The organism is Frigoribacterium sp. AP1 (assembly GCF_056680555.1).
This window is the reverse complement of sequence record NZ_CM155288.1, coordinates 1,801,406-1,859,076: the sequence shown is the minus strand read 5'-3', so window position 1 is coordinate 1,859,076 and position 57,671 is coordinate 1,801,406. Positions and strand designations below refer to the sequence as shown.

General features: G+C 70.0%; 47 protein-coding genes (2 of these 47 running past the window's edge). 14 read left to right on the top strand and 33 right to left on the bottom strand.

Annotated elements, in window-relative coordinates:
- The 7 genes from AC1MBW_RS08910 to sucC form a co-directional block, all read right to left on the bottom strand.
- Positions 1–806, bottom strand: partial view of an ABC transporter ATP-binding protein gene (locus AC1MBW_RS08910; RefSeq protein ID WP_480024214.1) — the start only. It extends 1,120 nt beyond the left edge of the window; the window shows 806 of its 1,926 coding nt (coding positions 1–806); it begins with the start codon at positions 804–806; the stop codon falls past the left edge of the window.
- Entirely contained in the window at positions 803–2,638 is a 1,836-nt protein-coding gene (locus AC1MBW_RS08905; protein ID WP_480024213.1) for an ABC transporter ATP-binding protein, read from the bottom strand. Before AC1MBW_RS08905 ends, AC1MBW_RS08910 begins: the two co-directional genes overlap by 4 nt.
- Before the next feature lie 429 nt (positions 2,639–3,067).
- Positions 3,068–4,732: a bifunctional phosphoribosylaminoimidazolecarboxamide formyltransferase/IMP cyclohydrolase gene (purH, locus tag AC1MBW_RS08900; protein ID WP_480024212.1), complete on the bottom strand. Its 1,665-nt coding sequence runs from the start codon at positions 4,730–4,732 to the stop codon at positions 3,068–3,070.
- On the bottom strand, positions 4,729–5,322 hold the full coding sequence (gene purN, locus AC1MBW_RS08895) for a phosphoribosylglycinamide formyltransferase (protein ID WP_071256297.1): 594 nt from the start codon (positions 5,320–5,322) through the stop codon (positions 4,729–4,731). The genes purH and purN overlap by 4 nt, the downstream gene beginning before the upstream one ends.
- Positions 5,323–5,407: 85 nt before the next feature.
- Positions 5,408–6,781, bottom strand: a complete 1,374-nt coding sequence (locus tag AC1MBW_RS08890; protein ID WP_480024211.1) for a cell division protein PerM — start codon at positions 6,779–6,781, stop codon at positions 5,408–5,410.
- Between the two features lie 192 nt (positions 6,782–6,973).
- Positions 6,974–7,861 carry a succinate--CoA ligase subunit alpha gene (gene sucD / locus AC1MBW_RS08885; RefSeq protein ID WP_480024210.1) on the bottom strand — a complete coding sequence of 296 codons (888 nt, stop codon included), beginning with the start codon at positions 7,859–7,861 and terminating at the stop codon, positions 6,974–6,976.
- 15 nt (positions 7,862–7,876) lie between these two features.
- Complete coding sequence (sucC, locus tag AC1MBW_RS08880) at positions 7,877–9,040, bottom strand: ADP-forming succinate--CoA ligase subunit beta (protein ID WP_480024209.1); 1,164 nt, start codon at positions 9,038–9,040, stop codon at positions 7,877–7,879.
- A gap of 213 nt (positions 9,041–9,253) precedes the next feature.
- On the opposite strand from sucC, the gene AC1MBW_RS08875 reads away from it, so the two are divergent.
- From AC1MBW_RS08875 to AC1MBW_RS08865, 3 genes are all read left to right on the top strand, one after another.
- Positions 9,254–9,664, top strand: a complete 411-nt coding sequence (locus AC1MBW_RS08875) for an ester cyclase (RefSeq protein WP_055974889.1) — start codon at positions 9,254–9,256, stop codon at positions 9,662–9,664.
- Between the two features lie 43 nt (positions 9,665–9,707).
- Positions 9,708–9,941, top strand: a complete 234-nt coding sequence (locus tag AC1MBW_RS08870; RefSeq protein ID WP_123519640.1) for a hypothetical protein — start codon at positions 9,708–9,710, stop codon at positions 9,939–9,941.
- Positions 9,942–10,096: 155 nt separating this feature from the next.
- Entirely contained in the window at positions 10,097–12,037 is a 1,941-nt protein-coding gene (locus tag AC1MBW_RS08865; protein WP_480024208.1) for a thioester domain-containing protein, read from the top strand.
- Positions 12,038–12,072: 35 nt separating this feature from the next.
- On the opposite strand, the gene AC1MBW_RS08860 is transcribed toward AC1MBW_RS08865, so the two are convergent.
- From AC1MBW_RS08860 to AC1MBW_RS08830, 7 genes are all read right to left on the bottom strand, one after another.
- Positions 12,073–16,506 carry an FtsK/SpoIIIE domain-containing protein gene (locus AC1MBW_RS08860; RefSeq protein ID WP_480024207.1) on the bottom strand — a complete coding sequence of 1,478 codons (4,434 nt, stop codon included), beginning with the start codon at positions 16,504–16,506 and terminating at the stop codon, positions 12,073–12,075.
- A complete protein-coding gene (locus AC1MBW_RS08855) occupies positions 16,503–17,105 on the bottom strand; it encodes a hypothetical protein (protein ID WP_480024206.1) in 603 nt (200 codons plus the stop codon). The genes AC1MBW_RS08860 and AC1MBW_RS08855 overlap by 4 nt, the downstream gene beginning before the upstream one ends.
- Positions 17,106–17,139: 34 nt before the next feature.
- Positions 17,140–17,670 (bottom strand): hypothetical protein, encoded by a 531-nt coding sequence (locus AC1MBW_RS08850; protein ID WP_480024205.1) that lies wholly within the window; start codon positions 17,668–17,670, stop codon positions 17,140–17,142.
- Between the two features lie 215 nt (positions 17,671–17,885).
- Entirely contained in the window at positions 17,886–18,503 is a 618-nt protein-coding gene (locus AC1MBW_RS08845) for a hypothetical protein (RefSeq protein ID WP_480024204.1), read from the bottom strand.
- The gene (locus tag AC1MBW_RS08840; protein ID WP_480024203.1) at positions 18,473–19,738 is read right to left on the bottom strand and encodes a putative T7SS-secreted protein; all 1,266 of its coding nucleotides are present in this window, start codon (positions 19,736–19,738) and stop codon (positions 18,473–18,475) included. Before AC1MBW_RS08840 ends, AC1MBW_RS08845 begins: the two co-directional genes overlap by 31 nt.
- Positions 19,735–20,031, bottom strand: coding sequence for a hypothetical protein (locus AC1MBW_RS08835; protein WP_480024202.1), 297 nt, complete (start codon positions 20,029–20,031; stop codon positions 19,735–19,737). The genes AC1MBW_RS08840 and AC1MBW_RS08835 overlap by 4 nt, the downstream gene beginning before the upstream one ends.
- Before the next feature lie 81 nt (positions 20,032–20,112).
- Positions 20,113–20,406, bottom strand: coding sequence for a WXG100 family type VII secretion target (locus AC1MBW_RS08830; RefSeq protein WP_043594286.1), 294 nt, complete (start codon positions 20,404–20,406; stop codon positions 20,113–20,115).
- Between the two features lie 102 nt (positions 20,407–20,508).
- On the opposite strand from AC1MBW_RS08830, the gene AC1MBW_RS08825 reads away from it, so the two are divergent.
- Positions 20,509–21,345: an FHA domain-containing protein gene (locus tag AC1MBW_RS08825; RefSeq protein WP_480024201.1), complete on the top strand. Its 837-nt coding sequence runs from the start codon at positions 20,509–20,511 to the stop codon at positions 21,343–21,345.
- On the opposite strand, the gene AC1MBW_RS08820 is transcribed toward AC1MBW_RS08825, so the two are convergent.
- Positions 21,342–23,762, bottom strand: coding sequence for an ATP-dependent helicase (locus AC1MBW_RS08820; RefSeq protein WP_480024200.1), 2,421 nt, complete (start codon positions 23,760–23,762; stop codon positions 21,342–21,344). The two genes, AC1MBW_RS08825 and AC1MBW_RS08820, sit on opposite strands and share 4 nt — an antisense overlap.
- A gap of 199 nt (positions 23,763–23,961) precedes the next feature.
- Between AC1MBW_RS08820 and AC1MBW_RS08815 the strand changes: the two genes are divergently transcribed.
- On the top strand, positions 23,962–25,860 hold the full coding sequence (locus tag AC1MBW_RS08815) for an ATP-dependent nuclease (RefSeq protein ID WP_480024199.1): 1,899 nt from the start codon (positions 23,962–23,964) through the stop codon (positions 25,858–25,860).
- Between the two features lie 165 nt (positions 25,861–26,025).
- Here AC1MBW_RS08815 and AC1MBW_RS08810 read toward each other — a convergent pair whose 3' ends face one another.
- Positions 26,026–27,018, bottom strand: a complete 993-nt coding sequence (locus AC1MBW_RS08810; RefSeq protein ID WP_480024198.1) for a glycerophosphodiester phosphodiesterase family protein — start codon at positions 27,016–27,018, stop codon at positions 26,026–26,028.
- 274 nt (positions 27,019–27,292) lie between these two features.
- Here AC1MBW_RS08810 and AC1MBW_RS08805 point away from each other — a divergent pair, with 274 nt between their 5' ends.
- The gene (locus AC1MBW_RS08805; RefSeq protein WP_054147421.1) at positions 27,293–28,126 is read left to right on the top strand and encodes a Bax inhibitor-1/YccA family protein; all 834 of its coding nucleotides are present in this window, start codon (positions 27,293–27,295) and stop codon (positions 28,124–28,126) included.
- Positions 28,127–28,467: 341 nt separating this feature from the next.
- On the opposite strand, the gene guaA is transcribed toward AC1MBW_RS08805, so the two are convergent.
- The 8 genes from guaA to guaB form a co-directional block, all read right to left on the bottom strand.
- On the bottom strand, positions 28,468–30,021 hold the full coding sequence (guaA, locus tag AC1MBW_RS08800) for a glutamine-hydrolyzing GMP synthase (RefSeq protein WP_054147442.1): 1,554 nt from the start codon (positions 30,019–30,021) through the stop codon (positions 28,468–28,470).
- A 92-nt stretch (positions 30,022–30,113) separates the two neighbouring features.
- On the bottom strand, positions 30,114–30,554 hold the full coding sequence (locus tag AC1MBW_RS08795) for a DUF3817 domain-containing protein (RefSeq protein WP_055974930.1): 441 nt from the start codon (positions 30,552–30,554) through the stop codon (positions 30,114–30,116).
- A gap of 99 nt (positions 30,555–30,653) precedes the next feature.
- Positions 30,654–31,505, bottom strand: a complete 852-nt coding sequence (locus AC1MBW_RS08790; RefSeq protein WP_480024197.1) for an SURF1 family protein — start codon at positions 31,503–31,505, stop codon at positions 30,654–30,656.
- Between the two features lie 55 nt (positions 31,506–31,560).
- A complete protein-coding gene (locus AC1MBW_RS08785) occupies positions 31,561–33,081 on the bottom strand; it encodes a cation:proton antiporter (protein WP_480024196.1) in 1,521 nt (506 codons plus the stop codon).
- Between the two features lie 4 nt (positions 33,082–33,085).
- Positions 33,086–33,616 (bottom strand): cation:proton antiporter regulatory subunit, encoded by a 531-nt coding sequence (locus AC1MBW_RS08780; RefSeq protein WP_043595745.1) that lies wholly within the window; start codon positions 33,614–33,616, stop codon positions 33,086–33,088.
- 267 nt (positions 33,617–33,883) lie between these two features.
- Positions 33,884–35,743: a glycerol-3-phosphate dehydrogenase/oxidase gene (locus AC1MBW_RS08775; protein WP_082060050.1), complete on the bottom strand. Its 1,860-nt coding sequence runs from the start codon at positions 35,741–35,743 to the stop codon at positions 33,884–33,886.
- Positions 35,744–35,804: 61 nt separating this feature from the next.
- The gene (locus tag AC1MBW_RS08770; RefSeq protein ID WP_054147418.1) at positions 35,805–36,926 is read right to left on the bottom strand and encodes a GuaB3 family IMP dehydrogenase-related protein; all 1,122 of its coding nucleotides are present in this window, start codon (positions 36,924–36,926) and stop codon (positions 35,805–35,807) included.
- Between the two features lie 46 nt (positions 36,927–36,972).
- Positions 36,973–38,475, bottom strand: coding sequence for an IMP dehydrogenase (guaB, locus tag AC1MBW_RS08765; RefSeq protein ID WP_054147417.1), 1,503 nt, complete (start codon positions 38,473–38,475; stop codon positions 36,973–36,975).
- A gap of 360 nt (positions 38,476–38,835) precedes the next feature.
- Here guaB and AC1MBW_RS08760 point away from each other — a divergent pair, with 360 nt between their 5' ends.
- From AC1MBW_RS08760 to AC1MBW_RS08745, 4 genes are all read left to right on the top strand, one after another.
- Positions 38,836–40,191: a branched-chain amino acid ABC transporter permease gene (locus AC1MBW_RS08760; protein WP_054147416.1), complete on the top strand. Its 1,356-nt coding sequence runs from the start codon at positions 38,836–38,838 to the stop codon at positions 40,189–40,191.
- 12 nt (positions 40,192–40,203) lie between these two features.
- Positions 40,204–41,187 (top strand): branched-chain amino acid ABC transporter permease, encoded by a 984-nt coding sequence (locus AC1MBW_RS08755; protein WP_043595990.1) that lies wholly within the window; start codon positions 40,204–40,206, stop codon positions 41,185–41,187.
- Between the two features lie 43 nt (positions 41,188–41,230).
- The gene (locus tag AC1MBW_RS08750) at positions 41,231–42,346 is read left to right on the top strand and encodes an ABC transporter ATP-binding protein (RefSeq protein ID WP_152970409.1); all 1,116 of its coding nucleotides are present in this window, start codon (positions 41,231–41,233) and stop codon (positions 42,344–42,346) included.
- 80 nt (positions 42,347–42,426) lie between these two features.
- The gene (locus AC1MBW_RS08745) at positions 42,427–43,149 is read left to right on the top strand and encodes an ABC transporter ATP-binding protein (protein ID WP_054147441.1); all 723 of its coding nucleotides are present in this window, start codon (positions 42,427–42,429) and stop codon (positions 43,147–43,149) included.
- A gap of 345 nt (positions 43,150–43,494) precedes the next feature.
- Here AC1MBW_RS08745 and AC1MBW_RS08740 read toward each other — a convergent pair whose 3' ends face one another.
- The 3 genes from AC1MBW_RS08740 to groES form a co-directional block, all read right to left on the bottom strand.
- Positions 43,495–44,817, bottom strand: a complete 1,323-nt coding sequence (locus AC1MBW_RS08740) for an ABC transporter substrate-binding protein (protein WP_054147415.1) — start codon at positions 44,815–44,817, stop codon at positions 43,495–43,497.
- Positions 44,818–44,979: 162 nt separating this feature from the next.
- On the bottom strand, positions 44,980–45,960 hold the full coding sequence (gene rarD / locus AC1MBW_RS08735) for an EamA family transporter RarD (RefSeq protein WP_083396360.1): 981 nt from the start codon (positions 45,958–45,960) through the stop codon (positions 44,980–44,982).
- A 196-nt stretch (positions 45,961–46,156) separates the two neighbouring features.
- Positions 46,157–46,453: a co-chaperone GroES gene (groES, locus tag AC1MBW_RS08730; RefSeq protein WP_043595988.1), complete on the bottom strand. Its 297-nt coding sequence runs from the start codon at positions 46,451–46,453 to the stop codon at positions 46,157–46,159.
- 144 nt (positions 46,454–46,597) lie between these two features.
- Here groES and AC1MBW_RS08725 point away from each other — a divergent pair, with 144 nt between their 5' ends.
- The gene (locus AC1MBW_RS08725; RefSeq protein WP_480024195.1) at positions 46,598–47,791 is read left to right on the top strand and encodes a class I SAM-dependent methyltransferase; all 1,194 of its coding nucleotides are present in this window, start codon (positions 46,598–46,600) and stop codon (positions 47,789–47,791) included.
- 103 nt (positions 47,792–47,894) lie between these two features.
- Here the strand turns inward: AC1MBW_RS08725 and AC1MBW_RS08720 are convergent, their stop codons facing one another.
- From AC1MBW_RS08720 to AC1MBW_RS08695, 6 genes are all read right to left on the bottom strand, one after another.
- A complete protein-coding gene (locus AC1MBW_RS08720; RefSeq protein ID WP_480024194.1) occupies positions 47,895–48,881 on the bottom strand; it encodes a DUF4190 domain-containing protein in 987 nt (328 codons plus the stop codon).
- A 176-nt stretch (positions 48,882–49,057) separates the two neighbouring features.
- Positions 49,058–49,459: a DUF4190 domain-containing protein gene (locus AC1MBW_RS08715; RefSeq protein ID WP_480024193.1), complete on the bottom strand. Its 402-nt coding sequence runs from the start codon at positions 49,457–49,459 to the stop codon at positions 49,058–49,060.
- A gap of 120 nt (positions 49,460–49,579) precedes the next feature.
- Positions 49,580–50,677, bottom strand: coding sequence for a tRNA (adenosine(37)-N6)-threonylcarbamoyltransferase complex transferase subunit TsaD (tsaD, locus tag AC1MBW_RS08710; protein ID WP_480024192.1), 1,098 nt, complete (start codon positions 50,675–50,677; stop codon positions 49,580–49,582).
- Positions 50,674–51,213 (bottom strand): ribosomal protein S18-alanine N-acetyltransferase, encoded by a 540-nt coding sequence (gene rimI / locus AC1MBW_RS08705; RefSeq protein ID WP_480024191.1) that lies wholly within the window; start codon positions 51,211–51,213, stop codon positions 50,674–50,676. The genes tsaD and rimI overlap by 4 nt, the downstream gene beginning before the upstream one ends.
- Positions 51,210–51,884, bottom strand: coding sequence for a tRNA (adenosine(37)-N6)-threonylcarbamoyltransferase complex dimerization subunit type 1 TsaB (gene tsaB, locus AC1MBW_RS08700; protein WP_480024190.1), 675 nt, complete (start codon positions 51,882–51,884; stop codon positions 51,210–51,212). The genes rimI and tsaB overlap by 4 nt, the downstream gene beginning before the upstream one ends.
- Positions 51,885–51,972: 88 nt before the next feature.
- On the bottom strand, positions 51,973–54,447 hold the full coding sequence (locus AC1MBW_RS08695) for a right-handed parallel beta-helix repeat-containing protein (protein WP_480024189.1): 2,475 nt from the start codon (positions 54,445–54,447) through the stop codon (positions 51,973–51,975).
- 253 nt (positions 54,448–54,700) lie between these two features.
- Here AC1MBW_RS08695 and AC1MBW_RS08690 point away from each other — a divergent pair, with 253 nt between their 5' ends.
- From AC1MBW_RS08690 to AC1MBW_RS08680, 3 genes are all read left to right on the top strand, one after another.
- A complete protein-coding gene (locus AC1MBW_RS08690; RefSeq protein ID WP_480024188.1) occupies positions 54,701–56,023 on the top strand; it encodes an O-antigen ligase family protein in 1,323 nt (440 codons plus the stop codon).
- Positions 56,007–56,669 carry a DUF4352 domain-containing protein gene (locus tag AC1MBW_RS08685; RefSeq protein ID WP_480024187.1) on the top strand — a complete coding sequence of 221 codons (663 nt, stop codon included), beginning with the start codon at positions 56,007–56,009 and terminating at the stop codon, positions 56,667–56,669. Before AC1MBW_RS08690 ends, AC1MBW_RS08685 begins: the two co-directional genes overlap by 17 nt.
- A gap of 114 nt (positions 56,670–56,783) precedes the next feature.
- Positions 56,784–57,671, top strand: partial view of a PKD domain-containing protein gene (locus AC1MBW_RS08680; protein ID WP_480024186.1) — the beginning only. It continues 3,831 nt past the right edge of the window; 888 of the gene's 4,719 nt are visible here — the first part of the coding sequence; its start codon is at positions 56,784–56,786; its stop codon lies off the right edge, out of view.

Below are 57,671 nucleotides of genomic sequence, written 5' to 3'. Positions count from 1 at the left end.
GTCATCGTCTCGACGAAGTGCACGATGACGCGGGCACTCGTGACGCGGGTGGCCCGGAACAGCTTCTGCGAGCGCACCTGGAACCACCTGGTCAGAGCCACGAGCGGCACGAGGGCCACGGCGAGGACGAGGCCGCTCCGCGGGTCGAGCGCGACGAGGGCGACGGCGGTGAAGACCATGTACAGCAGGCCCGAGACGAGTTGGTTGATGCCCGAGTCCAGCAGCTCGCGGATCGAGTCCAGGTCGCTCGTCTGGCGCGAGATGATGCGGCCCGACGTGTACGTCTCGTGGAACTCGAGGCTGAGCCGTTGCGTGTGCAGGAACAGACGCTTGCGCAGGTCGAACAGGATCGCCTGGCTGATGCGCGCCGACAGCACCGTGTACTGCGCCATCAACACCGCACCGATCACGCCGGTCACCAGGTAGGCGACCACGACGAGGATCGCGGGCGCCCAGTCCTGGTCGTCCATCAGCGCCGGCAGGGCCGTGTCGATGCCGATCGCGATCAGGGCCGGACCCGCGACCTGCGAGGCCGTGCTGATGACGACGACGACGCCCATCAGCGCGAGACGCCACCGGAGCGGGTGCACGAGCGACCCGAGGAGGCGCAGCGAACGACGGCGCAGCCTCTTGCTCTCGTCCTTGGTGAAGTTCTCGCGCTCTTCGCCGCGCACGCCCTGCGTCGTCGAGCCCTGCTCGGCGCGCTTCTCGGCGGGGGTGCGTCCGTCGAGTGCCTCGCGTTCGACGGGGCCGTCGGCGACGGCCGGGCGATCGGGACGGTCGTCCTCGAGTGTCGTGTCGGTCATGCCAGCACCTCCTCTCGGCTGGTGGTGGAGTCGTCGTCGAGCGACGAGATGACGTAGCGGTAGTGCTCGTTGCTCGCGATGAGGTCGGAGTGGCGGCCCACCGCGGTGACCGTGCCGTTCTCGAGCAGCGCGACCCGGTCGGCCAGGGTGACCGTCGACGGCCGGTGGGCGACGATCAGGGACGTCGTCGAGGCGAGCACGCGTCTCAGACCGGCCTCGACGCGCGCCTCGGTGTCGACGTCGAGGGCCGACAACGGGTCGTCGAGCACCAGCACGGCCGGGCGGGCCGCGATGGCCCGAGCCAGGGCGAGGCGCTGGCGCTGTCCGCCGGACAGGCTGAGCCCTTCTTCGCCCACCCGGGTGTCGACGCCCTCGGGCAGCCGATCGACGAAGTCGGCCTGGGCGATCTCGAGTGCCTCGCGCATCACCCGGTCGGCCTCGTCGGGGTCGTCCGCGAGATCGGGTCGGCCGAGCAGCACGTTGTCCCGCACGGACGCGCTGAACAGCGTGGCGTCCTCGAACGCCATGCCGATGTGACGGCGGAGCTCTTCGCGGCTGAGATCGCGGACGTCGACGCCGTCGATCAGGACCTGCCCGCCGGTGACGTCGTAGAGCCGCGACACGAGGGACAGGAGCGTGGTCTTGCCCGAGCCGGTGAGACCGACGAGGGCCATCGTCTCGCCGGGCTCGACGACCAGGTCGACCCCGTTGACGAGGTCCGAGAACTGGGCCGGCGAGTCCTGGTAGCGGAAGTGCGTGCCCTTGAACTCGAGGCGACCGTGGGGTTCGGCGATCGTCGACGGGTTCTCGGGGTCGGTCACCGTGTTCTCGCTGTCCATCACCTCGAAGTAGCGGTCGACGGCCGTGCGGGTGTCGAAGGTCATCGACAGCAGGAAGCCGATCGACTCGACCGGCCAGCGCAGCACGGTCGCCGTCGCGAAGAAGGCGAACAGCTGGCCGACGGTCAGCTGGCCGTCGGCGGCGAGCCAGACGCCGCCGAGCAGGCACAGCGCGAAGGCCACGTCGGGGACGAGCAGCAGCCAGAGCCACAGCTTCGAGATGGCCTTGGCCTTCTCGATCTCGGTGCCACGGAGGTCTTCGGCCTGCTTCGCGAACTCGCGCAGCGAGTGCTTGCCGCGACCGAAGGCCTTGAGGACCCGGATGCCGTGGACGCTCTCTTCCACGCTGGTCGCCAGGTCGCCGACCTGGTCCTGGGACCGACGGGCGACGATCGAGTACCGCTTCTCGAAGGCGAAGCTGACGAAGAACACGGGCAGCGACGCGACGAGGAAGACCAGGCCCAACACCCAGCTGTACGAGAACAGCACGACGAAGCCGACGACGATGGTGAGCACGTTGACGACGAGCAGCACGACGCCGAACGCGAGCCAGCGACGGATGAGGCTGAGGTCGCTGACCGACCGGCTCAGCAGCTGGCCGCTCTGCCACCGGTCGTGGAACGCCACCGGCAGGTCTTGCAGCTTGGCGTACAGGGCGTTGCGCATGGTCGCCTCGACGTGGGTGCTCGGGGTGAGCACCAGTCGGCGGCGAGCACCGATCATGATCGCCTCGGCGACGCCGAGGCCCAGCACGACGGCGAAGGCGGGCCACACCTGCGACCGGTCACCGCTCGACAACGGTCCGTCGACGAGGAGCTGCAGGACGAGGGGGATCAGCAGGGCGACGACGGCGGCGAGCAGGGCCGCGACCATGCCGAGCACGATGCGGGGCAGGGCAGGCTTGACGTACGGGTACAGCCGGGTGAGTGACTGCACCGTCGAGGGACGCTTCGCGGCGTCGGGCGGACGGGCGGACGAGGACTTCTGAGACATGGGTGATCCAAGTGTCGTGATCTGGCACAGGCGACAGCGCAGAGCGCTGACCCGTTGTGGAGAAAGGTGGTGCGGCGACCGTCCTGGGGAGGATGCCTGGTCGCGCGGTCTCGCCCGGAGCGTCGCCGGGCGGGGTGTCGGAGTGGTGCCGGTGGGCGGCGGGCCGTCTCGTCTAGCTGATCGGCGCCGGGCTCGGATACGCCGAGGAGGCGCGACCCACGCGAGCACCGTCGGTGGCCGTGCCCACCGTGGTCAGTGTCGTCGTCGTCATCATGTCCTCCTGAGTGTCGTCGTCCGTCCGTGCGGTCGTGTCCGACCGGCTGTGAGCAGCCTTACAGGATATGCGTGCCGTCGACTCCGCCGCAAGACGGAATCGTTCGGATCGGTGGACGACGCGACACGCGCCTCCGAACCCTCGTCGACGGCGACCTAGTGGAAGAAGTGGCGCTCGCCCGTGAAGTACATGGTCACGCCGGCGGCCTTCGCCGCGGCCACGACCTCGTCGTCGCGGATCGACCCGCCGGGCTGCACCACCGCGGCCACGCCGGCGTCGAGCAGCACCTGCAGGCCGTCGGCGAACGGGAAGAACGCGTCGGACGCCGCGACCGACCCGGCGGCGCGGGCCCCGGCGCGGTCGACGGCGAGGTGGCACGAGTCGACCCGGTTGACCTGGCCCATGCCGACGCCGACCGATGCCCCGCCCGAGGCGAGCAGGATCGCGTTCGACTTGACGGCGCGCGAGGCCTTCCAGGCGAACTCGAGGTCGGCACGCGTCGCGGCGTCGGCCTCGTCGCCGGCGACCAGCGTCCAGGCGTCGGACGTGAACCCGTCGAAGCGGTCGGCGTCCTGGACGAGCAGACCGCCCGAGATCTGCTTGACCTCGCGGGCGTCGCGCGTGAAGTCGGCGGGCAGGGTCAGCAGGCGGATGTTCTTCTTCGCGCTGAGGATCTCGACGGCCTCGGGCTCGAACGCCGGGGCGATGACGACCTCGGTGAAGATGTCCTTCACCGTCTCGGCCATGGCTCGCGTGACCGGGCGGTTGGCCGCGATGACGCCGCCGAACGCCGAGACGGGGTCGCAGGCGTGGGCCCGCTGGTGCGCGTCGGCGATGGCGTCGACGGCGTCGGGGGAAGCGACGGCGATGCCGCACGGGTTCGCGTGCTTGATGATCGCGACGGCCGGCTCGTCGAAGTCGAACGCGGCGCGCAGGGCCGCGTCGGCGTCGACGTAGTTGTTGTACGACATCTCTTTGCCGTGCAGCTGCGTCGCCTGCGCGATGCCGTGGGCCCCGGGCGTCGCGTAGATCGCGGCGGCCTGGTGGGCGTTCTCGCCGTAGCGGAGGGTGTGCTGCCGCTCGGCCGAGAGGGTGACCGTGGGCTCGAAGTCGGCCCGCGCCTCCTGCTCGTCGACGACGGACGAGGAGGCGCCGGTCGCCGCGGCGGATGCGTCGGCCTCGGCGCGCGCACCCACGTGTGCGGCGAAGTACGCCGCGACTGCCGTGTCGTACGCGGCCGTGTGGGCGAAGGCCTCACCGGCGAGACGCTGACGCTGGGCCAGGGTCGTGCCGCCGAGCGTGAGCGCCTTGACGACCTGCGGGTAGTTCGTCGGTGACACGACGATGGCGACGTTCGCGTGGTTCTTCGCGGCGGCCCGCACCATGGCGGGCCCGCCGATGTCGACGTTCTCGATGACGGTCGGCACGTCGGCACCCGACGCGACGGTCTCGACGAACGGGTAGAGGTTGACGACGACGAGCTCGAACGCGGCGATGTCGAGTTCGGCCAGCTGGGCCTCGTGCGCCTCGAGCCGCAGGTCGGCGAGGATGCCGGCGTGCACAGCGGGGTGCAGGGTCTTGACGCGACCGTCGAGCGACTCGGGGAACCCGGTGACGCTGCTGACGTCGGTGACGGCGTGGCCGGCGTCGCGGATGGTCTGGGCGGTCGAGCCGGTCGACACGATCTCGACGCCGGAGGCCGACAGGGCGGCGGCCAGGTCGAGCAGGCCCGTCTTGTCGCTGACGCTGATCAGCGCCCGTCGCACGGGCACAGCGTCACGGTCGCGGTAGAGGCTGGGATCGATGGCGTGGCCGCTCATGCGGTGGGCTCCTGTTCGAGAGAGATCGTTCCGTTGGCGATGTCGAGCACGGTCTGGACGAGCAGTTCGCGCTCGACGACCTTGATGCGGTCGTGCAGCGACGACTCGTCGTCGCCGGGCAGCACCGGGATGCGGCGTTGCGCGAGGATCGGGCCGCTGTCGACGCCCTCGTCGACGACGATCACGCTGGCGCCGGTCTGCTCGACGCCGGCCGCGAGCGCGTCACGCACGCCGTGCGCCCCGGGGAACTCGGGCAGGTAGGCGGGGTGCGTGTTGATCAGGTTCGGGGCGAGGGCGGCGACGACCCGCGGCGGCACGAGCCGCATGAAGCCGCTGAGCACCACGAGGTCGGGCTGCCACTGCTCGATCTGGGCGAGCAGTTCGTCACCCCAGGCGGCACGATCGGCGAAGTTCGAGAAGGCGACCGAGAAGGTCGGCACCCCGAAGTGCTCGGCGTGCTCGAAGCCGTCGGCCTCGCGGTCGGCGCCGACGGCGACCACGCGGGCCGGGTACTCGGCGTCGCTCGCGGCCTCGAGCAGCGCCCGGAGGTTCGAGCCGCCACCGGAGATGAGCACCACGAGCTTCAGCACCCGGCAAGCCTAGCGGGCCGGGCACGCGCGCCGTGGGGCGGCGGAGACGGGGCTCGCTCGTCGGTCGGTCGGCCGGACGACGACGTCAGCGCGTGATGCCCTCGATGCGCTCGGTGTCGTCACCGTCGTGCCGCGGGGCAGCCACGGGCACGGGCCCGGTCGTCGCGGTCGCGTCGACATCCGGATCGTCGCGCCGCTTCGTGCGGGGCCCGTCCGACGTGGTCTCGGCCCGCTCTCCCGCGAACCTCGGCGGCGTGACGACCATGGCCAGCACACCGGCGACGGCGAACTCGAGCGCCGCGAACCCGCCGACCAGCAGCGGGTCCGGTCCGACCTCGGTCAGTCGCCCGGGCCCGGCCGAACCCGAGGCCGCCCAGGCGAGCAGGCCCAGCAGCACTCCCCCGACGAGCCCGCCGACGACCGCGGCGACGATGCGACGGACCATGTCGTCGACACCGTGCCCGGCGAGCATCCGCTGCAGCTTCGGCCTCAGCAGCGTCGCGCAGACGTACGCGGCGACGACCGGCACCAGCAGCCCGACGAACCCGAACGTCAGGTCGGCGGTGGGCAGGGCGCCGAGGAAGGGGATCGCGGGCATCGGACCGACGGCGGTGCCGAGGGGCGAGATCGACGACCCGGTGCCGATGGCGAAGCCGGGGCCGACCAGCCACGACGCCGCCCACACGACGACGTCGGGGAGCAACGCGAGCTGACCGAGCGTCAGCGCGAGTCCGCCGAGGAACCCGCCGTGCGCGCCTTCGTACAGGGTGATGATCTCGGCGTAGTTCGTCACGATCAGCACCGAGACGACCAGGGCCGACACGGTCAGGACGGTGGACGCGGCCGCGGTCCCGAGGCGCAGCCCGGCGGCCGCGATGCCGGTCACCTGTCCGGGCAGCCGGGACAGCAGCCCGACGACGGCACCGGTGACCGGGTCGGCGGTCTCGCCCCGTCGACGGCGCGTGACCTCGGCCATGGCCACGACGGGCACGGCGTAGACGAGCGCGGGCAGCAGGGTGCCCTGCCACACCGACGGGCGCGCGAGCTCGTGCTGCGCCGAGGCCGCCAGGGCGAGGGACAGCAGGGCGAAGGTGCCGATCGTGACGAGCACGCCGGTCGTGCGGTGGGCGGTCTCGGCGGCGGCGCGGCCGGCGCGGACCCCCATCAGCACCGTGAGCAGGGCGAAGCCGAGCGCGGCCAGCGAGACGACGATGGGGGCGTCGGCCCCGGGGATGCCCGTCGCCGCGGCCGCGTCGGCGCTGAGCTGGACGGTCAGGTCGGCTCCGTGCCCGACGAGCCACGAGTCGACGGCTGCTCGCCAGAAGACGACCCAGTCGATCTGCAGGCCGTACTGGAACGCCCAGAGCGAGGTCAGCACGACGAGGGGGATGCCGACGCCGATGGCCACGACGAGCAGGGCTTCGAGCGCGGAGAAGAGGGCGGTGACTGGGCGGTTCATCGCGAGCGACTGTACCGGTGCCGACCGGGGCCGGCCTGCTGCCCCGCCGCCCACGACGACGACACCGGTCGGCAGCCGTGCCGCGCCTGCACCGCGCCCACACGGACGACGACGGGCGTGTCCGTCGTGACCGGGCGTCCGAGGACGACCGGCCGTGACGAACACGCCCGTCGAGGAGGCGCGGGTCGGCCCCTAGAGGGAGGCGTAGACCTCGCGGAGCAGCGCCGCGGTCTCGCTCGGCGTCTTGCCGACCTTGACGCCGGCGGCCTCGAGTGCCTCTTTCTTGGCCTGGGCGGTGCCGGCCGAGCCGGACACGATCGCACCGGCGTGACCCATCGTCTTGCCCTCGGGGGCTGTGAAGCCCGCGACGTAGCCGACGACGGGCTTGGTGACGTGCGCCTTGATGTAGTCGGCGGCGCGCTCTTCGGCGTCGCCGCCGATCTCGCCGATCATGACGATCGCCTTGGTGTCGGGGTCGGCCTCGAACGCCTCGAGGGCGTCGATGTGCGTCGTGCCGATGACCGGGTCGCCGCCGATGCCGATGGCGGTCGAGAAGCCGAGGTCGCGCAGCTCGAACATCATCTGGTAGGTCAGGGTGCCCGACTTCGAGACCAGGCCGATGGGCCCCGAACCCGAGATCGAGGCGGGCGTGATGCCGACCAGCGACTCACCCGGCGTGATGATGCCGGGGCAGTTCGGACCGATGATGCGGGTCGTGCCGCCCTTGGCCTTGGCGAGCGCCCAGAACTCGGCCGCGTCTTGCACCGGGATGCCCTCGGTGATGACGACGACGAGCGGCACCTCGGCCTCGATGGCCTCGACGACGGCGTCCTTGGCGAACGCCGGCGGTACGAAGACGATCGAGACGTCGGCGCTGGTCTCGGCGACGGCCTCGGTGACGGTGCCGAAGACGGGCAGCTCGACGTCACCGTGGGTGACGGTCGTGCCGGCCTTGCGGGCGTTGACGCCACCGACGACCTGGGTTCCGGCCTTGAGCATGAGGGCGGTGTGCTTGGTGCCCTCGCCGCCGGTGATGCCCTGGACGATGACCTTGCTGTCCTTGTTGAGGAAGATCGACATTGTTCTGTGCAGTCCTTACTTCGAAGCCAGCTCGGCGGCCTTGTCGGCAGCCTCGTCCATGGTCGCGACGACGGTGACCAGCGGGTGCGCCGCCTCCGCCAGGATGCGTCGACCCTCGTCGACGTTGTTGCCGTCGAGTCGCACGACGAGCGGCTTGGTGGCCGCGTCACCGAGGATGCCGAGGGCGGCGACGATGCCGTTGGCGACCGCGTCACAGGCGGTGATGCCACCGAAGACGTTGACGAAGACGCTCTTGACCTGGGCGTCGCCCAGGATCACGTCGAGCCCCGCCGCCATGACCTCGGCGCTCGCTCCGCCGCCGATGTCGAGGAAGTTGGCGGGCTTCACGCCGCCGTGCGCCTCGCCGGCGTAGGCGACGACGTCGAGCGTCGACATGACGAGCCCGGCGCCGTTGCCGATGATGCCGACCTCGCCGTCGAGCTTCACGTAGTTGAGGCCCGCGGCCTTGGCCTTCGCCTCGAGCGGGTCGGCCGCGTCGGCGTCCTCGAGCTCGGCGTGGCCGGGGTGACGGAACTCTGCGTTCTCGTCGATCGAGACCTTGCCGTCGAGGGCGACGATGTCGCCCTGCTCGGTGAGGACGAGCGGGTTGACCTCGACGAGCGTGGCGTCCTCGCCCTCGTAGACGGCGTAGAGCTTGACCAGCACGGGCGCGACCTTCTCGATCAGCTCGTCGGGGAACCCGCCGGCCTTCGCGATCTCGGTGGCCTTCGCCAGGTCGATGCCCGAGCGGGGGTCGACCTCGATGCGCGCGAGGGCGTCGGGCTTCTCGACGGCGAGCTGCTCGATCTCCATGCCGCCCTCGACGCTGCAGAGCGAGAGGTACGAGCGGTTGGCGCGGTCGAGCAGCACCGAGAAGTAGAACTCCTGAGCGATCTGGGCGCCACCGGCGATCATGACGCGCTTGACGACGTGGCCCTTGATGTTGAGCCCGAGGATGTCCTTCGCTGCGGCCTCGGCGTCGTCCGGGGTCTTCGCCACCTTCACGCCGCCGGCCTTGCCGCGGCCGCCGACCTTGACCTGGGCCTTCACGACGGTGACGCCACCCAGCTTCTCGGACGCCGCTCGCGCCTCCTCGGGGGTGTCGGCCACGATGCCCGGCAACACGGGCACGCCGTACTGCTCGAACAGGTCTCTGGCCTGGTACTCGAAAAGATCCACGCTGTTCTTCCAATCCGCATCGCTGCGTCGTCTCACCATGATCCGTCTCGACATCGAGCCATCTCGACATGAAGACATCTGGGCCAGCGGTCAGCCTAGCGGGCGACCCGAGGGGTACGCCGAGCGTCGCGTCTGCTGTGAGCATCGGCGGCCACCGATGACCTGGGGAGTAGACGAGAGTCATCCCGACAGAACGAGAAGACGGAGACACGCATGTCGAAAGAGAAGAACCTCGCCACGCAGGAACGCATCGGCGAGATCCTGACCGCCCGTGAGATCGACCGCCTCGGCGAGGGCTTCCACGCCGACGTCGTCGACCACGACCCGGCCCCCGACGCACCCGCCGGCCTCGCGGGCATCCAGGCCTTCTGGACCGAGTTCTTCGCGGCCTTCCCCGACGCCGACCTGGGCGTCGAGACGCTCGTCGCCGACGACGAGAACGTCACCGCGGTCTTCACGATCTCGGGCACGCACACGGGCACGTTCCAGGGCGCCGAGCCCACGGGCAAGTCGTTCACCGTGCGCGGCATCCAGGTCGGCCGCTTCGACGAGGACGGCCTGCTGGTCGAGCGCTGGGGCGCCACCGACGAGGCCGGCCTCAAACAGCAGCTCGGCCTGGCCTGAGCCGCTTCCCCACCACCCCGCACCGCTTTCGGAAGGACGCATCATGAGCGACACCAACACCCCCGCAGCATCGGGCGACCAGCCCTACGACCAGGCCGACGAGTTCGCCGAGTCCGAGCAGATCGCGACCAACGACGCGGTCGCCGGCGAGACGGTCTTCCCCGGCGTCGGCGAGGGCAACGACGGCCCCACCGGTGGCGCGCCCCGCGAGGGCTCGCCCGAGTACGCCTCGAACGACCTCGAGGGCGACGAGATCGACCTCGACGAGACCGAGTGACCTCGGTCACCACCGTCTGACAACACCCCCGCCGCAGCTCGCGGCGGGGGTGTCGTCACGTCACGGCTCCTCCCCCGGCCCGCGTCGTCGAGAACAGTGCACAGGAGGCGCGGTGCCGGCCTCGGCAGCCGGGGTCGCTGCCCGATCGTCGGTGCATGACTTCACCACACAGCGCCCTCCGTCCCCCCAGACGGCGCCTCGCGCTCGCCCTCGCCCTCTTGTTCTCCGTCGTCGTCGGCCTGCTCGGCCACGCCCCGGCCGCCGCCGTCACCGGCACGGGACTCGGCCCGGGCCACCTCTGGCGCGGCGACGGCGTCTCGTGGCTCGGCACGTACCGGCTCGACGACGGCACCCAGGCGTTCTGCCTCGAAGCGGGCAAGACCTCTCCCGTCGGCAACCACTACGACACGACCACGGGTGGCGACGTGATCGGCGTCTCGACCGACGACCACGCGCGCCTCGCCTACATCGCCCGCACCTGGGGCGGCACGACCGACGCCGACACGGCCGCCGCGGGACAACTCGCGGTCTGGACCATCACCGGCCTGAACGGCCACACGCAGCGGTACTACGCCGGCCGTGCCAACGAGCGATGGCCGATCGTGCTCGAACGCGCGAACCAGATGCTCGCCGAGGCCTCGTCCGCCGCGTCGAAGTCGGTCGCGGCAGCGATCACCGTCGAGCTCTCGGACGACGGCACGGGGCTCATCCGCCCCGACCTCACGGTCGACCGCGTGACGGGTGGGCCGACGGCCCTCGAGCCCACGCATGCGGGCACGGTCACCCTGGACGGAGCCGTGTTCGCGGACGGCTCGACCACGGCCCTCGTCCGCAACGGCGAGAGCGTGCCCGTCACCGCCACCGGTGACGCCGCCCAGCTCACCGTGAACGCCTCGGTCGAGTTCGTCGATCTGCCGTACGGACGGGTGACCACGGTGGGGAACAGCCCTGCGGGCTCGCAGATGATCCTGTTCTCGGGCGGGGTCGCGGCCTCGGCGGTCGAGTCCGCGAGCGTCGAGCAGCTGTCGCCCCTGCCGTTCCAGCCGACGGTGTCGACGATCACCAGCGACACCGTGGCCGAGGCCGGGACTTTCGTCACCGACCAGGTGACGCTCGGCGTGCGGCCCGGTGACGGGCTCCTGTCGGAGTGGGGGCGATACGACGACGCCGGCACGTGGCGACCCGTCCCGGTCACGGTGCGCAGCCGGCTGCTGGGCCCCTTCCTCGCCCCCGTGACCCCGGCGGCCGAGTGGCCGGACGACGCTCCGTCGGTCTGCGAGGTCGCCCTCGACGTGTCCGACGGTCCGGGCACCTACTCGACGCCGGGCTGCGAACTGCCCGGTGGCGGGTACTACACCTGGGTCGAGACCATCGATCCCTCGGACACGCCGGTCGAGGCCGGGCGTGACCGGGTGGGTTCCTGGCGGTCACCGTTCGGGGTGGCGACCGAGACGACCTTCGTGCCCTGGACGCCGACCATCTCGACCGTGGTGTCCGACGCCGAGATCGACCCGGGTGCCTGCGTCAGCGACGAACTCACCGTCGTCGACCTGCACCCCGACGTGCCCGGTGGGGTCGACGTCGAGTCGGTGCTCGTCGGACCGTTCGCCGAGGCCCGGGCCGTGGGAAGCGACCTCGGTCCGATCGACCGCCTCGACCCGGGCCTCGTCGTGGCCCGCGAGACGGTGACCATCGGCGAGGACGGCACGTACGCCACACCGTGCGTCGCCCTCGAGCGACCCGGCACCTACGTCTTCCTGTTCTCGTCGGAGGGGTCGGCTGTCGGCGATGACGGAAGCCGGGTCGTGCCGGCCTTCGCCGACACGACCGTCCACCGGAGCGAGATGGCGACGGTACGGCAGCCGGCGCCGTCCGAGGCTCCTGCTCCCCCGGCAGGGCTGGCCTTCACCGGTTCGGACGGTGGCGGGCGGGCGTTCCTCGTCGCCCTCGGAATCGTCGGGACCGGCTTCGTGCTCGTGGCCGCGGCGAGTGCCTTCCACGTGCGGAGGCGCCGCCTCGCCGAGGGCTCGGACGCAGCCTCCCTCGCGGTCGATGCCGAGGCGCTGTCGTCCTTCGAGCTGGGCGAGGCGCGATGAACCCCCGGGTGCGGGTGCCGCGAGTCGGTCCGGACTCATCCGGCCCGATCGAACGGCACCTGCACCCGAACGGCTTGACCGCTGCCGTCGTCCACGAGGGCGAACCCGGGTGTCGGCCGGTCGGCGAGGTCGGACTTCGTCAGCCGGAGCCCCACCTGGTCACCTTCGGCTGGCAGCTGTGGGCTGAGCACGGCGCCGCACCGGTTGTTCCTCACGTCGACCTGCCAGCCGGCCCACCCCGCCAAGACCTCGCCGGTCGTCCCGGCCACGACGAGCGCTCGACCGGTGTCGGGGCACGACCGGAGGAACTCCGCGAGCCAGTCGGCCGCAGGGCAGTCCTTGAGTTGCTCGCCGTCATCGATGACGAGCACACGGGGGCCGTCGTGGTCGGCGAAGAAAGGGGCGAGGAGGGCCTCCTCGACGGTCCGGGTGGTGATCACCGCGACCACGCCGGGCGACCCCTCGAACGCCCTCAGCGGCGAGCGCCGTGGCGCGACCACGACGACCCCGACGCCTTGGGCGGTGAGCGACCGGACCACGGCGCTCAGGACGGTGCTGCGCCCGCTCTTCGGGGGGCCCGTCACGGCGTAGCTGCCGGGGCCGTCGGCGAGGTCCGGACCCATCGGCACGAGGTCGTCACCACCGACGCCGATCAAGGCGAAGACGGTCGCCGGGTCCGCCGCGATCCGTCGGGACCAGGCGTCGTCGAACGAGATGGGGCCTGCCAGTTGGTCGACGCGGAAGGGCCGACGGCCGCCGGGAACGTGACGGTCACGGTGAGCCGCCTCGGCCCCGCGTCGTCGCAGGGCTTCGGCCTGCGCCTGCCCCGTGGCATCGGCGTCGATCAGTGCGACCTGCGTCTCGATCGAGGTCTCCGCGGTGAAGCCCCGCCCCGGGGGCAGGACGTCGGGAAGTGCTCGCGCGTTCAGGCCGGCGAGGGCGTAGTCGGCCCGATCGGTCAGACGCAGGAGCAGCTTGTCGTCGACCAGGGCCGCGAGCCGGCCTGCCACGAGCTGGCGGTCACCCGTGACGAGCACGTGGACACCGGCTGCGGCTCCCTCACGCAGCAGCAAGCCCACCTGGTCGACGAGCTTGCCGTGCTCGATCTCGGCGAAGGTGCCGGTGAACCCCTCCCACCGGTCGATCATGACGACGAGGTGCGGCAGCCGGTCGATCTCGTGTGCCGTGCGCCGCTGCTCGACCACCCCCGCGTGGCCTCCCGCCGCGAGCACCTGCTGCCGCCGGTAGATCTCGTCGACGAGCTTCGTCAGCAGGCGTCGGACCCGGTCGAGCTGGGTCCGCTGGACGACGGCTCCGACGTGCGGAAGGCTCTCGAGCGGCAGCAGGGCACCACTGCCGCAGTCGATGCCGAAGAGGTGGACGTCGGCGCAGCTCGTGCGTTCGGCGAGGGAAGCCGCGATGGTGCGCAGCACCTGCGAGCGTCCCGTGCGGGGGGCGCCGACGACGAAGAGATGACCCACGGTCTGCAGGTCGAGCGCGGCCGGGGCCTGATGCTGCTCGGCCGGGAAGTCCTGCCTGCCGAAGGCCAGCAGGGGCACGTCTCCGTCGACGCACGCGCCGGCGTCCTGGTCTCCCGGGGTTTCTGCGAGGTCGTCGAGGACGAGCCTGTCCGGCAAGGCGTCGAGCCAGGGACGATGCGGGCGCGGAATTCCGAGACGAGCGGAGGCGGAAGCGAGCGCGTCGACGAGCTCGACGAGGTCGGTACGACCGACGGACTCGGTCGACGCTCGTGGCGGCGGTTCGGCCACGACCCGCCCGAGGTCGTCCCAGCCGAGTGGACTCGACCACACCTCGGGCACGACGTCGGCGACCACGCCCGGACGTCGGCCACCGACACGTCCGGCCTGGAACGGTACGAGCGCGCTCGCACCCAGCCGGACGAAGGCGCGGCCCGGTGTGGACTTGGAGATGCCGGCCGCGTCACCCGCGTCGATCACGTCGCTGCTCTCGCCTGCATCGGTCACGCGCAGGGCGATCCTCAGGTTCGTGTTCGCCCGGATGTCGCCCGTGACGACGCCCGTGGGCCGTTGCGTCGCGAGCACGAGGTGGATTCCGAGGGAACGCCCGCGCTGGGCGATGTTGACGAGGCCGGTCACGAAGTCCGGCAGCTCTCGGACCATGCTCGCGAACTCGTCGATGACGATCAGGAGGCGCGGCAACGGAGGCCTCGCGGCGTCGTCGACCGCGCCCTCCACGTAGTCCTCTAGGTCCTTCGCTCCGACGTCGGCGAGGAGGTGTTCGCGACGTCGGAGCTCGGCCCCGAGCGAGTGCAACGCCCGTTCCACGAGGTGCGTGTCGAGGTCGGTCACCATTCCGACGGTGTGGGGCAGTGGCGCGAAGTCCCGGAACGCGGCACCGCCCTTGTAGTCGACGAGGACGAACGTCATCGACTCCGGGGTGTTGGCGGCGGCGAGCGACGCGACCATGCTCTGGAGCAGTTCGGACTTGCCGGACCCGGTCGTGCCGGCCACGAGACCGTGGGGGCCGTCCCGGCGGAGGTCGAACGAGAACGGGCCGTCGAGGCTCTCTCCGATGACGACCTCGGTCGTGGGGCCCGTGCGAGCCCAGCGGTCGAGTACGGACTCCGGGGTGGGCGGTTCGAGCTGCAGCACGTCGAGCAGTCGTGATCGGGCCGGGAGTCCGCCCGTTCCGCCACCGTCGTCGACGTCGACCAGCGGGGCGACCGCCCGAGCGACGGCCTCGAACCAACCGGCGGGCAACAGGTCGGCCTTGACCTCGTGCACGTCGGCGGTGCGATGCACGTCGAGGGAGTACCGCGTGGGGCCGCAGGTGACGACGGCGACGCATTCCTCGGGAAGGGACCGTCGTTCGGTGTCGACGCACACCGCGTACACGCCGACGGAGGGCCCGTCGCGCAGGACGCGGACGAGCCCGGGCAGTGCCCGCAGCCGCCGCGCACCGTCGACGACGAGGACGATGTCGGTCGCGGCCCGGAGCGTCCCCCGCGATTCCCGCACCGCCCGCTGGCGGGCGTCGATCTCGGCCCCCAGCTCGGCGATCCGACGGGCGACGGTCTCCGCGTCGTTCCCGACCCAGACGGCGGCTGGACGACCGTTCTCCGGACGGGCATGGGGGACGAGGGCCAACCAGGACCAGTCGTCGCCCGCAGCGTGTTCGGTCAGGACGACGAAGCGCACGTCACGGGGGCTCTGGGCGACGGCGAGCTGAGCAAGCATCCACGCGACGAGAGGTCTCGCGTGTTCGGATCGGCCGGCCACCCCGACGACCCCGTGGTCGGCCAGATCGACGGTGACGGGGACGTCGACGGCAGGGCGGGCCACGGTCCGACGGTGCTCGAGTTCGGCCGGGTCCTCGATGGTGACGCCCGAGGGCAGATCCGCGGTGCCGATCCTGACGCGCAGGTGGTCCGGATCGTCACGACGACGTTCCCACAACCGCGAACGACGCCGGGCGGCGATGTCGAGCACGGTCGCGGCGTCGGGGCTGAGGTGTCGCAACTCGCGCTGCAACTGGCGCACGGCGCTCTCGGCATCCGCCGCCACCGCCTCCTTCGTGGCCTGGTGGTCGGCGAGGCGCTGCCGGTGCGAGACCTTGCCGTTGCGCTTGTCGTAGAGGTAGTTGCCCATCATGACCACCGGCGACATGAGCCCGAAGGCGAGGAAGGCGACGTTCCCGAACACGGTGACCATGACGACGGCCATCAGCATCGGCGCGAGCGCCGCGACGATGGGCAGGGGCCGTTTCGTCCCTTGTTGAGGTTCGGCAGGGAACCGGAACGTCGTGGTCGGCGGCTCCGGCAGGAGGCGCGGGGGGCGTGCGTGGTCGAGGGTGCCTCCCCCCTCGCTCACGGTGATGGCGGCGGACGGGTGCCCGGCCGGGGCGACGGCGAGGAGGGTGTCGCCGATGGTGATGACGCAGTGTTCGTCGACCGCGGCCGTGCCGAGGACGGGGACCCGGTCGACGAGCACGAGTGGCCCGCGAGCCTCGTCGTCGGATTCGGCGAAGGCGTCCGCCGTGGGGGTCAGCGTGAAGCGCCCGGCACCGTCGAGTTCGATCGTCGCGACGATCGGGGGCACCTGCGCGTCGTCCAGTCTCACGCCCGCGTCCGGACCGCTGCCGAGGTGCACGAGCCCGACGTCGACGACGTGGATCGTCCCGGCACCGCGGCCTCCGATGACGCGGATGGTGGGCAGGTCGTCGGGGAGGCGGAGGTGCATGGCCGGGCCGCCGAGACCGAGGACGGCACCGTCGAGCAAGACTCCCGAGCTCAGACGCGCGGTCGGATCGACCGGGACGCCGTCGACGGTGATGCTGCCGAGCTCGGCGGTCGGGGCGTGCCGCTCGTGACCGAGTGACGACATGAGGTGCCGTGCCACGGCGTCGACGGTGGTGTCCGGATCGACGAGGACCGAGCGGTCGGCCCGGTGGCCGGTCGGGACGTGCAGGACGGTGACGCTCAGCCTCACGCGGCGGGCACCACGCTGATGCCGTCCACGAACACGTCGACTTCGTCGATCATGCCGAGGACGCCCTCCGGCCCACCGACCTGGCAGGTGACGCGGAGGTCGTACGGCTCGGCCCGGAAGGCGTAGACGAGCGTGGCGTGGAGGCCGGCGTCGGCCTCGACGGCCGCGTACCGCACGCCTCGGAGCCCCTGCCCGAGACCGCTCGCCTCGACCTGCTCGACGACGGGAGGCTCGACCGCGGCGACGTCGCTATCGAAGACCATGGCGCGCAGGGCGACATCACGATCGCCCTCGACGAACCCGTACTGGACGCGCAGCAGCGACGGAGGGGTCGCGATGTCGGGCAGGTAGAGATACCGGCGTTCGTCCTCGGGCGACCAGCGCGCGAGGGCCGAGAGCACCTCCGTCAGCCAGGACCGGGAGGCGCGGGTCGACACCTCGGACCGCTCGGCCACGGCGCGCACGGTCGCCTTGATCCACGATCGAGGTGCGCGGTGGCCGTCATGCGGCCAGGAGGCCGGAAGGGCCACCCAGGTCTCGGGGTCGTGCCCGATGAGGATGTCGAAGTCGGTCGTGGCATCGGTACCGGTCTCGGTCATGGTGCAGGTCGCTTTCTGTGGCGGTCGAGGGGGTTCAGGCGAGGGGCCGGTCGGTGACGAGGCGTCCCTCGGCGTCACGCCAGCGGAAGGTGCTGAGCATGGCGTCGAAGACCTCGGTGAGGGCGTCGACGATGCGGGTGCGTGCGTCGGCGTCCGGGTCTGCTTCTGTTTCTGTCGCGGACTCGCCCGAGGCGGTGACACCCGCCTGCGCGGACCCGATGGTGAGGACGAGGGTGACCAGTCGGTCGTCGTGGCCGGCGACGCGTGCCAGGACGGTCCGACGGCGGAGCGGTGTCAGGCCGGCGGTGTCGTCGGGTGCGGCATGGGCGCCCGGTGGCGGGGCTTCCGCTGCGGGGTCGTCCCAGACGACGGCGGGGTCGCCGGCGAGGACGAAGGGAGCCGCCCCGTGGGTGGCGACCCGTCGCAGCAGCAGCCGGTCGAGGTCGGCATGCTCGGACCGGGTGACGGGCACGGTCGCGACGACGATCGAGCACACGACGTCGGTTCCGGGCAGTGGGCCCGCACTGAGGTACGAGTCGAGCACGCGGCCGTTGACGTCTGCCACCAGAGCTCGTCCGAGCGCCGACCCGAACCGCAGCCGCCAGTCGTCGGGAGCCGTTCCGGTTCCGGGGGCGGTCTGGTCTCCCAACTGTGCGGCGACGAACGCCGCTGCGTCCGGCGCATCCATCCCACCCGGAACCCGGACGAACCCCGGAGGCACGACGATCGAATACGACGCCGCCACCGTCCCGGCCGTCCGCCCCACATACCCCGCGCCGCTCACGGGATGTCCTTTGGGTTCCTGCTGGCAGAACACGAATGCCGATCCTCGACGAGAGGCGCCTCTGCACGAGCCAGCGTTTTCTCGCGCCCGTGTTTTCTCTTTCGCTGCAGAAAGACAAATCCCAAACAGGTGAAGGTGATGAACTCCGCGAGGAATAGATCGACCGCGAAAGCCGAATCGCGCGGCCAGTCTGCGGACCTTCTGAAGAGATCTCCGAAGACCCAGGCGTATCCCGCGCTCAGGCCGCACCAGAACGCCAGGACCCAGGGATGCATGGTGTAGGGGACATCGAAGCCGCCTCGTCGTAGGAGATGGACAGCAACCAGAGCCAGCCCTATCGCCGAAACCCAGAAGGGAAAACTAGGCCAGGGAGCGGGGGGCCAATTCTGTCCCGCTTCGAAAAGGGATGTGCCTGCAGGATTCACCCGGAGGTTGCCGCCCTGCGGAATGGCGATGAGACCTAGGGTGAGGCGCATCGCCTGCGAATAGACAGCCGGCGTAATAGCCAGGGCCCCGGCGATGACGGGCAGGAGCTCCTCTAGTCGCTGACGTGGCAGCACCACTGCGACTCGTCGGCCCGCCATCAGAATTGAGTGCCCGGCGACATACGCCATGTGCTCTGCGAGCCCGTGGCTTCCTGCATCTGCTTCATGCCCAGCTGCGTCGCGTCGCTCAACCCGCGCAAGTGGTCGAAGGTTTGGATTCCCCGCGCCGCGTTGAGGCGGAACATCACACGTGCGACTTCGGAAGCATCGTCAGCCAGAGCACCTGGCCGACTCGTCCTCAAGAAATGAAGCATGCGGCCGACGTCGGCGTCGCCTAACCCCTTGACGAGCGACCAGTCACCCAACCCGGGGCGCGCGCGCTGCCAACTCCTGCTCACGGACCCGAAGGCGAGCCCCTTCGAGTAGCCCTGCGAAACTAGGTGGTTCGCTCTAGTCCGAGCAAGCCCTGCCATCATGCCGCGAGCTGAACCTACGGCGAGGCCTCCGAGCCCCATGGTCACGACTGAGAGGCCAGCAAGGGCAACGTCGGTCCAGGTACCTGTTCCTGCGGTCGCTCGAGCTGCCGTGATGGCAAACGAGGCGAGGACAACGATGGCGGCCAATAGGTTGATTCCTGGGATGAGGAGCGCGATGGCTGCCAGCCCCACCCCGACGACAGTCAAGACGTCCAGCAGCGTGCTGATCCACGAGTCGTTCTCTTCCATCCATTTCTGGAAGGCGGCGAAGCCCGCGTCCCACGCGCCTCTGAGGTCGTCCCAGAGGGTGTCGGCGAGGCCGTCGTCGGTGGCGTCGTCGATCCTCGCGATGGCAGCAGTCGCGGCGGTCTCGACGGACGTGTGCGCGTCGGTGAGGCGGCGCGCGTAGAGGGAGACCCGGCCCCGCGCCTCCTCGGCTTTCGTGCGTTGCGCCGCGGCCTGGTCGAGGTGCTCCTGCTTCGTCACCTCGTCGGTGGCCACGAGCGCGAGGTGCTCGTACCGCTCGACCAGCTTCTCGGCGGCAGCGAGGTCGTCCACGGCGTCGCGGTGGTTCGCCAGAGCAGGAGCAGCCGCGTCTTGGGCCAGCGACAACTCGGACGCGTACGCCTTGAGAGCGGACCCCGTCTCGCCGTACCGCCCTTCGGCCTTGCCGAGACTCGCGGACACTTCTTCGGCCTTGACCAAGAACGCATCCAAGGCGTCACTGGAAGACGACCCCGTCTCGAGCGATCTCAGTCGTGCCGCCGCCCCACGGATCGAGGCCGCCACCGACTCGTAATGGCTCGCCATGGAGTTCAGCAGCACCGGGTCACCCGACACCCCCACCAGTGAGTCCGCCGCCACCCCCGCGAGCGTGCCGGCCGTCACTCGTCGCCCCCGATCAAGACGCCCTCGAGTTCTCCGTCGACCTCGGTGAAGGTCTTGTCGATCGTCGACAACGCCTCGCCCAGCTCGGTGATCTGCTCGGCGAGCTTCGCCCGCCGGTCGTTCCAGTTCGTCGCGAACGACGTCACCTTCGCCGCCAGCCGGACGTGCCCGCAGGCCTCGGCCGTGGCCGACGCCGAGGAGTCGCCCGACTCGAACTCGGTCTTCACGGTCGCCAGGTCGGCGAGCAACGCCTCGAGACCCGCACCGTCGATGTTCAGGCTCGTTCGAGCCATGAGGTCCTCCCCTCGTGCCGGGAGGCCGGAGCGAGTCGCATCTCACCGTGACTCGCCCCGGCCACCCTGTCGTACGGTCGGTCAGCCCAGGCTGCTGGCGAGCTGCTGGTCGGCACCCTCGAGGGTGCTGGCCGCGTTCTCGAGGAACGTCGCCATGCTCTCGACTGCCGAGATCGTCTTCGATGCCCCGGTCGTGAACTCGGTGTACGTCGCGTCGAACGCCTTCGACGACTTGTCGGTCACGTAGCCCGAGCCGACGAGGTTGTCGATCTGTGACTTCATCTGACCGAGCTGGTCTTCGATCGCGCGCTGCCCGTTCCGCAGCTGGGTGGCCTGCGTACGCAGGTCGTCGTAGGTGACGGTGACATTGGCCATGAGGTGATCCCTCTCTTCGGTGGTGCCGACCGGTCGGTCGGACCTGACCAATATGTCATGCCTGATAGTTTGCGTAACGGTTCTCCACAGATCGGAGTCGACATGCGTCGCAAGAAGGACAAGCCCAGGAGGCGCGAGCACCACCCGACGCCGCCCCCGGTGATCACCGCCGAGACGATTCGTGAGCAACGCGCCGCAGGGCTGCTCTCGCGCATCACCACGCTGCCCCTCCGGCCGCCCGCGCCGATCGTGACGTCCCCTCCCCCACCGACCCGCGCCTCCTCGGGGTTCGTCGTCGAGGACCACCGACGCGAGCCGGCGCAGTTCGCCCCCGTCGGCCCGGATAGCACGGCACCATGCGCCGCCGCACCCTTCGCGCCCCTCGCGCCCCTCGCTGCCCCGATCCCTCACCCGCCGGGGACGCCCGCAGCCGCACCGACGCAGCCAGCCCCCGATCGGCCGCTCGGCGACGACGCGGTGCCGCCTTCCCTGGATCTCGAGGCGACGACACTGCGCCCTCGGCACTACGGCCTTCGCCTCCCGGACGAGAGCGTCGTCCCCGTCACGCGGCGCGCGATCGTGGTCGGGCGTCGAACCGACCGCCCCCTGCCCCCACCGACCGACGCCGATGTCGTGGCGCTCGACGACGTCGGCCGCTCGCTGTCTCGCCACCACGTCTCGATCGTGATCGGCACCGACGCAGCCGTCTGGGTCACCGATCTCGGTTCGGGCAACGGCACGACCCTCGTGTCGGCCGCCGGCGAGGTCACCGAACTCGAGGCGCACACGCCGACCCGCGCGCGGGCCGGATCACGGCTGAAGATCGGAGACCACGAGGTGACGGTCGTCCGGCATCGACCGGACCAGGAGACGACTGAGGCGCCGACACCTCGGACCACACCGACCCAGGGCTCGGGAACGACTGCGACGGGGCGCTAGATCTTCTCGATCGGCGCGACCTTGATCAGCAGCTTCTTGCGGCCGGCGCCGTCGAAGAGCACCTCGGCGATGCGGCGGGCACCGATGCCGGTGACGGCCATGACGCGACCCTCACCGAAGTCGACGTGCGAGATGCGGTCGCCGGCCTCGAGCTGCATGTCGCCGTTGTCGCGCACGGTGCCCGTGACCCGGTTGGCCCACTCGGTCTTCGGCTTCGTCTTCGCCGCCGCCGTCGCCCGGTCGTAGCTGCCCGAGCCGTAGCCGCCCGACGCCCGCGGCGTCGCACCACGGTTGCCGTCGCCACCCTCGCGACGGGCGTTGAGCGCCCGCGGCTGCGTGCCCCCGCGGCTCGTGGCCATGCCGGGCGACTGCTTCCAGTCGATGAGCTCGACGGGGATCTCTTGCAGGTACCGCGACGGCATCGCCACGTTCACCTCACCGAACTGCGCCCGCGTCATCGCGAGCGACAGGAACAGCCGCTGTCGCGCACGCGTGATGCCGACGTAGAACAGTCGTCGCTCTTCGGAGGGACCGCCCGGCTCGTTCGCCGACATGCGGTGCGGCAGCAGGTCTTCTTCGACGCCGGTGAGGAACACCGCCTCGTACTCGAGCCCCTTCGCGGTGTGCAGCGTCATCAGCGACACCGTGCCGCTCGTGTCGTCGAGATCGTCGGCAGCAGCGACCAACGTGACCTCGGTGAGGAAGTCGAGCAGCGTGCCGTCGGGGTTGTTCTTCTGGAACTCTTTGGTCACGGCGACGAGCTCGTCGATGTTCTCGGCGCGAGCCTCGTCTTGTGGGTCACGCGATGCCCGCAGCACCTCGACCAGGCCGCTGCCCGCGATCAAGGTCGACAGGATCTCGTGCACCGGTGCGGTCGCGGCCGTGGCCTGCACGTCGTCGAGCAACTTCGCCAGGCCGGTGATCGCGCCGGTGACCTTCGGTCCGAGACCGAGCTGGTCGGCGTTGCGCATCGCGTCACGCAGCGGCGCCTCGTTGGTGTCGGCCCAGCGCTGCATCGCGGTCTCGGTCGCCGGACCGATGCCCCGCTTGGGCACGTTCATGATGCGCCGCAGGGCGAGCGGGTCGGCCGGGTTGGCGACGGTGATCAGGTACGCCATCGCATCCTTGATCTCGGCACGCTCGTAGAACTTCGTGCCGCCGAGCACGCGGTACGGGATCGCCGAGCGGATGAAGATCTCTTCGAGCGCACGCGTCTGCGAGTTGGTCCGGTAGAAGACGGCCATGTCTTTGTAGTCGGTGCCGGACTCGTGCAGCGCCGCGATCTCGTCGGCGACGAACTGGGCCTCGTCGTGACCGGTGTAGCCGGTGAACCCGACGATCTTGCTGCCGGCGCCGACCGTGGTGAAGAGGTTCTTGGCCTGACGGTCGAAGTTGTTCGAGATGACCGCGTTGGCGGCGTCGAGGATGTTCTGCGTCGAGCGGTAGTTCTGCTCGAGCAGGATGACCTTCGAATTCGGGAAGTCGCGCTCGAACTCGACGATGTTGCGGATGTCGGCGCCGCGGAACGCGTAGATCGACTGGTCGGAGTCACCCACCACGGTGAGCGACGCCCCGGGGATGCCGCCGCTGCCGTCACGCATCGACTGGACGAACTGGCCGCCGCGCTCGAGCTCGTCGACGAGGTCGGCCTGCACCGGGCGGGTCAGCTCGCGGATGAGCGAGTACTGCGCGTGGTTGGTGTCTTGGTACTCGTCGACCAGGATATGCCGGAACCGCCGCTGGTACTGCGCCGCCACGTGCGGGAAGGCCCGGAACAGGTAGACGGTCTGCGCGATGAGATCGTCGAAGTCGAAGGCGTTCGCCCGCTGCAGCTCGCGGGTGTACTTCCGGAAGATCTCGAGGAACATGACCTCTTGCGGGTCGTTCATGTTGATCTGGCGCGAGTACGACTCGACGTCGCTGAGCTCGTTCTTGAGCTTGGAGATCTTGCCCGACGCCATGCTGACGGTGAGCCCGAGCTGGTCGGCGTCGAGCTCTTTCAGGATGCGCTTAAGCAGCGCCCGGGAGTCGGCGGAGTCGTAGATCGTGAAGCTCTTCGTGAAGCCGAACTGCTCGGCCTCGCGTCGCAGAATGCGCACGCACGCCGAGTGGAACGTGCTGATCCACATGCCCTCGCCGGCCTGGCCGACGAGGTGCGCCACACGTTCGCGCATCTCGGCCGCGGCCTTGTTGGTGAAGGTGATCGCGAGGATCTGGCTGGGCCACGCCTCATGGGTCGCCAGCAGCCCGGCGATGCGGCGGGTGAGCACGCTGGTCTTGCCCGAGCCGGCACCGGCCACGATCAGCAGCGACTGCCCGCGGTACTCGACCGCCTCTTTCTGCTGGGGGTTCAGACCGGCGGTCAGGGGGTCGCCGGAACCGCCGGCAGCGTCAGAGGGCTCGAGCACGATCGTCATGGCCCTTCGAGTCTAAGCGCGACCACCGACACTTCGACGGCCCTCGAGGACACCTAGCTAGCCACGCCAAAGACGGAAGCCGACGGTCCGGAACGACACTGCCGACCTGGCGCCATCCCTGGGCGACTCGCTGAAGAAATCAAGCGCGCTCTCGTCGATTACCCTCGAAGACTCTCGTCTTATGTGAGGATTTCACACTATGCGCATCTCCAACGTACGTGTCTCTAACTTCCGAGCCCTACGAGACGTCTCGGTCGCTTTCGAGGACGTGACTACCTTCATTGGGCCCAACGGGGCCGGCAAGTCGACGGTTCTTCGAGCACTTGACTGGTTCTTTAACGGCTCAAAGGCGGGAGATCTAAGCGATAGGGACCGCTCAGTCGGGGCGGGAGACGCTGAAATTCGAGTCGAGGTTTCCTTCTCCCACCTCTCCGACAGTGACCGGGTAGAACTTGGTAAATACGTCGTTCCAGATGTTGACTCCTTCACGGCTTGGAAGATAAGGACAGCCTCTGGAGACGAATACCTGAGCGCGAATGCCAAGGGTTTTGAAGCATTCACACCCATAAAGGAAGCAGCCTCAGCAACCGCTAAAAAGGACCTCTACCGCAGTCTTCGTGAGGCCTCCCCGGATCTAGACCTACCCACAGCTTCGACGGCAACCGCCATCGATGCCGCCATGACGGAATGGGAGGCTGGCCATCTAGACCAGCTCGTGAGCCTCCCGGAGAGCCTGCAGACGAACTTCTTCGGGTTCAATAGCGGCGGCAAGATGAGCGGGTTGTTTGACTTTGTCCTGGTAACGGCAGATTTTCGCGCTTCGGAAGAAGCCCTCGATTCCAAGTCCAGTGTCATCGGCAAGATCTTGGAACGAACAGTTGATCGATCAGCCGCCGACGATGAGATCGAAGCCATCGTTGAACAAAGCCGCCTTGCTCAGCAGAAGGTTCACTCCACCAAGTTCGCTAGCGAGCTTGAGCTGATTAATCAGCAGCTAAACGAAGTCGTCTCTTCGTATTCCCCCGGCCGTTTCATCTCAGTCACACCAGCCGACATCGAATTAAAAGCCCCCAGGACATCCTTCTCCGTCACTATCGCTGACGGCCCCATTAAGACTTCGGTGGAAGGGCAAGGACATGGCTTCCAGCGCACCCTCCTCATTTCGGCGCTTCAATTACTCGCGCAATCTGGAGCCGCAGGCGCTGGGGGGGTCATCTGTCTGGCGATAGAGGAGCCGGAACTTTTTCAGCATCCGATTCAAGCCCAAGCGTTCGCCCGGGTCCTTCGATCGCTGGCCGAATCACCCAAGCAGAAAATTCAAGTGGCGTACGCGACACACAGCCCTTACTTTCTGGAGGTCAGCAGCTTCCAGCAAGTCCGACGCTTGACTCGGAATTCAGCCGAGTTGCCAAATGTGGATGTTGCGAGCTCATCGCTGTCACAAATCACATCCAAGCTAGCCGACCTTGTTGATCCTGACGTGATCCGGAGGCAACTCGACGGCACCATATCTCGTCAGCTTCCGGTAGCACTGTTCGCGAATCGGGTCCTCCTAGTCGAAGGAACGACCGAGGAAGCCGTCTTCCTCGGTCTCGCCGATAAACATTCCCAGGCGCATCTTGAGAGCTTAGGCGTATCGGTCGTTGCTGCAGGCGGAAAGGGAAATCTTCTTCTTGTGCACGCGATTCTGAGTTCGCTAAGCATCCCAACTTATTGCGTCTTTGACTCCGACTCGGGGTGCGAAGCTCGCGCTCGTTCAGTGGGGAAAACTGAAGCCAAGGTGGCGAGCGACGTGAACTCCCAAACCACGCTTAACAGAAGTCTGCTCAAATATTTCGGGCTGCCGGCAGCTGACTTCCCACCCGAAACCGAAGCGCACGGTGTGACGATTTTTCATGATCACCTGGAGGAACTGCTCGACCGGGAATGGCCAGAATGGAAGGCCTCATGTGAAGCGTTTGCCCAAGCCTCAGGGGCAACTCTTGATAAGAACGGGGCCGCTTACAGGTCTGCAACACTGACTGCAGCGGGCGAGCCAAGTGCCCTGCTAATGAGGACACTCGAGGCGGCCAAAATTTACGACGGCCCTGCACACTGAGGTTATCGCTCGCTCCAAGATCTGTGGCCGACGTACATTGCAATGCCTCCTGTGGAATGAGCAGCCTTAAGTAGCCGGGCAGGTAACACCGGGATGGCAAGGGCTAGGCGAAAGTCTCTAGCGCTGCCCGCTTGACCTGGCGCAGCCGATCTACATCGAGCGGGGTCAGCGGGACGCGAAGGCGACCCGCGCCTCCTCGGCCAGCTCGGGCTGGTCGGCGAAGACCCCGTCGACGCCGAGCGCCATGAGCGAGGTGAACTCGGCCCGCCAGTCGCCGAAGGCCGCCTTGCCGCCGGGGCCGCGGTGGGCCTTGGCCAGGAACGCGTTCTCGGCGCGGAGCGTCCAGGTGAAGACGTCGAGGCCGGCCGCGTGCGCCCGGTCGACGACCCGGCCGTCGGTGGCGCCCCGGGCGTCGACGAGCGTGTGCTTGTCGAGGCTGACGCCGTGCAGCCCCGCGTCGACGAACGACTCGAGCGACTCGGCGTGCAGTTGGTCGCGGTACCCCACGGAGGCGCGCCCCGATGCCACGAGGTCGGCCGCCGTCCCGGCCTTCTCGAGCAGGTAGACGAGCCGGGCCCCGAGTCGCTGGTCGGCGAGCCGACCGAGCACGGTCTGCTCGAACGACTCGATCGTCAGCCGCGGGTCGTCGACCCAGCGCCGCTGCCGCAGCTCGTCGGCGAGCAGCTCGCCGAGCGGCAGGCCGATGGAGTCGAAGTAGGTGGCGTGCTTGACCTCGGCCACGAGCCCGACCGGACGATCGGCCGCGTCGAGCAGGTCGATCAGGTCGCCCAGCCGCTGGATGCGCCCCTCGCCGTCGTGCGCGGCACTTTCGGGCCGCAGCTCGGGCAGCCGTTCGCGGATGCGCAGCGTGCTGAGCTCGCCCCAGGTGAAGTCCTCGGTGAACCAGCCCGTGACTTTCGTGCCGTCGATGGTCTTGGTGGTGCGGCGATGCCGGAACTCGTCGTGGTCCGCGACGTCGGTCGTGCCCGAGATCTCGTTCTCGTGCCGCAGGACGAGCACGCCGTCGCTCGACGCGACCAGGTCGGGCTCGATGGCGTCGGCCCCGAGCTCGATCGCGAGGCGGTAGGCGTCCTCGCCGTGCTCGGGTCGATGGCCGCTGGCGCCGCGGTGGGCGATGACGAGAGGCGAGGTGGACACCCGGCCACGCTAACGGGCGTCCCCGTGCGCGGCCCGAGCCGCCCGACCGCCTGGGGAGAGCCGAGGAGGCGCGGCCCCCGGGGACGAGGCGTCTCACCCACCGCAGACGCAAAAGATGCACGGCGCGCACGTTCGCCCTGCGAGAATGCGGCTCTCATCAGGCAGATCTTCAGCCATTCGTTGCACGACAGGCGTTAGCCTCATCTGTACGGAAACGCTCTCGTGAACCTACGTGGGCGGTCCACACATCCCTAGCGATCAGAAGAGGAACCCCTTGGCATTCTCGAATCCCGGCTTCAGTCAGTCGCCGGCCTTCTCGAAGAACGGCGGGCCCGTCATCCGTCAGCAGCAGGGCGCAGCCCAGCCGGTCGAGTACAACGGCATGACCGCCGAACAGCTGCAGCAGCTCTACTCGCAGCCCGCCGCTGGTCCCACGCAGACCGACCGCATGACGTACGAAGACACGATCTCGAAGACGCTGCTCGCGTTCGGCGTCGTCCTCGTCTTCGCCGCCGTGGGTTGGTTCGTCCCGGCTCTCGCCTTCGTCGGGGCCATCGCCGGCTTCGTGCTGGCGCTCGTCAACATCTTCAAGAAGAAGCCGTCCCCCGGCCTCGTGCTCGCCTACTCGGCCGCGCAGGGTCTGTTCGTCGGTGGCATCTCGTCGATCTTCGAGAGCCAGTGGGACGGCATCGTCACCCAGGCCCTGATCGGCACCGTGGCCGTCTTCGTCACGACCCTGCTGCTCTTCAAGAGCGGCAAGATCCGCGCGTCGGCCAAGGCCACCAAGGTCTTCATGATCGCGATGATCGGCTACGGCGTCTTCTCGCTGCTGAACCTCGGCCTGATGGTCTTCGGCGCCAACACCAACCCCTGGGGCCTTCGAGGCATGGAGATCGCGGGCATCCCCCTCGGCTTCATCCTGGGCATCCTCGTCGTGATCATGGCGGCTTACTCGCTCGTCCTCGACTTCGACCAGGTCAAGACCGGTGTCGAGCGCGGTGCGCCCCGCATCTACGCCTGGTCGGCGGCCTTCGGCATCGTCATGACCGTCATCTGGCTCTATGTCGAGATCCTGCGCATGCTCGCCATCCTGCGAGGCAGCGACTAGTCACCAGGGCGACACCAGCATCACCCCGAAGCGGGGCTCGTTCCGAGAGGGACGGGCCCCGCTTCTGTGTGTGGAGACCGACGGCCGAGTGGGCAAGCGGTGCTGTTCATGCGCGGATGAGGAGCGTGTTCTGCCCACTCGCTGAACCATCACTGATCAGGGAACGACGAGACCCCCTCGGAGACGACGAAACCCCTGGGACACAGCAAAACCCCCTCGGGCAGATGTCTGCCGGAGGGGGCTTCGCGTCACTGCGCTTCGCGGGAGGTCTCCCTCACTCCACGTTCGCGGCTACTGGTGGGCACTGACGGCGCAGAGCGCCGCCAGAATGAGGCTGCGCCTCATTCCCATTCGATCGTTCCCGGGGGCTTCGAGGTGACGTCGAGCACGACGCGGTTGACGCCGTCGACCTCGTTCGTGATGCGGTTCGAGATGCGGGCCAGCACGTCGTAGGGCAGACGCGTCCAGTCGGCCGTCATGGCGTCTTCCGACGACACCGGGCGCAACACGATGGGGTGACCGTACGTGCGACCGTCGCCCTGCACGCCCACCGAACGGACGTCGGCGAGCAGCACCACGGGGCACTGCCAGATCTCGTCGTCCAGGCCGGCCGCGGTCAGCTCGGCCCGCGCGATGGCATCCGCCGCACGCAGCAGCTCGAGACGCTCGTGCGTGACCTCGCCCACGATGCGGATGCCGAGCCCCGGGCCGGGGAACGGCTGGCGCCCCACGATGACCTCGGGCAGGCCGAGCTCGCGGCCGATCGCCCGCACCTCGTCCTTGAAGAGGGTGCGCAGCGGCTCGACGAGCTCGAACTGCAGGTCTTCGGGCAGCCCGCCCACGTTGTGGTGGCTCTTGATGTTCGCCGTGCCCGTGCCGCCGCCGCTCTCGACGACGTCGGGGTAGAGCGTGCCCTGCACGAGGAACTTCACGGCCGAGTCGCCCTCGGCCGCGGCCTCGAGCACGAGCGCCTCGGCGGCCGCCTCGAAGCTGCGGATGAACTCGCGGCCGATGATCTTGCGCTTCTGCTCGGGGTCGGTCACCCCGGCGAGGGCGTCGAGGAACTGCTGCTCGGCGTCGATCGTGACGAGTCGCACGCCGGTCGAGGCGACGTAGTCCTCTTCGACCTGGCGACGCTCGTCGGCCCGCAGCAGACCGTGGTCCACGAAGACACAGATCAGCTGGTCGCCGACGGCCTCGTGCACGATCGCGGCGGCGACGGCCGAGTCGACGCCACCCGACAGGCCGCAGATGACGCGCGCGTCACCGACCTGCTCGCGGATGCGGGCGACCTGCTCGGCGATGACGTTGCCGCTGTTCCAGTCGGCGGGGATGCCGGCGGCACGGTGCAGGAAGTTCTCGAGCACGGCCTGGCCGTACGACGAGTGCTTGACCTCGGGGTGCCACTGCACGCCGTAGAGCTTGCGGGCGTCGCTCGAGAACGCGGCGACGGGGGTCGACGCGCTCGAAGCCAGGACGTCGAAGCCCTCGGGGGCCTTCGACACCGAGTCGCCGTGGCTCATCCACGTCGTCTGCGAGGTCGGCTGGCCCGACAGCAGCGTGCTGTCGCCCTCGGCGAGCGTGACGTCGGTGGCGCCGTACTCGCGCTGGCCCGTCTGCGAGACCTCGCCGCCGAGCGCCTTGGCCATCGCCTGGAAGCCGTAGCAGATGCCCAGCACGGGGATGTCGAGGTCGAAGATGCCCGCGTCGATGCTCGGCGCGCCCTCTTCGTAGACGCTCGACGGCCCCCCGCTGAGCACGATGCCCACGGGGTTCTTCTCGGCGATCTCGGCCGCGGTGATCGTGTGCGGAACGATCTCGCTGTAGACGTTGGCCTCGCGCACGCGGCGGGCGATCAGCTGCGCGTACTGGGCGCCGAAGTCGACCACGAGCACGGGGCTCTGGGCGGTCTCGGGCGCACGCTCGGCCGGTGCGGGTGCCGTGGCGGCGGTCGTCGCCGACGCCTCGGCGGTCTCGGGTGCGTCGGTCACGCGGGGGCTCCCTCGGTCGTGGGGGTGGTCTCGGCGGTCAGGGCTTCGTACTGCCGTGTCGCGAGCTTGGTCATGTGGCTCTCGACGAAGAACGAGAGCAGGGGCACGACACCGCCGAGAGCGATGAGGAAGAACCGCGAGAACGGCCACCTCATGAGGCTCCAGAGGCGGAAGTCGGCGAAGAGGTAGACGACGTAGAGCCAGCCGTGGGCGATGAGGATCGCGGTCGACAGGTTGAACCCCGTGGTCGAGTCCACCGGCACGAGGAACCCGCCCTGACCGCCGAGCTGCATCTCGAGCTGCAGCGGCGTGTACTTGAACACCATCTCGAAGATGAGCAGCAGCAACATGACGCCGGTCACGTATGCCGAGATCTTGTAGAACCTGACGGCACCCGGGATCTTCGGGATGTCGCGTTGCCGGGGCTTCAAAGGCATGGGCACGATTCTAGCCGCGCCCGTCGACGCGCCAAGACGGCACCTGTCGACGTCGAACGAGGCCGACCCACCGCCCTGCCGGGGCCGAGACGCGAGGGGTCAGGAGGCGCGGGTCGGCTGGGTCGCGCCGCCTGCGTCCGCCTCGGCCCGCGCCTCCTCGGCTTCTTCGTGCTCTCGCTCGAACGCGTCACGGACGAGCCGGAACCAGAGGAACACGGCGAAGCCGGCGAAGACGACCCACTCGATCGCGTAGAAGACGTTGAGCCAGTTGAACTGCACGTCGGAGGCCGGCGGAGCGGAGTCGATCTCGCTCAGCGAGGCGGGTGCGACGTCGGAGACGACGTAGCCGCCGTAGACCTGGCCGTCGAAGCCGGGCCACTCGTTGATCAGGGCGGCCACCGAGACGACGGTCTGCGCGCCGCTCTCGAAGTCGCTCTCGGTCGGCGACTCGGACGGGAAGTAGCGGCCCTCGACCGTGACGGTCGAGGTCGCGGCCACGGACGGCTCGGCGGCCTCGGCACCCTCGCGGGTCGCGGACCAGCCGAGCCCCACGGGCAGCGAGGCGCCGTTGGCGTCGTCGACGAAGCGGCCGATCAGCCAGTAGCCGGTCTCGCCGCCGTTGACACGGTCACCGACGACGGCGAAGTCGTCGGGGTCGAACTCGCCGGTGACGGACACGCGCTGGGCGCCGAGCGAGTCGGCGAAGGGCGTCTGCGGGGTGGCGACGGACGACAGCACCTTGCTGGTCTCGGTCTCGGGGTTGACGACCTGCACGCTCTCGACGCTGCGCTCGATCTGCCAGTGACCGAGCCAGGCGAAGATCGCCGCCACGACGAGGGCGAGGCCGAGCAGGGCGATCCACCGGGGGCGTCGGGCCACGTGCCACATGGTCGCGGGCAGCGGCTCGCCGTCGACGCCGAGGAGGGCGGGGCGCTGCTCGGTCTGGGTCACGGAGGCGATCGTACCTCCCGTCGCCCACGAACCCGCTGGGACGGCAGGGCCCGGGTCAGTACTCGGGGTCGCGTCGGCGCGTGGCCCGCTGGTCGCTCTGCTGACCGGCCTGCTCGGCCCAGATCCGGGCCTCGTCGGCGTCCATCGCGTCGAGGTCGTCCAAGTCGTCGTCGTCCGTGCCGTCGACGTCGTCGCCCTCGGCACCGTGACGGCCCGCGGCGCCCCGCCCTGCGGCAGCTCGCGCCGTCACGGCCCGGACCCGCTCGGTCTCGCGCTCGTCGTCGTCTTCCGTGACCTCGGTCTGGTCGAGGTCGTCGCCGGCGAGCGCGGCCTCCATCAGGGCGATCTCGTCACCGCTGCGCGCCTCGCGTTCGAGGCGACGGGCCTCGGCCTCGGCGCGCTCGGCCTTCTTGCGCGACCGCAGCAGCACCGAGCCGATGCGCTCGCTGTTCGAGGCGAGCACGGGGCCGAGCACCGCCATGATCAGCACGTAGAGACCGGCGAACGGCTGCAACCGCTCGTCGAGACCCGCCCCGGCGGACAGCGTCGCCAGGATGAGCGCGAACTCGCCCCGGTTGACCAGGATGACCGTCGTGTTGATGCCCGCCTGCGGCCCCAGCTTGTTCAGCCAGGCGACGAACTGCCCCGCGCCGACGTTCAACAGCACGGTCATGCCGACCGCGATGGCGACCGGGCCGAGCACGCTCGGGAAGAGGGCCGGGTTCAGCCCGAGACCGAAGTTCAGGAAGAAGAACGCTCCGAAGACGTCGCGCATGGGCAGCGCGAACTGTTCGACCCGGTTGCGGAACTTCGTCGCCCCGATGATCAACCCGATGAGGAAGGCGCCGATCGCGTCGGTCACGCCGAGCACCTCGCCGAGGCCGGCGAACAGCACGGCCAGGCCGAAGAAGAGCACGGTGAAGAGTTCGTCGTCGCGGGTACGCATGAGCCTCGACACGACGCGGCCGCCCCATCGGGCCACGCTGAACATCACGACGAGGAACGCGAAGGCGATGCCGAGCTTGAGGATCACCGGCCCGGGGTCGGTCTCGCCGCTGAGCACGACCGACACGATGGCGAGGTAGATGGCGATGAAGATGTCCTCGACGACCGTGACGCCGAGGATCATCGGCGTCTCGCGGTTGGCCAGGCGGTTCAGCTCGATCAGCAGCTTGGTGACGATCGCGCTCGACGACGTCGCCGTCATGCCCGCGATGATCAGCGCCTCGCGGGTGCCCCAGCCGAGCATGAACCCGAAGATCAGGCCGACGCCCATGTTGATGGCGATGTAGCTGCCACCCGAGACGATCAACCGCCCGGCGTTCGAGAAGAACTCGTCTTGATCGAACTCGAGGCCGAGGTTGAACAGCAGCAGGATCAGCCCGAAGATGGCGATCAGCTCGATGTTGTCGGACTCGAAGCTGAGCGGGAACCACCCCGTGTTCGTGCTGGCGAGCAGGCCCACGATCATGTAGATCGGGATCGACGGCAGGCCGATCAGCTTGCCGGCGCGGCCGAGCACGTACGCGATCAGCAGCAGGATGCCGAGGACGATCAGCTCTTCACCCAGGTGCATCGGCCTAGCCCCCGGGCGGCGCGTCGACCGGCGAGCGGTGCTTGAGCTCGCCCGTGCGGTAGAACGAGAACGCCTTGGCGACCTTCTCGGGCGAACCGGCCACGACGAGCGTGTCGCCGGGGAACACCTTGAAGTCGCCCGACGGTGCCGGGTTGGCCGCGTCGCCGCGGACGACCGCGACGACGGTCAGGCCGACGACGCCCTTGGCGCCGAGGTCGCCGAGCGGCTGCCCGGCGATGTGGTCGTCGTAGTCGACCGTGAACCAGTCGATGCTGAGGCCGGGGATCTGGTCGAGGGCCGACAGGGACTCGGTGATGCGCGTGCCGCCGAGCAGTTCGGCGAGCGTGTGGGCTTCGTCTTCGCTGAGACGCAGCGAGACCTTCTTGACGTGGTCGCCGTCGACGTCGTCGCTGAACGTGATGAGGTCGCTGTGACCCGAACGGTGCGTGATCACACCGCACTTGCCGCCGTCGTCGGTGATGAAGGTGTGCAGCACACCCACGCCGGGGAGCTTGACTCGACGCACGTCAACCATGGTTCGTCTCCAGTGGACTCGGGGGCAGTCGTCTCAGCCTAGCGGCGGGTTCGGCCGCGGCAGCCGGGCTGCTCGTGCTGGGGAGAACGTCGCCTGGCAGCATGTTGTTCCCGACTCGCACGACCGAAGCCGACCCTCGGTCGCAGGCTCCCTCGGCGCTGGGGTCGCGGATCGCTTCGCGATCCCCCGAGCTCCACCGCGGGAGGCGCGGTGCCGGTCGAACCGGCACCGCGCCTCCTGCAGGTGGTCGCGCGAGCGACCGCGGGGTCAGCCCTGCCGACCGCCCGGGCTGCCCGCCGAGGTGTCGTCGCCCGGCGTGCCCGCGGGCTCGGTGACCTTCTCGCCCGGCTTGGGTGCGCCTCCTTGGTCGGCACCGGCGACGACCATGTCGTCCTCGTCGAAGCCGAAAGTGATGTCGGGCGCCTCGAGGCGGACGCGGTCGGCCGACTCGTCGTCGGGCTCGAGCTGGCTCGCCCGCTCGGCCGCGACGCGCTTGAGGTAGTTCGCGACCTCGGCCTCGGCCTCGTCGTCGCTCCAGCCGAGCACGCCGGCCATGAGCTTGGCGGCGACGGGGGCGGCGGACTCACCGCGGTCCCACGCCTCGATCGAGATGCGGGTACGGCGCGCCAGGACGTCCTCGAGGTGAAGGGCGCTCTCGTGGCTCGCGGCGTAGACGACCTCGGCCCGGATGTAGTCGTCCGCGCCGGGCAGGGGCTCGGCGAGCGAGGGGTCGTCGCGGATGAGGTCGAGGATCTCGTCCGTCGTGGTCCCGTACCGGTTGAGCAGGTGCTCGATGCGCACCTTGTGCACGCCGAAGGCCTTGGCGATCTTGCCGCGTTTGTTCCACGCCGCGTGGTACCCCTCGGCGCCGATCAGCGGGATCTCCATCGTCGTGCTCGACGGGATGCGACCGTCGAGGGCCGCGACGGCCTCGTCGATGGCGTCCTCGGCCATGACCCGGTAGGTGGTCCACTTGCCACCGGCCACGACGACGAGCCCGGGCACGGTGTGGGCGACGATGTGCTCACGCGACAGCTTCGACGTCTGGTCGGACTCGCCTGCCAGCAGCGGGCGCAGACCGGCGTAGACGCCCTCGACGTCGGCCCGGGTGAGCGGCACGGCCATGACCTTGTTGACGTGCTCTAGGATGTAGTCGATGTCGGCCGCCGTCGCCGCGGGGTGGGCCTTGTCGAGGTCCCAGTCGGTGTCGGTCGTGCCCACGAGCCAGTGACGGCCCCACGGGATGACGAACAGGACGCTCTTCTCGGTGCGGAAGATCATGCCCATGTCGGAGTGGATGCGGTCGCGCGGCACCACGAGGTGCACGCCCTTCGACGCCCGCACCTTGAACTGGCCCCGCTCGCCGACCATCGCCTGCGTGTCGTCCGTCCACACGCCGGTCGCGTTGACGACCTGCTTGGCGCGGATCTCGAAGTGCTCACCGGTCTGGTAGTCGTGGGCCTTCACGCCGACGACCCGCTCGCCGACCTTGACGAAGCCCTCGACGCGGATGCGGCTCGCGGCGTGGGCACCGTAGCTCGACGCGGTGCGCACCAGCGACGAGACGTAGCGGGCGTCGTCGACCTGGGCGTCGTAGTAGGTGAGGCCACCGACGACCGCGTCCTTGGACAGGCTCGGGATGGCGCGCAGCACCTGCGTCTTGCTGAGGTGGCGGTGGTGGGGAACGCCGGGCGGGCGGCCTCCGGTCCAGCTGAAGATGTCGTAGAGCGCCATGCCGGCGCCGATGTAGAACCGCTCGTAGACCGGCTTGCTCAACGGGTACAGGAACCGCACGGGCTTGACCAGGTGCGGCGCGAGACGCTGCAGCAGCAGGCCGCGCTCGATCAGGGCCTCGCGGACGAGCCGGAAGTTCAGCTGCTCGAGGTAGCGGATGCCCCCGTGCACGAGCTTCGACGAGCGGCTCGACGTGCCCGAACCCCAGTCGCGGGCCTCGACGATGCCGACACTCAACCCCCGGGTCACCGCGTCGAGCGCGGAACCCGCACCGACGATGCCACCCCCGATCACGAGGATGTCGAGTTCTTTCGTCTTCAGTGCTTCGACGGCTGCGGCCCGTTCGTCGGGGCCGAGCTTCGTGGAGAGCGAAACGGACGCGGACTTGGCCATGCGAGCCTCCATCGTTGGATTCGGTCGGCCCGGCCTCTCGACCGGACCACCCCATCAAACGCTAGTGAGGCTGGTAGGGGGCCACAACCACTTCGACGCGCTGGAACTCTTTCAGGTCGCTGTAACCCGTGGTCGCCATCGAGCGTCGCAGCGCACCCATGATGTTCGACGTGCCGTCGACCGTCGTGGCCGGGCCGTAGAGGATCTTCTCGAGCGAGCCGATCGTGCCGACCTGCATGCGGCGACCGCGGGGCAGCTCGGGGTGGTGCGCCTCGGCGCCCCAGTGGTAGCCGCCACCGGGCACGTCGTCGGCCCGGGCCAGCGCGGCACCGAGCATGACGGCGTCCGCACCGCAGGCGATGGCCTTGACCAGGTCGCCCGAGGTGCCGAGGCCCCCGTCGGCGATGACGTGCACGTAACGCCCGCCCGACTCGTCGAGGTAGTCGCGGCGTGCGCCCGCCACGTCGGCCACGGCGCTCGCCATCGGTGCGTGGATGCCCAAGGAGGCGCGGGTCGTGCTGGCGGCGCCGCCCCCGAACCCGACGAGGACGCCCGCGGCACCGGTGCGCATCAGGTGCAGCGCGGCCGTGTAGGTCGAGGCCCCGCCGACGATGACAGGGACGTCGAGCTCGTAGATGAACTTCTTGAGGTTGAGCGGCTCGCTGCTCTTCGAGACGTGCTCGGCGCTGACCGTCGTGCCCCGGATGACGAAGAGGTCGACACCGGCGTCGACGACCGTCTGGTAGAGGTCTTGGGTGCGTTGCGGGCTGAGGGCACCGGCGACGGTGACCCCGGCTGCCCGGATCTCGGCGAGGCGGTCGCGGACGAGCTCGGGCTTGATCGGTTCGCTGTAGATCTCTTGCATGCGGGCGACCGAGTCGTCGTCGGAGAGCTCGCGGATCTCGGCGAGGACCTGTTCGGGGTCGTCGTACCGCGTCCAGACGCCCTCGAGGTCGAGGACGCCGAGGCCGCCGAGCTGGCCGATGCGGATGGCCGTGGCAGGACTGACCACCGAGTCCATCGGCGCGGCGATGACCGGCGACTCGAACTGGAACGCGTCGATCGACCAGCCGACCGAGACGTCGCGCGGGTCGCGCGTACGCCGGCTCGGAACGATGGCGATGTCGTCGAACGCGTACGCGCGGCGGGCTCGCTTGGAGACGCCGATCTCTACCTCAGTCACCGTGCCACCCTACCGGAGCCGGGGGTCGCACCCCCGGCCCGGCGGCTCACCGGCGGTAGTTCGGGGCCTCGACGACCATCTGGAGGTCGTGCGGGTGGCTCTCTTTCAGGCCGGCCGCGGTGATGCGGACGAACTTGCCCTTGGCCTTGAGCTCGGCCACGGTGCGCCCGCCGACGTAGAACATCGACTGACGCAGACCGCCGCTGAGCTGGTAGACGACGTTGTTGAGCGCGCCGCGATAGGGCACCTGGCCCTCGACGCCCTCGGGGATGAGCTTGTCGTCGCTCGGCACGTCCGCCTGGAAGTACCGGTCTTTCGAGTAGGACGTGTTCTTGCCGCGGGTCTGCATCGCGCCCAGCGAGCCCATGCCGCGGTAGTTCTTGAACTGCTTGCCGCCCACGAAGACCAGGTCGCCCGGGCTCTCGTCGCAGCCGGCGAGCAGCGAGCCCAACATGACCGTGTCGGCGCCGGCCACCAGGGCCTTGGCGATGTCGCCCGAGTACTGCAGCCCGCCGTCGGCGATGACCGGGACGCCGGCCTCGCGCGCGGCGAGGGAGGCTTCGTAGACGGCCGTGACCTGGGGCACGCCCACGCCCGCGACGACGCGGGTGGTGCAGATGGAGCCCGGCCCCACGCCGACCTTGATGGCGTCGGCGCCGGCCTCGATCAGGGCCTGGGCACCGCTGCGCGTGGCGACGTTGCCGCCGATCACGTCGATGTGCGCGAAGCTCGGGTCGGCCTTGATGCGACGGATCATGTCGAGCTCGCCCGAGCTCTCGCCGTTGGCGGTGTCGACCACGAGCACGTCGACGCCGGCGTCGCGCAGGGCGCCGGCGCGCTCCCACGCGTCGCCGAAGAAGCCGATCGCGGCGCCGACCCGCAAGCGGCCCTCGTCGTCCTTCGTGGCGTCGGGGTACTTCTCGCTCTTGTCGAAGTCCTTGACGGTGATGAGGCCGCGCAGGTGCCCGGCCTCGTCGACCAGGGGCAGCTTCTCGATCTTGTGCTGCGCGAAGATGGCGATCGCCGAATCGGGGTCGACGCCCTCGGGCGCGGTGATCAGCGGGGCCTTCGTCATGACGTCGCGGACGAGCGTCGTCGACATCTCGAACGGCGAGACGAAGCGCATGTCGCGGTTGGTGATGATGCCGACCAGCGTGCCGTCGCCCTCGACGACCGGCAGACCCGAGACGCGGAACTGCCCGCAGAGCGCGTCGACCTCGGCCACCGTGGCGTCGGGCGTCGTCGTGACGGGGTTGGTGATCATGCCCGACTCGCTGCGCTTGACCTTGTCGACGTGCGCGGCCTGGTCGGAGATCGAGAGGTTGCGGTGGATGATGCCGATGCCACCCTGGCGCGCCATGGCGATGGCCATGCGCGACTCGGTCACGGTGTCCATCGCGGCCGAGAGCAACGGCACCGCGACCCGGATGCGCTTGGTGAGCTGCGACGAGGTGTCGGTCTCGCTCGGGATGACGTCGGTGCGGCCCGGAAGCAGCATGACGTCGTCGTAGGTGAGTCCGATGAATCCGAACGGGTCCGGCTGGTCCATGAGTCCCCTTCGAAGGAGCGAGATGAGGGTGGGTGGGTTGGCACCGGTTCGCCGTCGAGTCCGGTAGTCGATATTAACCCAGCCCGCGCCTCCTGCATTCCTGTCGGGCGCGTCCCTCGCGGACGGCGAGGAGGCGCGGCGCGGCCCCCCGGGGACGCGACGGAACGGCACCGTTACCGATCCGACACACGGAAGATTCGTGATTCTCGCTCGACATGGGGGATTCTGTACCGACTCCACTCCGTCTCGCACCTGAAACATGCTCGACACACAGCGGAGTTACTGTCAGCGACGACGACGCCCCGGGAGCAGAACGAGACCGCCCGAATCTCGACGGGGCGCTTCCCACCAGGAGGTTTTGTGAGACTCTCGACGACCATCGCGTCGCGGCCACGGCTGCGGCAGTCCCTGATCGTGACGGCCTCCGCCGTACTGCTCGGACTCCTGGCGACCTTCATGGGGGCGTTCGCCCCGACGGCCGCCCACGCCGCGGCCGCCGCCTGCACCACCGACGCGACGACCGGCTGCATCCAGGGCACGATCAACGACAGCGAGCGGGAGCCCGCCTCGGGCGTCGACGTGATCGCGACGAACTCGACCGGCGACGAGCAGACCGCGACCACCGACGACACCGGTCGATGGAGCATCGCGGTGACCGAGGCCGGCAGCTACACCGTCACGGTCGACCAGGACACCCTGCCCGACGGCCAGTTCCTGGTGAACGCCGACAACGCCGAGCGCACCGTGACCGTGAACCTCGGGGCCACGGCGAGCGCCCTCTTCGCCCTCACCGCCGAGGAAGGCGCCACGAGCGGCGAGGCGGCCGCGTCGAGCTTCAACTGGGACCGCTTCGCGCAGCAGTTCGCCTCGGGCATCCGACTCGGCCTGCTGCTCGCCCTCGCCGCCATCGGCCTGTCGCTGATCTACGGCACGACGGGCCTCAGCAGCTTCTCGCACGGCGAGCAGGTGACCCTCGGCGGTCTGCTGGCCTACTCGTTCACCTCGATCGGGATGCCGCTGATCCTGGCCGCGGTGCTGAGCACGGTGATCTGTGCGGCCACGGGCTACCTGCAGGACCTCGCGATCTGGAAACCGCTGCGGAAACGCCGGCTCAGCCTCACGCAGCTGATGATCGTGACCATCGGCCTCTCGATCGCCCTGCAGTACGCCTTCCAGTACTTCTACGGCGCCGGCACCGTGCGCATCGACCGGGACAACCCGACCACCGTGGACTTCCTCGGCGTGACCCTGACCGTCCAGTCGTACGTCGCGATGGCGATCTCGGTGGTCGTGCTGGTCGGAACGGGGCTGTTCCTGCTGAAGACCCGCACCGGACGCGCCACCCGCGCCGTGTCGGACAACCCGGCCCTCGCCGCGGCCTCGGGCATCGACGTCGACCGCATCATCCGCCTGGTCTGGACGCTGGCCGCCGGCCTGGCCGGCCTGTCGGGCGTCATGCTCGGCCTCGTGCTCAACGGCGTCAACTGGATGACCGGCCTGCAGATCCTGCTGCTGATCTTCGCCGCGGTCACCCTGGGCGGCCTCGGCACGGCCTTCGGCGCCCTGGTCGGCTCGCTGATCATCGGCATCATCGTCGAGCTGACCAACATCTGGCTGCCCGGCGACTTCAAGTACGCGACGGCGCTGCTGATCCTGATCCTGATCCTCGTGTTCAGACCACAGGGCATCTTCGGGCGAAAAGAACGAGTGGGCTAAGGGGACACGACCATGTACTTCATCGAACTCCTGCGGGCGCTGAGCGCCGAGGCCCTCGCGCCCACGACGGCCGCCTTCGCCATCGCCGCGATCGGTCTGAACATCCACTTCGGCTTCACCGGCCTGATCAACATGGGCCAGGCGGCGTTCCTGCTGCTCGGCGCCTACGGCTTCGCCATCTCGATCAGCAACGGTCTGCCCCTCGGGCTCGCCGTCATCATCGCGCTGCTCTGCTCGTTGGTCTTCGCGCTCATCCTCGGCGTGCCGACGCTGAAGCTGCGGGGCGACTACCTGGCCATCGTCACCATCTGTTCGGCCGAGATCATCCGGTACGTGGGACGGTCGAGCATCCTGACGACCACGACCGGTGGCTCGAACGGCATCCCCGGAGCCTCGTACCGCGAGGCCTTCACCGCCCTGTCGCCCCTGCCCGACGGACAGACGACGATCCTGTGGTTCACCTACGAGAACAACGGCGTCAACGGCTGGTGGATCCGCATCGCCGGCTGGAGCATCGTCGCCCTGCTCAGCCTGCTGGTCTTCCTGCTCAGCCGCAGCCCGTGGGGCCGCGTGCTGAAGGGCATCCGCGAGGACGAGGACGCTGTGCGCAGCCTCGGCAAGAACGTCTACTCGTACAAGATGCAGGCCCTCGTGCTCGGCGCGCTGATGGGGTCGCTCGCCGGCATCATCTACGTCCTGCCGAGCTCGGTGCAGCCGGACAGCATGGGACGGTCGATGACCTTCTTCATCTGGACGGCCCTGCTGCTCGGTGGCGCGGCCACCGTGTTCGGCCCGGTGCTCGGAGCGATCCTCTTCTTCGTCACCCGCCTGCTGGTGCGGACCCTCGCCGGCGACTTCATCCCGTCGAACATCATGAACGGCCAGCAGGCCGAGCAGTTCTCGTACATCCTCGTCGGCATCGCCCTGATGCTGCTGATCATCTTCAGGCCACAGGGCATCCTCGGAAAGAAGAAGGAGTTGGCGTTCAGTGTCTGACACCTCGAGCACCACCAACGGACCGGCCCCGAGCGGCAGCACGCTGCCCCGCCGCGAGGGCTACGACTACGACCGCAGCGTCCTGCGCTCGAAGCTCACCACGGTCGAGCGGACCCCGGGGTCGGCCAAGCCGGACCCGATCCTCACGGTCGACAACGTCGTCCGACGCTTCGGTGGCATGACCGCCGTCGACGTCGGCCACGTCGAGGTGCAGCGCGGCGCCATCACGGCACTGATCGGCCCCAACGGCGCCGGCAAGACGACCTTCTTCAACCTGCTGACCGGCTTCGACAAGGCCTCGTCGGCCCCCACGGCGTTCAAGCGCAGCGGCCCGGGCATCGCCAAGTGGGTGTTCGAGGGCAAGGCCATGGGCAACGTCGGCGCCGCCAAGGTCGCCCGCTCGGGCATGGTGCGCACGTTCCAGTTGACCAAGGCGCTCTCGCGGCTCACGGTCATGCAGAACATGCTGCTCGGCGCCAAGGACCAGCCCGGCGAGAACTTCTTCGTCGCCATCGTCGCGCCGCTCTGGCGCAAGCGCGAGCGCGAGATCGAGGCCAAGGCCGAGGACCTCCTCGCCCGGTTCAAGCTGCTCGAGAAGAAGGACGACTTCGCCGGCAGCCTCTCGGGCGGCCAGCGCAAGCTGCTCGAGATGGCCCGCGCCCTGATGAGCGACCCGGCCATGATCATGCTCGACGAGCCGATGGCCGGCGTGAACCCGGCGCTGACGCAGTCGCTGCTGGGGCACATCCAGAGCCTCCGTGACGACGGCACCACGGTGCTCTTCGTCGAACACGACATGCACATGGTCCGCCACATCTCGGACTGGGTGATCGTCATGGCCGAGGGCCGCATCGTGGCCGAGGGCCCGGCCGACACGGTCATGGACGACCAGGCCGTCATCGACGCCTACCTGGGTGCGCACCACGACACCGACCTGGGCGACGACTCGCTGCTCGACGACGCCACGCTCGAACAGCTCGAAGAAGAGGTGGCGCGCGAGGACGCGGCCCGCGCGGCCGAGGCGACCAGCGCCTCCTCGTCCACCGGCGGCGTCGCGGGACGCGACCTGCCCGGCCACCCCGACCCCTCGACCCCGCAGGCCACGAACGCGGCCGACGACCAGCTGTCCGACGGACGGCAGAGCGGAGACAAGCGATGAGCACGGCACAGGACGGCGCGGGTGCCACCACCGCCCCCAAGCACCCGGGCACCGAGAAGTTCGTCGGCGTCGAACCGGTCATGAACGCGACCGACCTCGTCGCCGGCTACCTGCCGGGCGTCAACATCCTCAACGGGTGCGACCTCGTCTGCTACCCCGGCGAGCTGATCGGCATCATCGGCCCGAACGGCGCCGGCAAGTCGACGCTGCTCAAGGCGCTCTTCGGCCAGGTCAAGATCCACTCGGGATCGGTCACCCTCGGCGGCACCGACATCACGAACCTCAAGGCCAACAAGCTGGTCGAGGCGGGCGTCGGCTTCGTGCCGCAGACCAACAACGTGTTCCCCTCGCTCACCATCGAGGAGAACCTGCAGATGGGCATGTTCCTTCGGCCCGCCAAGTTCGCCGAGCGCCTCGAGGTCATCTACGACCTCTTCCCGGTGCTCGCCGATCGTCGCGGCCAGCGCGCCGGGTCGCTCTCGGGCGGCGAGCGCCAGTCGGTCGCCATGGCCCGGGCCCTGATGATGGACCCGAAGGTGCTGCTGCTCGACGAGCCGTCCGCCGGCCTGTCGCCGGTGCGCCAGGACGAGACGTTCATCCGCACCCGCCGCATCAACAAGGCCGGCGTCTCGGTGATCATGGTCGAACAGAACGCCCGCCGCTGCCTGCAGATCTGCGACCGCGGCTACGTCCTCGACCAGGGCCGCAACGCCTACTCGGGCACCGGCCGCGAGTTGGCCGACGACCCCAAGGTCATCGAGCTCTACCTCGGCACCCTGGCGAAGGACGTCGACGCGTCCTGACGACCCCGGTGGCGCCCTGAGGCCCCGATCACGCCCTGGCGTGGTCGGGGCCTCGTGCGTGCGCCCGCCGGGGCGTCGGGGGCTGCGCACCGCGGTTCGTGCAGCACACCCCGTCTCGACGCGGTGCGGTGCACGGAACGCGGTGCGGAGCGGAGCACGGCCCCCACGACCGGTGTGGCCGGGGACGAGGAGGCGCGGTGCCGGAGGGCGCGGACGTCGCGACCCTCCTGCGGTCCGGCACCGCGCCTCCCGGGCACGCCGAAGGGCCCGGCTCCGCGCCTCCCGGGCACGCCGAAGGGCCCGGCACGATGACTCGTGCCGGGCCCCGGGTGGTGCGAGGTGCGGTTATTCGACCTTGCCCTCGATGCCGGTCTGGTAGACGGGCTTGTTGTCGGCGTCGAACGTGTAGACGCCGATCGAGGCGGACGACGGGTCGTTGTTGTCGTTGAACGGTCCGATGCCCGAGGGGCCGGTGTAGTGGATGTCGTCACCGGCGTCGAGCGCGGTCTTGCAGTCCGCGTACGTGGTGCACTCGGTGCCGCCGTTCGCGCCGGAGACCGCGGCCATGTTGGCCTGGATCGTCCCTGCATCGGTGCCGCCACCGGCCTGCGCCGCGAGAGCGGTCAGGATGACGGCGTCGTACGACTCGGCCGCGTACGAGAAGTCGGCCAGCTCGCCGCCCTCGCTCGCCTGGTAGCCGGCCACGAGCTTCGACTTGAAGTCGGCACTGGCGTCGGCACCGGGGATCGTGCCCTTGGCGCCCTCGAGGGTGCCGGGCTCGAAGTCGGCGCTGTAGTCGGCCGTGTTGCCGTCGGACATGTAGACCTTGCTCATGTCCCAGCCCTGGCTCTTGAGCTCGGGCACGATCGACTTGGTCTCGTCGAAGGCCAGGATGACGATCGCGTCGGGCTCGGCGGCGATGGCCGCGGACACCTCGGACGAGAACGTGGTCTGACCGGGGGGGAACTCCTCGCCCTTGCCGGTGCCGCCGTAGACGACGGTGCCGCCCGAGCTCTCGATCGACTTCTGCGTCGAGTCGCGGAGACCCGTCCCGTAGGTGTCGTTGAAGACGAGGAACGCGACGTTGGCGTTGCCGTCGGCCGTGATCTGCTGGCCGAGCGCCGAACCCTGCACCGAGTCCGGCGGAGCCGTCCGGTAGTAGTACGACGAGTAGCCGCTGAGCGAGCTCGCCGTGTTGGCCGGCGAGATCTCGATGATGCAGTTGCTGGTGAGCTGGTCGACCACGTTGAGCGTGACGCTCGACGACTCGGCACCGAGCACGACGGGCACCTTGGCGTCGATCAGTTCCGTCGCGGCGTTGCTCGACACGGTCATGTCGTTGCTGTCGCCCGAGTCGGTGCTGGTCGAGATCTCGGCGGGTTGGTCGAGCACGCCGCCCGCGGCGTTGATGTCGCTGATGGCCAGGTTCGCCCCCGCGATGGCGGGCGGGCCGAGGTAGGCCAGGGTTCCGGTCAGCGGCAGCATGGTGCCGATCGCGAAGGGATCGGTGCTGGGCGTACCGACCTCGCACTTGGCGGCGGGATCGGCCTTGGCCGACGACGACGACGAGGCGTCGTCAGAGGGAGATGCCGTCGAACAGGCAGCGAGCAGCACGGAGGCTGCGCCGGCGAGAGCCAGTGCTCGGAGGGCGGTGCTGGATCGGATCATCCGTGGAACCCTTTCGTGGACAGCGGCAGTGCAGCCCGACCGGTGGCGGTCGAACCTGCCGCGATTGGTCCGAAACTAGGGGTCGAATGTTTCTGGCGTGTGTTCTCGACGTCAAAGTGACGTTTCGTTAGCCATTCGTGACTTTGCGAGGGATGGTCGCTTCTAGGCGGTCGGCGCCACCGCGAGCGGACGACGTGACCGCCGCCCCGCACGCACCATGTCGACGGTGAGCACGATCGAGGCGACCCAGACGATCGCGAAGCCGACCCATCGCGCCGTCGACATGTGCTCGCCGAGCACGACGACCCCGACCACGAACTGCAGCACGGGGGCGACGTACTGCGTCAGCCCCACGGTCGTCAGGGGCAGCCGACGCGTCGCCGAGGCGAAGAGCAGCAGCGGCACGGCCGTGATGACGCCCGTGCCGACCGTGGCGAGGGTGTGCCCGACGCTCACGGTGCCCAGCACGACGCCGCCCCCGAGGCCCGTCACATGCAGCACGATCAGGGTGACGGCCGCGAAGGGTGCGATCCACAGCGTCTCGAGCGTGAGCCCGCCGACCGCGTCGACCCGACCACCGACCTGCTTCTTCACCAGGCCGTAGAGCCCGAACGAGAACGCGAGGACGAGCGAGATGAACGGCGGCCTGCCCGCCCCGATCGCGATCACGAGGACGGCGACGGCGCTCAACCCGACGGCCACCCACTGGGTCGTGCGCAGACGTTCGCGCAGCACCACCACGCCGAGCAGGACCGTGACGATCGGGTTGATGAAGTACCCGAGCGCCGCCTCGACCACGTGCCCGCTGAGCGTCGCCGAGATGAAGACCGTCCAGTTGACGACGATGAAGGCCCCCGCCAACCCCATGGTGCCCACCACGCGGGGCTGCCGCAGCAGGGCCAGGAACGAGCGCAGCGCCCCCGTCACGACGAGCAGCACCGCACAGAAGACGAGCGAGAACAGCACCCGCCACGCGACGATCTCGAACGGGCCGGCCGGGGCCAACAGCAGGAAGTACACCGGCAGCACACCCCAGAGCCCGTAGGCCCCCAGGGCGTAGGCCAGGCCCGCTCCGCCGGCCCCGGCGACGCCGAGCCCCGAGGTCGGGGCGGAGGGGGACGAGGAGGCGCGGGTCGAGGTCACCAGGCGACTCTAGGTGGCTGCGCCCACAGCCGGAACGGCCACTCCTGCCACCGTGGATCGATCGACGGACGATCACGCCTGGGGACGAGCGGACGCTCGCGACCACGACGCCGACACGACGAAGGCCCCTGCCGGAGCAGGGGCCTTCGGGACGGCGACCGGGGTCGCGGGGCACGGCCGGAGCCGTGCCGAGGTGCTAGCGGACGATGACCGCCAGGACGTCGCGAGCCGAGAGCACGAGCAGGTCTTCTCCGCCGTACTTCACCTCGGTTCCGCCGTACTTGCTGTAGATGACCTTGTCGCCGGTGGCGACGTCGAGCGGCACGCGGTTGCCGTTGTCGTCGATGCGGCCCGGGCCGACCGCCACCACTTCACCCTCTTGGGGCTTCTCTTTGGCGGTGTCGGGGATCACGAGACCCGAAGCAGTGGTCTGCTCGGCTTCGACCTGACGAATGACGATGCGATCTTCGAGCGGCTTGATGCTGACCGACACGGGTGACCTCTTCTTTCTCGGTGCTACGAAAACATGGGGGCTGGCACTTGCCGGGGGCGAGTGCCAGAACAACTGTAGGACGAGACTGGCACTCGGTCAATCCGAGTGCCAACGCGTCGGCCCGCGTGCGTCACACTGGACGACATGGATTCCTCCGAGCTGCTCGAAGTCCTCTCGCCCGAGGGGCTGCGGCTGCTCGACTCGCTGCCGACGGGCGGCGCCTCCGGCGACGACGTCGTCGGCACGGTGGCCGCGTTGCGCAAGCAGGGCCACTCCCCCGCCCTCGTGTCGGCGGTGCTCACCCAGGCCCGGCTCCGAGGCCGGGCGACGGCCAAGTTCGGCGAGTTCGCGAGTCGCATGCTGTTCACCGAGGCGGGCCTCGAACAGGCCACGCGCCTCCCGGTCGCCGCCCGCCACGCCGGACGCTACGCCGCGGCGGGCATCGGCAGCGTGGCCGACCTCGGCTGCGGCATCGGTGGTGACGCCCTCGCGTTCGCCGCGCTCGACCTCGACGTGCTCGCCGTCGACCGCGACGAGGTCACCGCGGCCGTCGCCTCGTACAACCTCGCGCCGTGGCCGTCGTCGCGCGTCGAGCAGGGGGACGCCGAGACGACCGACCTCGGGGGCGTCGAGGGCGTCTTCCTCGACCCGGCGCGACGCACCTCCGGCCACAGCGCCACCAAGCGCCTCGCCCATCCGGCCGACTGGTCCCCCGGCCTCGACGTCGCCTTCGGCTTCGCCGACCGCCTGCCCACCGGCGTCAAGCTCGGCCCGGGCGTCGACCGCGAGCTGTTGCCGACCGACGCCGAGTGCCAGTGGATCTCGGTCGACCGCGACGTGGTCGAGGTGGGCGTGTGGTTCGGCCCGCTCGCGCGGCCGGGGGTGGGCCGGTCCGCCCTGGTGATCGCCGCCTCCGGGGCATCCGAGCTGACGGCCGCCGCCGACTCGGACGACGTGGACCCGGGTGACCTCGGCGAGTACCTCTACGAGCCCGACGGTGCCGTCATCCGGGCGCGCCTGATCGGCGACCTGGCCCGGTCGATCGACGCCCGCATGATCAGTCGCGACATCGCCTGGCTGACGACGGAGGCGCGGGTCGACACCCCCTTCGCGCAGGGTTTCCGCGTGCTCGAGACCTTCCCGCTCGACGAGCGGACACTGAAGCGTGAGCTGCGGGCGCGGGGCATCGGCCGCCTCGAGATCAAGAAGCGCGGGGTCGACGTCGACCCCGCGACGTTCCGCAAACGACTCTCGTTGCAGGGCACCGGGTCGGCGACCCTCGTGCTGACCCGGGTCGCGGGGCGGCACACGGCCCTGCTCTGCGAGCGCCTGGTCTGAGCCTTCCGGCCGTCATGCACGAGTGGGCAGAAGACGTCGTTCGCCGGCGGCGCGGGAACGACATCTTCTGCCCACTCGATGCCCCACCGAGGTGAGGCGACGGTCAGTACCCGCCGTAGTAGTCGGAACTCGACGAGAAGCCGGCGATCCAGAGGCCGAAGGCCACCCAGCCGATGACGATCAACGCGATCCCTGCGTAACCGACGATCAGCCCGGTGAGCCAGAACCCGCGGGCGTGACGCTCACGCGACATGCCCAGGTGCCCGAGCACGACGCCGGCGATCGACGCCACGATCGAGAGCCCGAAGGTGAGGGGCGCGAGCACGAGACCGGCGATCGAGCCGATCATCGAGAGCAGGCTGAGCAGTCGAGGGGGCTGAGCGGCACCCGCCGAGGCGTACGGCGGGTAGGGCGATCCGTAGGGCTGCTGGCCGTACTGGGCACCGGGCTGACCCTGCTGACCCTGCTGGCCGAACGACTGCTGACCGTACGGCGCGCCGGGCTGACCGGAGGGCTGCTGAGCCTGCGGCTGCTGGCCGTGACCCTGCGGCTGGCCGTAGCCCGGCTGACCCTGCGGCTGGCCGTAGCCCGGCTGAGCCTGCGGCTGGCCGTAGCCCGACTGCTGACCCTGCGGCTGGCCGTAGCCGGGCTGCTGGCCGTATCCGGGCTGCTGGCCGTAGCCGGGCTGCTGCCCGTAGCCCTGCTGCCCGTACCCCGCCGGCGGCTGCACACCCGGCTGGCCGTAAGGCGGCCGGGGCGGCTGGGGCGCACCCGGCGGGACCTGCCCCGGGCGGGACTGCGGAGCCGGAGTCCCCTGGGGTGCGCCGTAGGGTGCCGACCCTGTCGGCGGCACTCCGGCCCCGGCGTACGGCGACGACGCGGGCGGCTGCGAGGCGTACGGCGACGACGCGGGCGGTTGGGACGCGGCCCCCGGGAAGGCGGTCGGCGGCAGCGGCGGCGAGGCGGTGGCCGCACCGCTCCCCTCGGTCGGGCGCGCGGGGGGCGCGGTGGGTGCCGCGGGCGGCGTCGGAGCCGAGGGCGCGGTCGGCGCCGAGGACGGCTTCTCGGGGGTGGTGTCGTCGGTGGCCATCAGCTGCCTTTCGCGAGCGGTGCGTCGGTCGTGCCGCCGGAGCGGCCGGTCACGCCTGTGACGGTCGCGTCCCGGGACACGAAAGGGCCCGCACCGTCCGGTGCGGACCCCGTCATGCTAGCGAGGGTCGTGATGAGCGGCCCCTGGGAGGCGACGCCCGACGACGTGAGGACGACCTACGAGTCGTAGCTGCCGTCGTAGAGGCCGGGGTTGCTGGCGATGGCACCGAAGAGGACCACGAGCAGGATGATGCCGATGATCGTCAGGGCGACGACGACGTAGCCGAGGATGAGACCCGTCAGGGCCATCCCGCGGCCCTCTTCGCCCCGCTTCTTGATCTGGCTCAGTGCCATGTGGCCGGTGACGATGGCACCGAGGGCCGTGATCGAGGTCAGGAAACCGGCGATGCCGAGGATCATCGACACGAGGGCGAGGGTGTTGCGCTGGCCGGGGGCGCCGTTCTGCCCCTGGTAGGCGGGCTGGCCACCGTAGGGCTGCCCCTGGCGGGTCGGCTGCTGCCCCTGGTAGGGGTTCTGCGGCGAGGGCTGGCCGTAGGGCGTGGGGTTCTGGTCGGTCATCGGTGACGTCCTTCGTCTGGGGCTCGGCCGGTGACGGCCGCGGTCGGTCGAACCCCGTCATGCTATCGGCGGGGGACGGTCGCCGACCGTGACCCCGTGCTCGTCGGACCCGACCGTGGCTCAGACGGCCTGGACCGTCGTCACGGGCAACGTCGAGTCGGCCCCGAAGTCGAGTGGCGACGGTGCCCGGCCCCGCGAGACGAGCTCCGCGCCCAGCGCCGCGATCATGGCGCCGTTGTCGGTGCACAGCGAGAGGGGCGGCACGCGCAGCTCGACCCCGGCCGCCGCGCACCGCTCGGCCGCGAGCTCGCGCACGCGGGCGTTGGCGACGACTCCCCCGCCGAGCAGCAGGCGGGGCACGCCCCGGTCGGCGCAGGCCGCGAGCGCTTTGGTGAGCAGGACGTCGGCGACGGCCTCGCGGAAGCTGGCGGCGACGTCGGCGACCGGCACCGCGCCTCCTTCGCTGCGACGCTGTTCGACCCACCGGGCCACAGCCGTCTTCAGCCCCGAGAACGAGAAGTCGTACCGGTGCTTCGCCAGGTCCTTCGGCAGGGTCAGCCCCCGCGGGAAGCGGACTGCCTTCGGGTCGCCGCCCTCGGCGACGCGGTCGATCTGCGGCCCGCCGGGGTAGGGCAGTCCGAGCAGGCGGGCCACCTTGTCGAACGCCTCGCCCGCGGCGTCGTCGATCGTCTCGCCGAGCAGTTCGACGTCGTCGACGAGGTCGCGCACGTGCAGCAACGAGGTGTGGCCGCCCGAGACGAGCAGTGCGATGGTCGGCAACTCGAGCTCGCTGCCGTCGTCGCGCAGCACGTCGGCCCCGACGTGGCCGACGAGGTGGTTCACGGCGAAGAGGGGCTTGCCGGTCGCCAGGGCGAGGGCCTTGGCCGCACCGACGCCGACCATGAGCGCCCCGGCGAGCCCGGGCCCGCTCGTCACGGCGATCGCGTCGAGCTCGGCCGTCGTCACGCCGGCCTCGGCGAGCGCCGCGGCGAGGGCGGGTTCGAGCGCCTCGAGGTGGGCGCGCGCGGCGACCTCGGGGACGACGCCGCCGTAGCGGGCGTGTTCGTCCATGGACGACGAGATGACGTTGGCGAGCAGGGTGCGGCCGCGCACGATGCCGATGCCGGTCTCGTCGCAGCTGGTCTCGATGCCGAGCACGATCGGCTCGCGGACGGCCGACTCGGCGACGCCGGACGAGGAGGCGCGGGTGACGGTCACGGGCGGACGTCCTGTTCGTCGAGGGGCGCGTCGCCGAACGACTCGACGGCGCCCGGGGTGGTCTCGGTGACGGCCGACGGGACGCTCAGTCGCATGACGACCGCGTCGACCCCGTCGGGCATGTAATAGCGCGGGCGGACGGCGATCCGCTCGAAGCCGAGCGTCTCGTAGAGGTGCTGCGCCCCGGGGTTGTCGGCCCGCACCTCGAGGAACACCTCGCGCACGCCGCCCTGACGGGCCTCGGTGAGCAGCTGGGTCAGCATCGCCCGCCCGAGCCCCCTCCCCTGGTGCTCCGCGAGGACGGCGATGGTCTGGATGTCGGCCTCGGGCGCGCCCTTCGGCGCCAGCATGCCGGCGTAACCGATGACGGTGGTGTCATCGCCCTCGGCGGTGGCGACCAGATACCGACCGCCCGGGGCCGTCAGCTCGTGCGTCATGCTCGCCCGCGACCAGGCGTCGTTCTCGAAGGTCGTCGTCTCGATCGCCATGATGCCGTCGAGGTCGTCGAGGGTGGCCGTGCGCAGCAGCACGCTCATCGCGTGACCGGCTTCGGACCGGCCGACGGGGTGACGTCGGGCTCGCGCATGTACAGGGGCTCGGCGTCGGCGAACGCGCGACCGTGCTCGAAGAGCCGCTCGGCCAGCATGCCCAGGGCGGCCGCCGAGACCGTCGTCGTGTCGGGGTCGGTACGTGGCCAGGACGAGGAGGCGCCGGTCGCCTCGTCCAGGTCGGCCGGCCTCACGAGGGCGGGGCCGGCCACGAGCACGGGCAGGCCGTCGTCGTCGAGCCCCGACCACGAGCTGTAGGCCACCTCGCGGCGGCGGGCGTCGGTGACGACGACGAGCGGCGAGTCCACGGGCCCGCCGGCGGTGCCGACGGATCGACCGGCAGCCGCCGAGAGCCGCTCGAACGCGACGGCGTCGTGACTACCGACCGACAGGCACGGCACGCCGGCGCCGAACGCGAAGGCCCGAGCGGCGGCGATGCCGACGCGCAGGCCCGTGAAGGGGCCGGGGCCGCGACCGGCGACCACGGCGGAGAGTTCGGCCGGGGCGACGCCGGCCTCGCGCAGGGCGTCGTCGATCAGACGGCCGATCACCTCGGCGTGACGCCGGGTGTCGGCGACCGTGTGTTCGGAGAGGACGCCGCCGTCACGGTCGACGACGGCGACGGACGAGCCGGCTGAGGTGTCGATGGCCAGGATCACGGGGTCAATCGTAGGCGGTGCAGGGAAGCCGACCCGCGCCTCCTGACGGGTGACGGAGCCCGGCCGGGGCCGGGCTCCGTCAGATGGGTCAGAAGGCGCCGATGCGTCGGGCCGTCCCGGGCTGGCCGAGGAGCGCGGCGATGTCGGACGGCAGGGCCGACACGATGCCGAGCGACGAGGTCAGCAGGCTCGTCATCCCGCCGAGGTCGAGCACCTGCGAGGTCTCGACGTTGCGCCACGCGGAGTTCTTCCCGGACAGGGCCGACACGGTGTCGAACCGGGTGACCGTCTTGTTGTCGCCCGCTCCCCAGCCGACCAGCGTCGCCTGGGCCGTCGTGCGACGCTGGTTGAAGGCGTTGCCCGTGACCGTGACGCCCATCGAGTCGGCCGAGCGGTTGGTCTTCGAGTCGAGGACGTAGACCTGGTAGTAGCCGCCGCTGCCGAAGGCGTTGTTGGCGATGGTGATCTTGCCCGTGACCCAGCTCATCGTGGGGTCGGGGATCGGCCGACGACGGTCCTGCCCGGTGGCCGCGGTGGCCTGGCGACGTTCGTCTTGCAGCACCTTCACGCCGAACTGGCTGAAGCCGCCGACCGAGTTGTTGTAGACCCGCACGTCGTCGGTACCGATGATCTGGATGCCCGTCTTGCCACCGGTTACCGTGTTGCCCGCGACGACCGCCTTGCTCGAGAGCTCGAGCTGGATGCCCGTCCACTCGTTGTCGACGACCGTGTTGCCCACGACCTTCGAGTCGTACACGGACTCGTCGAGCCAGAGGCCCGAGCTGTAGTTGCGGCTGACGTCGTTGTTCGAGACCGTCACGCCGCGCGACCGCGTGATCTTCACGCCACCCGAGACCGGCGTCTCCTTGAAGCGCTGCCAGTTGTTCTCGCGGACCACCGAGTCGGACAGCGACATGTCGTAGGACGCGTTGGCGCCGATGCCGAGCATGCCGTTGTGCTCGACCGTCAGCCGACGCAGGGTGCCGCCGTTGTTCTCGAGGTTGACGCCGATCATGGCGTTCTCGACGACGACCAGGTCCTGCGCCGTGGCGCCGGTGTTGCCGAGGCGGATCGTGCCCCGGTCGGAGTCGAGGGTCGCGTAGCGGCGCACGCCGAAGCCCTGCAGCGTCGTGTCCGGCGCCTGCACCCAGATGGCCTGCTGTTTGTTGCTGATGCGCAGCTCGTGCCCCGAGGGGTCGCTGCCGATCAGCACGCGTCCACCGGCGGGGTCGGGGGCGAAGGTGCCGGGGGCCAGCTTGTCGGGCGTGACCTGCGTGAGCTGCACACCGTCGAGGAAGACCTGGTCGGGGCGCCCTGCGAGGGGGAACGACGGCGACAGGAAGCGCGGGTTGTCGGCGATGCCGAGCAGCGCGGACGACGGGAACGACGACCACGGGGTGCTCCAGCCCGAACCCGAGCGCTGCCACGACGACACGGGCACCGATCCGTCGAGCCAGACGGCCTCCTTCGGATAGGCCTGGATCGTCAGCGGCTTGTTGTAGGGCACGACGACGCTCTCGTTGTAGCTGCCGGCCCGCAGGACGACGGTCCCGCCGGCCTTGGCCTTCGCGACGGCGGCACCGAGGGTGCGGAACGGGGCGGTCTTGCTGCCGACCGCCGAGTCGTTGCCGCCCGGAGCCACGAAGACGGCACCGGCGGGAACGGCGTACGAAGCAGAACCGACGGGCACCGAACCGCGCGTCGGGGTGGGGTCGGGCGTCGGGGTGGGTGCCGGGGCGGGCGCGGGGGTCGGCGTCGGGGTCGGCGTGGGGACGGGCACCGGGACGGGCACGGCGGCCTGTGGCGACTCGACGACCGAGAGATCGTCGAAGGTCGTCGTGGTCCCGGTCGTGTTCGACGAGCTCGAGTACTGCCAGAGCCCGACGGTGCCGGGCTTGGCGATGCGATCGGCGGCGGTGTCCGAGACCGAGAGCTGCCAGCCGGGCTCGGTCGTGCCGGCGACCCAGCCCTTGCCCTGTACGCTCACCGACCCCGTGCCGACGGCGCGGAAGGCGACCGAGACGGCCGAGCCCTTCGTGACGCCCGAGGGCAGGGCGACCCGGCCGAGATCCTTCTCGCCGGACTTGCCGACCTTGGTGATCGCGAGGGCGATCGTTCCCGACGAACCCTGCTCGAGACGCCCCCGGTAGGCCGAACCGTCGGTCTGACGGCGCAGCTCCCAGCCCTGGTAGAACCCGCGGGTCGTCTGCGGCAGGCGGATGGTCTCGCGCACCTCGACGTCCTGCACCGAGACCCCGGCGAGCGCGGCGGTCGCCGACCCTCCGGGCACGAGCCCGGTGATGGACGAGACCCCTCCGCCCACGGCGAAGGTGGCCTTGGTGGGCCCTGACCAGGTCGTCCAGGTGCCGCCCTTGTCGGCCGCGCCCCAGCCTCCCGAGGCCGTGCGGCCCGAGGCGTCGGATGCGACGGTCGTGGCGGCCGCGGAGGCGCTGGTCGCGGGCACGAGGACGGCGGCGACGCAGGCCGCCGCCATGGTCAGGGCGCCGAGAATCGTCCGGGTGCGGTTCGGTGAGCTGAGCTGAGGCGCGGAGGCGTCGAGCATCGGCGCTCCTTTCGTCGAGGTGGAGTCCTGATGGATTCGGCGCATGCCCCCAGGACGGGGGCTTGCGCGATCGGGGCTACGGCGAGTCGATTCGGGACCTCGGCGAAGACAAGAACGAATCCTCATACATCTATGCGCGGTTGGCAAGCACCCGTCAGCCCCCGTGGGGGTGCCCTCCGTGCGGGTGGCATCCCTCCGGGTGCCACCCGTCGGGGGTGTCCGGCCACACGCCGGCGTCGCCTAGAGTTCACGCATGACGCCACCCGAAGCCGGCCAGGGGGCCTCGGCGACCCTGCGTCGAGGGGCCGCGCGCGCCTCCTCGTGGCGCCCGTCGCCCCTCGGCACCCCGGACGGTCGCGACGCGCCGCTCGAGCCGCGGGTCTGGGTGCGCGGCCTCGCGGCCGCCTGCCTCGTGCTGCTGGGCATGAGGTTCACCCTGCCGCAGAGCCTCCAGGTCGGCTTCGTGGTCGCGCTCGTCATGCTGCCCGTCTGGTGGGCCCACCTGCGCCGTCAGCACGGGGGAACGCTCTTCGTCGGACTGGGTCTGCTGGCCCCCGTCGCCGGGCTCTGGCTGGGCGTCGCCAACGCCGCCGACCACGAGACCGACCCGACCGCGGTCATCCCGGGGACGGTCTTCCTCGTGGGCACCGTCCTCAGCGTCGGCCTGTTCGTCTGGGGTCGCGACGTCCTGACATCGCCTCGCGCCGGCCTCTGGTTCGGCGTCGGGCTGGCCCTTGGCTTCACCCCCGACACCACGCTGTTCGCCACGAACCCTTGGAAGTTCGGCTTCGCGCTGCCCGCCACGGTGATCCTGCTCGCCCTCGCCGCCCGGTTCGGCCGTCGATGGGAACTCGGTGCCCTCGCCGTCCTCATCGTGGTCGCGGCACTCAACGACTCGCGCTCGGCCTTCGGGCTGCTGCTGCTGGCCGCACTGTTGGTCTTCGCCCAGATCGCGATCGTCCGCCCCCACCGGAGACCGTCGGCGATCGCCGTCGTCGTCGGGCTGGGCGGGCTCGGGGTGGCGGTCTACCAGCTGGGGCAGGCCCTCATCCTCGACGGCTACCTCGGTGTGACGACGCAGGCCCGCAGCCTCGAACAGCTGCGACAGTCAGGGTCGCTGATCCTCGGCGGACGGCCCGAACTCGCGGCCACGCTCGGCCTCATGGAGCACCACCCGTGGGGCTTCGGCACCGGTTCCGTGCCGACCCCCGAAGACGTCCAGGTCGCGAAGGAGGGGATGAACGCCATCGGCTACCAGCCGAACAACGGCTACGTCGAACGCTTCATGTTCGGCGGCCACGTCGAACTGCACTCGGTGTTCGGAGACATCTGGGCCCAGTCCGGCATCGTCGGCCTGCTGCTCGTCGCCACCGCGATCGTCGTGCTCGCGGTCGGCGTGGTCCGTCGCCTCGCCGACGGGACGGCCAGCGGACTGCTGCTCTACGCCGCGTCGCAGAGCGTCTGGAACGTCTTCTTCGCGCCGTTCTACACGTCGTTCCCGACGCTCGTGCTGGCACTCGCCCTCGCGTTCCTCCCCCGACCCGAACCAGGAGTGCCCCATGTCGCCGGAAGGTGATGCGACCACCGGGTCGACCCCCGCCACCGCCCCCCGACGCCGCCTGATCGCCGCCGTGGCGGTCGCCGTCGTCGTCGTGGTCGCCGTGGTGGTCGCCCTCGTGCTCACCGGTCGCGGCGACGGCGCCCCCTCGACGGACGGCACGGCGTCGAGCTCGCCGCCGACCGGCGACCCGTCGGGCTCCGCGACCGACCCCTCGACCACGGACGCCCCGACGTCGACCACGCCGCCGGCCGCCGCCCCCGACACACCCGAGTCGCCACCCGTCGGCCTCGACGAGTCGCCCGCCGTCGTCGACGGGGTGACGGTCCGGGTGAAAAGCCTGGACGGGGTCGAGGGCGAGGCCGCGCTGCCGGGTGAGGTGTCGGGACCGGCGGTCCGCGCCGAGCTCGAGGTGTACAACGCGTCGACGGCTCCCGTCGACCTGTCGACCGTGGTCGTCAACCTGGCCTACGGCACCGGTCGGACACCGGCCAACACGTTCTCGACCGGGACTTCTTCGTTCCCGGCCTCGGTCGCGGCCGGTGCCACCGCCACGGGAGTCTTCGTGTTCGCCGTGCCCGCGGACGCACAGGACGACCTGCGGCTGACCTTCGACTACGCCGTCGACGTGCCCGTCGTCGTCTTCGAGGGATCGACCTCGTAGAACCCCTGTACCCAGAACGGGGGCCATTGTCCCCCCTTGGGGGGACCTTATAGTCGTCAAGCCATCGGTACCCGAATGCCGATGTCGCCTACCCGACCCGAATGAGGCTCCCCCATGGGACGAACCGTCTCGTCGCGCCTTCGCCTGCCCGCGATCGTCGCTGCATCTTCCGTGCTCCTGTCCGTCCTGATCGGAGTCCAGCCCGCCCAGGCCGACTCCGCACCCGCCGACCCGACATCGCCGTCGACGCCGGCGACCGTCACCGCCGACGCACTGCCCACGCCGCAGATCGACGGCTCGGTCTTCTCGCAGGTCATCGTCGGCAACACGGTCTACGCGGCCGGCAAGTTCACCAAGGCGCGCCCGGCCGGCTCCGCGCCCGGTGTGAACGAGGTCCCCCGCAGCTACCTGCTGGCGTACGACATCACCTCGGGAGCGCTCTCGACGACCTTCGCCCCGGTCATCGACGGCCAGGTCAAGGCCCTCGCGGCCTCGCCCGACGGCAAACGCCTCTACATCGGTGGCGCCTTCACGAAGGTCAACGGCGTCGCCAAGTACCGCCTCGCCGCCCTCGACCCGGCGACGGGCACCCTGGTGACCAGCTGGAACCCCGGCACCAACGCGACGGTCAACGCCATCGCCGCGGTCGGCCCGAACGTCTACGTCGCCGGCGTCTTCTCGAGCATCGGCAAGGACACGCGCACCAAGGCCGCCGCCGTGACGGCGTCCAACGGCACCAACCTGGCCTGGGCGCCGCAGATCGCCGGTGGTGACGTGCTGGCGATGGTCGCGAGCCCGGACGGGTCGAAGATCGTGCTCGGCGGGTCGTTCAGCTCGGTCAACGGTTCCTCGCAGCCCGGCTACGGTCTCGCCATGGTCGACTCGACCTCGGCGGCGAACCTGCCGTTCCAGGCCAACGACGTGATCCGCAACGGCGGCGGCCAGGCCGCGATCTACAGCCTGAGCGCCACGGCGAACGGCGTATACGGCTCGGGTTACACC

Excerpts from the sequence above, each read along its gene's own strand:
- AC1MBW_RS08855 (WP_480024206.1), bottom strand. The coding sequence starts at position 17,105 with ATGACCGAGACCGGTACCGATGCCACGACCGACTTCGACATCCTCATC.
- AC1MBW_RS08820 (WP_480024200.1), bottom strand. The coding sequence starts at position 23,762 with ATGACGATCGTGCTCGAGCCCTCTGACGCTGCCGGCGGTTCCGGCGAC.
- AC1MBW_RS08835 (WP_480024202.1), bottom strand. The coding sequence starts at position 20,031 with ATGGCTCGAACGAGCCTGAACATCGACGGTGCGGGTCTCGAGGCGTTG.
- purH (WP_480024212.1), bottom strand. The coding sequence starts at position 4,732 with ATGAGCGGCCACGCCATCGATCCCAGCCTCTACCGCGACCGTGACGCT.
- AC1MBW_RS08740 (WP_054147415.1), bottom strand. The coding sequence starts at position 44,817 with ATGATCCGATCCAGCACCGCCCTCCGAGCACTGGCTCTCGCCGGCGCA.
- AC1MBW_RS08875 (WP_055974889.1), top strand. The coding sequence starts at position 9,254 with ATGTCGAAAGAGAAGAACCTCGCCACGCAGGAACGCATCGGCGAGATC.
- AC1MBW_RS08780 (WP_043595745.1), bottom strand. The coding sequence starts at position 33,616 with ATGGTTGACGTGCGTCGAGTCAAGCTCCCCGGCGTGGGTGTGCTGCAC.
- AC1MBW_RS08715 (WP_480024193.1), bottom strand. The coding sequence starts at position 49,459 with ATGACCGACCAGAACCCCACGCCCTACGGCCAGCCCTCGCCGCAGAAC.
- AC1MBW_RS08870 (WP_123519640.1), top strand. The coding sequence starts at position 9,708 with ATGAGCGACACCAACACCCCCGCAGCATCGGGCGACCAGCCCTACGAC.
- AC1MBW_RS08825 (WP_480024201.1), top strand. The coding sequence starts at position 20,509 with ATGCGTCGCAAGAAGGACAAGCCCAGGAGGCGCGAGCACCACCCGACG.
- AC1MBW_RS08720 (WP_480024194.1), bottom strand. The coding sequence starts at position 48,881 with ATGGCCACCGACGACACCACCCCCGAGAAGCCGTCCTCGGCGCCGACC.
- AC1MBW_RS08830 (WP_043594286.1), bottom strand. The coding sequence starts at position 20,406 with ATGGCCAATGTCACCGTCACCTACGACGACCTGCGTACGCAGGCCACC.
- AC1MBW_RS08695 (WP_480024189.1), bottom strand. The coding sequence starts at position 54,447 with ATGCTCGACGCCTCCGCGCCTCAGCTCAGCTCACCGAACCGCACCCGG.
- AC1MBW_RS08845 (WP_480024204.1), bottom strand. The coding sequence starts at position 18,503 with ATGGCGTATGTCGCCGGGCACTCAATTCTGATGGCGGGCCGACGAGTC.
- rimI (WP_480024191.1), bottom strand. The coding sequence starts at position 51,213 with ATGAGCGTGCTGCTGCGCACGGCCACCCTCGACGACCTCGACGGCATC.
- AC1MBW_RS08685 (WP_480024187.1), top strand. The coding sequence starts at position 56,007 with ATGTCGCCGGAAGGTGATGCGACCACCGGGTCGACCCCCGCCACCGCC.
- AC1MBW_RS08795 (WP_055974930.1), bottom strand. The coding sequence starts at position 30,554 with ATGCCTTTGAAGCCCCGGCAACGCGACATCCCGAAGATCCCGGGTGCC.
- AC1MBW_RS08905 (WP_480024213.1), bottom strand. The coding sequence starts at position 2,638 with ATGTCTCAGAAGTCCTCGTCCGCCCGTCCGCCCGACGCCGCGAAGCGT.
- sucD (WP_480024210.1), bottom strand. The coding sequence starts at position 7,861 with ATGTCGATCTTCCTCAACAAGGACAGCAAGGTCATCGTCCAGGGCATC.
- AC1MBW_RS08865 (WP_480024208.1), top strand. The coding sequence starts at position 10,097 with ATGACTTCACCACACAGCGCCCTCCGTCCCCCCAGACGGCGCCTCGCG.
- AC1MBW_RS08690 (WP_480024188.1), top strand. The coding sequence starts at position 54,701 with ATGACGCCACCCGAAGCCGGCCAGGGGGCCTCGGCGACCCTGCGTCGA.
- AC1MBW_RS08785 (WP_480024196.1), bottom strand. The coding sequence starts at position 33,081 with ATGCACCTGGGTGAAGAGCTGATCGTCCTCGGCATCCTGCTGCTGATC.
- AC1MBW_RS08725 (WP_480024195.1), top strand. The coding sequence starts at position 46,598 with ATGGATTCCTCCGAGCTGCTCGAAGTCCTCTCGCCCGAGGGGCTGCGG.
- AC1MBW_RS08775 (WP_082060050.1), bottom strand. The coding sequence starts at position 35,743 with ATGGCCAAGTCCGCGTCCGTTTCGCTCTCCACGAAGCTCGGCCCCGAC.
- AC1MBW_RS08815 (WP_480024199.1), top strand. The coding sequence starts at position 23,962 with ATGCGCATCTCCAACGTACGTGTCTCTAACTTCCGAGCCCTACGAGAC.
- AC1MBW_RS08755 (WP_043595990.1), top strand. The coding sequence starts at position 40,204 with ATGTACTTCATCGAACTCCTGCGGGCGCTGAGCGCCGAGGCCCTCGCG.
- AC1MBW_RS08890 (WP_480024211.1), bottom strand. The coding sequence starts at position 6,781 with ATGAACCGCCCAGTCACCGCCCTCTTCTCCGCGCTCGAAGCCCTGCTC.
- AC1MBW_RS08745 (WP_054147441.1), top strand. The coding sequence starts at position 42,427 with ATGAACGCGACCGACCTCGTCGCCGGCTACCTGCCGGGCGTCAACATC.
- guaB (WP_054147417.1), bottom strand. The coding sequence starts at position 38,475 with ATGGACCAGCCGGACCCGTTCGGATTCATCGGACTCACCTACGACGAC.